Below are 54,782 nucleotides of genomic sequence, written 5' to 3'. Positions count from 1 at the left end.
GGGCAGGACGGAGAGGTAGAACCAGCCCAGCAGGCTGAAGGCCAGGACCTGGAAGACGGAGTTCAGGGCGACCAGGACGGCGGCGGCTTCGCGGTCGCCGCAGGCCAGGTCGTTCCAGATGATGACCATGGCGATGCAGCGGGCCAGCCCGACGATGATCAGCCCGGTCCGGTATTCCGGCAGGTCGGGCAGGAAGATCCACGCGAGCGCGAACATCACGGCGGGGCCGAGGATCCAGTTGATCACCAGTGAGGGGACCAGCAGGCGGCGGTCGCGGGTAACGGTGTCCAGGCGGTCGTAGCGGACCTTGGCCAGCACCGGATACATCATCACCAGCAGTCCGAGTGCGATCGGCAGTGAGACGCCGGTGACGGTCACTTTTGCCAGCGCGTCCCCCAGGCCGGGCGCCAGTCGCCCCAGGCCGAGTCCGGCGCCCATGGCCAGCAGGATCCACACGGCCAGGAAGCGGTCCAGGAACGACAGGCGGGCCGCGACGGGCCCCGCAGGCGCGGTCCGCGCCGTCGCCTTCGCGGTCATGAGGCCGCCCCTGCAGGCGTCTGGGCGGGCTGGGCGAGGGGCTGGCCGGCGGGCCGGGTCAGGATGCCGGCGAGACGGTCGGTCATCTCCGGCAGCAGCCAGTAGTACACCCATGTCCCGCGGCGTTCGCAGTCGATGAGTCCGGCCTGCCGCAGGTGCTTGAGGTGGTGGGAGATCGTCGGCTGGGCCAGGTCGAAGGCAGGCGTCAGGTCACACACGCACACTTCGCCGCCGGCCCGGGAGGCGATCATCGACAGCAGTCGCAGCCGCACCGGATCGGCGAGGGCTTTGAAGACCTTCGACAGCTCGGTGGCCTGCTCTTCGTCCAGCGGCGCGGTCAGCAGGCCCGGGCAGCACTCCTGGGCCTGGCCGAGCACCTCAAGCTCTTGATTCGACATGCGTCTATGTTGACAAACTTCGATTCAAGACGCAAGGTTGCATCGATGGACATCAATGCAACGTGCCGGGAGGCCGTCATGTCCCGTGTGCAGCTCGCCCTCAACGTCCCCGACCTTGACGCGTCGGTGGAGTTCTACTCCAAGCTGTTCGGCGTCACACCGGCCAAGCGCCGCCCCGGTTACGCCAACTTCGCCGTCGTCGAGCCGCCGCTGAAGCTCGTCCTCGTCGAAGGCGAGGCGGGCCAGGAGACCCGCCTGGACCACCTCGGTGTCGAGGTCGACTCCACCGAGCAGCTCACCGCCGCCACCGACCGCCTGAAGGAAGCGGGGCTTGCGACGTTCGAGGAGAGCGACACCTCCTGCTGCTATGCCCTCCAGGACAAGGTGTGGGTGCACGGCCCCGGCAAGGAGCCCTGGGAGGTCTACGTCGTCAAGGCCGACGCCGGCCAGATGGGCAAGAGCGACATCCCGGGCAGCGACGCCTGCTGCGGCGGCCAGTCCGCCGCCGACCCCGCCGAGCCCGCCTCCGGCTGCGCCTGCGGCAGCAGCTGACCGGCCCGCCAGGGGCGTGCCGCGCGTCGCACGACAGCTGAGCCGCCGGCGTCTGACGGACAGCGCTACTGCAGGGTGATCCAGCCGTCCACGTACCCCTCCAGGAACAGCCCCAGGTCGCTTACCGCCAAGCGCCCGACGTGGTCGGCGACTTGGTTGTACGGGAGCCAGACGAGCGGCACACCGACGTCGCGCAGGGCACCCGGCGAGGCGACATGCCCGAAAGGAAGGTGCGCGAGACGTCCGCGCGACGAGCGACGGCGGCGACACTGACCTGCGCCTTCTCACGCCGGAGGCGGGCGATTGCCGAGTGGACCCGCTGGAGGGCGGTCTCGGCCTTGCGGCGGCGGGCCGCCAGGTGCCGCTGCGGTGCGTGGTTCGGGGAAGAGAGCGGTCTTCATGCGACGTCCTGTTCGGGGTCGGTGTCCTCGGCTGCGCACGTATCGCTGTACTCGTTCTCCTCGCCGCTGCCCACGTGGGCGAGATCGGCGGCGCGGAAGGCGGTGGACCACACGCGGTGGAGGTAGTCCTGGGGATTACGCAGGTCCAGGCCGAGGGCGTCGTCGAGGAGGCGAGACCGGCCAGAGCCTTCTCCAGGCCGTCGATGGCGCGGGCGGTGGGCTCGAAGTAGCGGTGGAGGCCCCCATGGCCACAGCTCCGACCACCGGATCCCTCGCCCCTCCCGAACGGCTCGTCCAGCACTCCGCAACCTTGATCGCCTGAGCCGCTATCGCGATGATGGCCTGCCGCATCGCCCGCGGCACAGAGCGGGCAGCCCAAGGGCTAGATCGCAACCCTTTCTTCGGTGACCATTACTGCCACTGAATTCATATCGATGAACTTACTCTCGTCCGGGTTCACCAACTCCTTGTAATTCTTAGACGCGAAGAAGGCGTCGTGATCTGCCCAGCTTTCGAACCAGATTTCAGTGAGGCCGTCGTAGGCCGGACTGGGGTACCCTTCAGCGGATATCGGGTGAGAGACGGTGTACCTCTTCACGTACTGCCGCGCTTCTGGAATGGAGGTAAACAACGGGGCGTGGCGGTTTCGGTGATGCTCAACGAATTCCTCGAAGGTCATTCCATCGATACGGTTGATCATGAAAGCGAACTTGATCAAGGAGTTCTCCCTTTCGTGCTCTCGCGGACGCGAGAGGTCGGCGACCTGATACCCCGGCAGCGGGTCGCGAGTCATGGGGTTAACCTAAACGCTCACATCGATGTCAAGGGCAAGTCGCTGTGACCCAATACACACGAGGGGTTGAGATGCGGATCGGTGAACTGTCCGCCCGGACAGGAGCAAGCCGTCGATCGCTGCGCTACTACGAGCAGCAGGGTTTGCTGGTCAGTACAAGGTCCCCCAGCGGCCAGCGGTTCTACAACGACGAGCACGTCCAGCGGGTGGCGCTGATTCAGATATTCCTGGCCGCCGGAATGTCCAGCAGAACCATCGCTCAGTTGGTCCCCTGTATGACGCAGCCCAACATAGACAGAGCTCGGCAAGCCTTGACGGCAATGGATCAGGAGCGAACCCGCCTTTCATCCACAATTGACAGCCTAGCCGCCGCCAGGAAAGCACTTGATCACCTAATTGACGTCAACCGGAAATTCCTGGCGAACGTGGCGGATGACTCGGCCTCGGACAGACCGAATCAACGTTCCGGTTTTCCTCCGGTGAGATGCTCCAATACAGCTCGCGCTCAGAAGATTTCCCTGGCTGACATCTTCCGCGATCCGCCGGGTTTGGGTCTGTGAAAGTACGCAGTGTAGGCGTGCGGTCATGGCCGACGGTTCGTGCGTACGTCCCAGCGGTGAGTCGTCCATGCCTGTCGGATGCGGCGGCTTCCGATGATCAACTGGTGGGGTGTGTTGGCCGGGTCATTGGTGTAGGCGGTAATGCGGTCGGCGACCGTGTGAGCGCGGTAGAGCAGGGCACGCTGCACGATCTTTTCGCCCCAGTGTTTGGGCAAACCGACCGGTGTGGAGAGCAGCGTCATCAGGTCGCGTGAGGTGGTGCTTTGGGCGAGGAGGCCCCGGTGCTGAGCCTCCCACAGCATCGTGACCCGCTCGACGGGTTCACCGCGGTATGTGAGCGCGGTAAGGCACTTGCACACCGGCATCCAATGGGAGTACCTGCCTCAGGAGTTGGGCTTCGGCATGACCTGCTGGTCGCGGCTGGCCGCGTGGAACGAGGCGGGTGTCTGGGACCGCCTGCACGTCGTGCTGCTGAAGGAACTGCGGTCGAAGAACCAGCTCGACTGGTCGCGGGCGGTGATCGACTCATCCCACGTCCGGGCGGCTCGGCGGGGTCCAAAAGCGGGGCCCAGCCCGGTCGATCGCGCACGGCCGGGCAGTAAGCGCCACGTCAACACCGACGGCCAGGGCATCCCTCTCGCGGTACCGCTGACCGGCGGAAACCATGACGTCACTCAACTTCTGCCGCTCCTCGACAAGATCCCGGCCATCGCGGGCCGCGTCGGAAGACCACGCCGACGGCCAGATGTCCTCCTGGCCGACCGCGGTTACGACCGCGGTTACGACCACGACAAGTACCGTCGACTCCTCTGGCAGCGCGGAATCCGACCCGTGATCGCAGAGCGAGGCCAGCCGCACGGTACGGGCCTGGCATCTTCTGCTACATCGTCGAGCGCACGATCTCCTGGCTGCACGGCTTCCGCTGCCTGCGCATCCGATGGGACCGACGCGACGACCTCCACGAGGCATTCCTCGGCCTCACCGTCTGCCTGATCACACACGGCCCCATCCAACGGCTTTGTTTGGGTCAGTAAGACGTGCGACCGGGGAGCGGGTTGCCCTGTCTGCACGAGCACGCCTGTGCCCAGGCGTCAGGTGAACGCCAACGTCCGGTGCACAACGTCTTTGTCGCCGCTACCACATATGGTCGACGGAAGTCATCTCTCCGTTTCTCCGGTGCGGCTGGTTATGATCGACACCCCCACATCGCGCCAAAGCCGAACCGGGCTTCCCCCAGTCCTGAACCTAGGACTGCGTCTGGTCTCGGCTGTTGGGCCGTCCCCACTGTTTTCCCCGCTCCCCGAGGACTGATGTCTCCCATAGAACCCGAAGGCGCACGAGGGCAGTCGACGACTCGTCGGCGGCATACCTTGCGCCTGCGTACGCTGCTCATTTGGCTGGCAATCGTCCCTATTCTGGCGATGAGCACCCAAGTGGTCATGACCGCACAGCGGCTGGTGCACCAGTCGGAGAACCTGCGCGCTGATGTGGCAGTTGGTGAGCGGATCGACGTACCCCTGACCAGGCTGATGGTCAAAGTGCAGGTTGAGCGGACGATGACCGCCACACGGTGGGCGGGCGGCTCCGTGGCCGAGAACGAGCTACGCGAGCGGCGCGCGGCCACGGACCGGGCCGCGGACGAGTTCCGCCGGTCGGCGGACGGAGCTCTGGCGGCGGCCGGGCGCGAGGACGAACGTTACGTCGCGGACCTGAAGCGCAGCCTCGCGGATCTGGCCGCGTTCCGCGAGCGGGCGGACTCCCGCAGAGGAGGCGCGGAGCGGACGATCGGCTACTACTCCGACCTCCTCGACCGCATCATCCGGGTGTACCAGAACGAGTTCAGCCATGCGGAAGACGCCGAGCTCATCCAGGAGAGCGGCGTGGTCGTCACGATGTTCACGGTGTCCGAGATGGTGGCGCGCGAGACCACCATCCTCGCCGTGGCCGGGCCGTCCAGGCGCCTGAGCTCCTCCGGGTTCGCCGAATTCGTCAACTCCGTCGGATCCCAGCGGTACCAGTACGACGAGTGGGTCGCGCCGTATCTGACGGCCGAGGACAGAGCGGACTACGACCAGATCTTCGCCTCGGACGGCTGGAAGACGAAGGTCCGCATCGAGGACGCGGTCATCTCCGACCACCGGAACACCGCGTCCGGCATCAAGCTACCCACGGAGGCCGGCGCCTGGCGGGCCGCGTATGACAAGTTCGCGGCGCGCCTTGCCGCGCTCGACGCGAAACAGGCGCGAGCAGTACTCGTGCACGCCGACGCCAAGGCCACGCAGCTGGAGACCGAGGTCATCTGGCTGATCGTCGGAAACGGCGCAGCCCTCCTTGCCGTCGCTGCCGTCATCGTGCTCACCACGCGCTCCGTGCTCCGCCGCCTGCGCGGTCTGCACCAACGCACGGTGGCCATTGCTGAGGACACGCTGCCGGATGTCGTGGCCCGGCTCCAGCGGGGGCAGCGCGTCGACGACGATGCGCTGCCGGCGGTGAGCGGAGACCAGGACGAGGTCGGACGTATCAGCGATGCGTTCGCCCGGGTCGTCTTCGTATCCGTCGACGGGCATGCGCAGCTCGCGGCCGAGCGTCAAGGCTTCGGTATGTTCGCCGCGGGCATCGCCTCGCGCACCGGAAACCTGGTCAGCCGGCAGTTGACCCTCACCGACGAACTGCAGGACGCCTTCGGTCACGACGAGGAGCTTCTCGCCGGGTTGATGCGATCCGACCAGTTGACGGTGGGTATGCGGCGGCAGGTCGAGAACCTGCTCATCCTGGCAGGTGGGGAGATCCCCGATCCGCACACCGAGCCCATGCGCGTCGCCGACCTGCTGCGCGAAGCCGCCGCGGAAGTCGAGGACTTCCGGCGGATCGAGCGCCAGGCCCTGGACGAGATCAGCGTGGCAGCGCGGGTGATCAGCGAGATCAGTCACCTCGTGGCAGAACTCCTCGACAATGCCACCCGGTTCTCCCCGCCGCAGTCGAAGGTGGTCGTCCGTGCCGAACTGGTGACAGACGGGCTGTTGGTCGACATCGAGGACCGCGGGCCGCGGGTGACCGCCGCAACCTACGAGGAGATGAACGGGCGTCTGCACTCGGCCCCGCCGTATTCCGTCTTGGCGGAGAACGCGCACCGGCTCGGACTCTTCGTGGTCGGCCACATCGCCGAACAGCTCGGGGCCACAGTGACGCTGCGCCGCTCGGTATACGGGGGGACGTCGGCCGTGGTGATCCTTCCCGAGGAACTCCTTGTGCCGACCGAACCGGTCCGGGCAGGAAAAGAAGCGCCGCGTGCGGCGGTGACGCCCGCACCGGCACCGGGCACGCTCAACGAACGCAAGCCCGAGCTGGTCTTGCACGCGAAGACCGCGCCGGCCGGCCGTAGGACGCCGGAGCGCTCGCCCGAGCGGCCGGTGGAGAGTAAGCCGCCGCTTCCCTCCGTGACACGGGACGGTGACGCGAAGCCGGTCCTCCCCGAGCGGGTCCCGCAGGCTCACATCGCCGAGCGGCTCCGCGCGCCACACGCACCGGAGACTGCCGTCGATCAGGACGCGGCGACACCCGAAGAAGTGGCCGACGCCTGGGCAGACTACGAACACGGAACTCAGACAGTGGAAGAAGAACTCCGACAGGATCAGCCATGACGACGCAAACGAACGACATGATCTACAGCGTCCTGGACAACAACCTGAGCAGGATCGCCGGCATCAAGGGAGCCGTACTCCTGTCCAACGACGGGATCAAACTCAGCTCGTACGAGCTGGAACGGGACCAGGCGGAGCGCATAGCTGCCGCGTCCTCTGGTATCGCTTCCACGATGAAGGCGATATCCAGGGAGGTCGACGGCGGCCGGGTGATCCGCCAGCTGGTCGAGATGGACGACAGCTATCTCTGCATCGTCGGGTGCGGGGAGGGCAGCACGCTTATCGTGGTGACCTCCCGCAAGGCGCGGCTAGGGGAGCTGGGCGGTGAAGCCGTGCGCACCGCCCAGGCGCTCGGTGAGTGGCTGAGCACGCCTGAGCGCGGCCAGGCGCAGCGCTCGTAATGGCGGACGAGCCTGGGCCGCGAGAGGGAGGCCGCCGCCGGACGCGACTGTACGCGCTGACTGATGGACGTACGGCGGCTATACACGCCGCCCTCACCATGGACACCACGATCACGGCCGTGGCCGTCGCGGACGGCCACGGCGGTCTGCCCAGCGAGTGGCAGGCCATCCTCGCGATGTGCTCGCCTCCGGGCGGCCTGGCGGTCGCCGAGATCGCGGCGCGCATGCACATCCGCCTCACTCCCATGACGCTTCTTCTCGGCGAACTCGCGGATCGGGGCCTGATCGAGCACCGGTCGCCCCTTGAAGGGACCGAGACCACCAATGTCCACCTGCTCATGAGAATCAGGGACAACCTTGCCCGGATATGACACCCCTGCCCAGGAAGCGGCCCCCGTCAAGATCCTCATCGCTGGGGGGTTCGGCGTCGGCAAGACGACCCTGGTCGAGACGGTCTCCGAGATCGAGCCGTTGCGCACCGAGGAGCGGCTGACGAGCGCGGGCGTCGGCGTCGATGACCTCGACGGCATCGAGTCCAAGGCGGTTACCACCGTCGCGATGGACTTCGGCCGCATCACCCTCACCGACGCACAGGTCGTGCTCTACCTGTTCGGCACACCTGGCCAGGAGCGCTTCTGGTTCATGTGGGACGACCTGCTGAACGGGGCACTCGGGGCGATCGTCCTTGTTGACACACGACGCCTTGACCGTGGTTTCCCGGCCATCGATTTCTTCGAGAACCGAGGGCTTCCGTTCGTGGTTGCCGCGAACTGCTTCCACGGCGAACAGCCCTACACCGCCGAGGAGATCAGAGCGGCGCTGCATCTGCGTGACCCGAACACACCCATCCGTATGCTCGATGCCCGCTCCCCTGACGAAGCTCGCGGTGCCCTGCTCGCGCTTCTCGACATGCTCATCATCAAAGCCGGGGTCGCGGCGACCGGCTGACACCCGCGACGCCGCCCAGTCGCCCTGGGCTGTAAACGGGCCGCCGTCGCCGGATACTTGATCGGCGAGGCGCTCGGCGAGGCGGCGATGTCCGGCCGTCCGTGGGATACGGGTGTGTGACCCAGTGCGTGGCACCACACGGCGGCCCGCCGCCGCGCCAGCCCGCACTCCGGCCGTCCCCGCACCTGGAATGCCGGGTCGACCGACACGCCGCAGGCTGGAAGCATGAGCGCACCCATAGCCGTCCACCCGCCGCAGGGCAGCGGCGGGCGTCGCGTCACCGAGCGCGGACGCTCGCGCACGACGACACCGACCTCTTGGAGTTCCTGCGCCGAGCCGGGCTGCCGGATGCGGAGGGCCTGCTCGACGATCCGGTGTGGGGTGACAGGGCGGGGCGGGTGCGCCCACCACTACGGGGCGGCTTGACTCACAAGGGGTAGGTGAGCATCGACGCCACCCCGCATTGCGCCTGCCGAAAGCCTCATCCGTGCAGCTCAGGCTGTAGCGGGCCGGCGTTTTGCGGCCCGTCTCATCCGGTCGCTGCTCATGGGCAGTTCTGGCCCGACGACAGATCTCGTACTTTTGGGGGTCATGCGAAAGGCCGGGTGCCCGGCAACTCAGCTGGAAAGCTTCCGGCCCCTCTGCCGGTGCCGAGCTGGATGCTGGGCCGGGGCGGACAGCCGGAGGCGTACTGCCACCGGGCGATGCTCGATGCGATCCGCTACCTGGTGGAGAACGGCAGCAAGCGGCGGGCGATGCCTGGGAACTTCCCGCCGTGGGGCCGGGTTTACGCGTTCCTCCGCCGGCGGTGCGACCACGCCATGGTTACTTGCTCGCCTTCACCGGCATCGCCTGCACCCTCATCTGCTACCGCAGACTCGCCACATGAAATGACGTCCAAAGCCGGGCCTGTACGACGCCGCGGCCGGCATGGTTCATGACTGCCCTTCCGGGGCGGGGACCCGGCCGGTGGGCTCGGGCTCGGCTGTGGGCAGGAAGTTGCCGATGAGGAACTTGTAGAAGCCGGCGCCGAGGACGCCGCCGATCAGCGGTCCGACGATGGGCACCCAGAAATACAGGTTGCCCCACTGATCTCGCCAGGCGCCTCCATAGCCCGTGATGAAGCTGGCAAGTCTGGGGCCGAGGTCGCGTGCCGGGTTGATCGCGTAGCCGGCGTCGGTGCCGAAGGCCATGCCGATTGCGACCACGACCAAGCCGATAATCAATGGGGCCAGATTGGCGCCGGGCGGCGTGTTCATCAGGTCAGTGATCGCGAAGATGAGGAGTACCAGCAGGGCGGTGCCGATAACCTGATCACGGAATGCGCCCCATTCGTGAATTCCGGCCGTGGTCGAACCGTTCCCCGGCAGTGTGGAAAAGACGAACTGCGTCTTGATGCTGTGCGTCGGATCAGCCCTGGCCAATACTTCGGCGTAGTCCCAGCGCACCAGCAGTGCGGCCACGAAGGCGCCAGCTGTCTGGGCGATAGCGTAGGGCGCGACCTTGGCCCACGGGAAGCCTTTGAAGGTGGCCAGGGAGAGCGTCACAGCCGGGTTAAGGTGCGCACCGCTGAGGCGGGCCGCGACGTACACGCCGAGAGTGACGCCCAGCCCCCAGGCCCAGGCGATGCTGTCGTGGTTGCCCAGTCCACCCTTCGGATCGGTGAGGGCGCCTCCAGCTACCACCTGAGCCACGACGCCGCACCCGAAGAGAATAAGGACCATCGTGCCCACGAATTCTGCAGAGAGTTCACGGAACAGCTGTGGCTTGCGCACCGGTTCGCTCATGGTTATCGGCGTCTCCTCGGCGAGTCAGAGCTCAGTGTGCTGGCGTCGGGGTTATTAGGCCTGATCATCATGGGACTGCGGACACTCGCGCCACCCGGACTCCGGCTGACAAGGCGTAATCACTCTGACGGGGCGATGCGGTTGCTCCGTTGGAGTTGCCGTGTGGCATTCGGTGATTCTGCCCGCGCGCGGTGGGATTCCCGCCGGGATCCAAGGGTTATTGTGCAGAGTCAGGGCGTAACGGTTCGCCGAAACCGCGACGTGCCGACTGGGCAGTGGCACTGTTATCCACCTGACGTACCCTTCAGGGCGGTCACCTAAGGGCGGAAGAGGCAGGCTCCGTTTTTCTGCCGGTGATTCACCGCCCATTCGCGATATACCGCGTCATACCAAGTGGCAGCGCGATCATGACTCCGTTGTCGCGCGTTTCGCGAAAGGGAGCTTTCCCGTGTCTCTACTACTGATGCTGCTGGGTGGATTGAGCGGCGCAGCGCTGCGCTACGGGACGGAGCGGCACCTTCGGTCGCGTTTCCGGAATCCTACGCACTGGGTCCCGTTCGTCCTCAATTTCGTCGGGTGCTTCCTGTTCGGCGCGCTGGCGGGATGGGCCTATCTGCACCGCATGGCCAGCGGCACGATTCTGCTGGGCGGGGTTGTCACCGCATTCAGCGTCTGCGGCCATGAGGCCGGTCGGTTGCTCGTACGCGGTCGACACGGGGTCGCGCTGCTCAACTCCTTGACCGGCTGGTTCATCGGGCTGACCGCCGCAGCCATGGGTGTCTTCCTCAGCCTCAGCTGACGCCGCATCCGGCGGCACCCCCGGACTTGTTGAGGCCGGGGTCCGGCCATGGGCTCCGGCTACCCGACTAGAGCGTGTCTCTTTGACCGTGGGGGCGTGTCCGGGCGCCCAGCACGGAGGTCCCGCAGCACGTCCCAGCCCGCGCTCCGGTGCCAAGTGCGAAGGGGAGCCCACGACCTCCCCGGCGGTCACTCTGCAGGCTTCCTCGGTGAAGCGCGCGATGCCGAAGTCGGTGATCTTCACAGTGCCGTCGGCAGCCAGCATCAGATTGCTCGGCTTGATGTCGCGGTGTACGACGCCATCGCGGTGGGCCGCGGCCAGGCCGACCGCGACCTGGACAGCGATGCCAGCCATGCGTTGCGGGTCCAGCGGGCCGTGGGTGGCCAACTCCTGGGCCAGGCTGTGCCCGTCAAGGAGTTCCATCACCAGATACAAGCGGCCATCGTGAGCACCGAAGTCATAGACGGCCACCGCGTGGGGATGATTCAGGCGAGCCGCCGTCCGAGCCTCCAAACGGAAGCCCTCGGCCGCCTTCGCATCGGCGCCGTCGGTCAGCATGAGTTTCACCGCCACCTGCCGGCCGAGAACCTGGTCCCTGGCGCGCCAGACCTCACCCATCCCCCTCGGCCCAGCGGCTCGTCCAGTCGATACCGATCCGCTACCAGCACGCTCGCACCCATTCCGACCTATTCCGTTTCACCGGCCGAGAGACCCGAGCCCCTCACCGGAGGGCAAAGGCGCAGGCGCGGGCAGGGAGCAAGCCCCACCCGCGCCTGGCGTGGATGCCCCGGCACGGGGGGAACCGGACATCCACGGACCGAGAACCAGTCGGTCCAGTCCGTTCAGCGTGACGGGCGCCGAATCTGTCACACCCCAACTGCACGATGTCTGGACGTCAACTACCCAACGCCGCCGGCCGACAGCACTCCCGGCTCTATGTCCACAAAGCACCATTTATTGCACCGGAGAATCCGAAATGTACGAACAGACTAACGAGGTTCAGGGCGCCCGGTATAGCCCTACGAGCATCCGCGCCACCTGGGACGGAACGGGGAGCGTGGAGGAGGCTTCCAGGGCGTTGGGGTTCTCGCGGCCGAAGGGGTACGACCTGGTTCGTCGCGGGGAGTTCCCGTGCCGTGTGCTGCGCATCGGGCGTAGCACACGTGTCGTCACCGCATCCTTGCTCCGCGTGCTCGAAAGCGGAGAGCCGGAGTGCAGCGGCGCCCCCACACCGGACACTGCACGCCGTCGTGACCCGCCACGCACGAACTTCCGCCGGAACAAGCCGACGTGGCTTTGTTCACGAGGACGGGTTCTCGCTCAAAGCTCAATAGACGAGTCCCGGGGCGGACGTCAGCACATGGCGAGCTCTCGTGCTCGGGAAGGTCGAAGTGGCTGATCCGGCCCTCGTGCCCGGCCTCTTGCAGTTCCTGGGCTTCCTGGGCGCTGCGGACCAGGGCGTGTTCGAGCTCCAGTTGGGGTGAGACCGGGACCAGGCCGGGGCACGGCCGCACGATCCCGTACAGGGAGCGGCGCTTGCCTTGGGTGTACGCGTCCCGCCGCACACGGCCCCCTGTCGGCGGTATATGTGGTGACGTGGGGGGCCCGTACGCGTTGTAGAGGCGTGCCGACGCCTCCCAGCTCCTCCCACGCCCCGACCACGTCCGCTGCGAAAGGCGCCCCACAGCCTTTCCTGCTGACGACCCAGCAGGGGGCAGCCGCACGCCTACTCCTGGGCTACGTCGCCTCGGTGCAGCTCACAGATGCCGATGCGCAGCTCCTGGCCGGAGTGGTCGCCATCCGCGCGGCGCGGGGCGGAACCGGACATGTCCCGGGGCAGGACCTGCGCCTGACTGACCCGGAGGGTGCTGTCGCTGCTCTCACCGCTCTGGGCTGGCAGTTCGCGGGTGACCTGCTGAGCGGTGATGGCGAGACTCCCGTGGCCGTCACGGTGCCGAACCTGGCCGAGGAACTGCCGCTCAGCGAGACGGCGCGGTCGCGGGTTTCGGCCTGGATGACCCGCACGCTCGCCGCGAAACCGCTCGCGGGCTCCTCCCCGGCGGCGCGGCTGGCGGCGCTGTTCCTGGCCGCTCACAGCTCGAACGACCGCGCCGGTGTGCTGCCCGACGAGATGCCCGGGCACTGCCGCCAGGCGCTGCCCGAGCTGCTGTCGAAGGGGTTCGTCGTCGACCTGGCCGACGGCCGGTATCTGCTGGACGAGTCCGTACGGCACCTGTCCGGCATGCACCCGCGCTCGCACGACAGCATGGTGCTCGTCCGGGTGCGCTGGGAGGTGTGGAAGGACGGGGTGAGTCCGGCGTTGCGCCGTCACGCCGAGGCCGTGGAGCACTGCCCGCTATGCGCGCTGCCTCTGGAGCGGGTGGCGCGGGCGTTCCTGCAGCAGGGCCTGTCCATGCAGGTCATGCCGAAGGTGCGAACCGCGTACGCCGCGTGGAAGTACACGCAGCCCGACCGCGGCCCGCGCGCTGCAGAGTTCGCCGCGACCTGGCGGGCCGAGCACGGCCACGGCCCCTCGATCACACAGCTCTGCGGGGGGATGGGCTGGCCGCTGGAGTCACGGGAACTGCGTGCCTTCATCGTCCAGCGGCTGGTCGCCACCGAGTGGCTGACCCACACCTTCCCCGTGCCGTGGACGCTGCGCCCAGGAAAGGCCGGGCAGGGAAGCGGGCCCTCGGCAGCGGTGTTCAGCGCTGGCAAGCAATGACCGCCGCGCCCCAAGCCGGAGGCAACGGCGCCTGCCTAGTCAGCCCGGAGGCTTGGCTGTGGAGATGAGGAAGGCATGAGTCGGGCAGCGCCGACCGCGGTCCGGGAGAAGGCCCACGCCCGCACTTGTCCGGACTGCCGGGCCGCACCGGGACAGAAGTGCGCGCCCGACCGGGCCGGTCGCTCCCAATTGCACCGCGGCCGCATCCAGGATGCCGAGCGCGCCATGGCACCCCTGCCGCATACCGGATCCTGCCGTCGGATACGGAGCAGGGCCGCAATCACTTCGAACTGGACCCCGACTCCGACAACACCCTGGTGGTGTGGTTGCACAGAGACGCTGGCGTGGGAACAGGCGGGGAGGCGACGGCCCGAGGTGCCGCCGACGATGAGGAACTGGCAGTTGGAGTTCTTGCTCGCGCCCATCGATTTCCTGACCCGCGGCGAGGTCCTCGAAGCGGTTCACCGGCTCGCCTCACGCGGGTTCGTCAAGCGGATCGGTCCGCGGGGCGTGTGGATCAACCCCGTCGCCGTCCGCGTCGCCCCGCGCCCTGAGCTGCCCGCGCGGCTCCTGATGGAATGGAACGCGGCCAGGGCCAGACGGGGTGGCAATCCGGCCCCACTGGTGCCGGCCCCATTGGCCTGACGGTGCGGGACCTCGTCGGAATCTCCACCCCGACTGGGTGGGTACGGGGGAAGGACCGGCTTGCGGCGATCGCGGCCGCCGAGGGCCTGTCGCTGCGCGCCTACCTGGCGCGCTTGGCCGAGACCCTGCTCACCCCGGCCGAGCGCGCCGAGCGCGCGGAGAAGGCCCTCGCCGCGCTGAACGAGTGGAACGGCTACGCCCCCACCGCGGCCCAGCAGCAGGACCTGGACAGTGAGCTCGACCGGCGTCTGGCTCAGGTGACCGGCCAGTGAGCGACGCCATGCACATCGTCCTGGACGACACCGCGATGACCGCGGCCGGCCAGGGCAACGTCCTCGCCTCCCGTCTGATCCACCGGGCCCACGCCGAACCCGGCTGGTACCTCTACGCACCGACGTGTGCGCTCGTTGAAGCCGGCCGCGCCCGGCCCGGTACTCCCGAGCACCTCGCTGCCCTGCCCGGCATCACCGTTCTGAATCTGGACCTGCCCGCAGCCCTGGCCGTGGCGCAGCGGGAGACATGGGCCGCGGCCCACAGCCAGTACGCGGCCCAGCCCACCCCGGACCGCCCTGACGGGGCGATCGTCGCCACCACCGCGCCGAAGCGCTGGGATGGTGAGCCGGTCTGCGTTCTGGACCTCAACGCCTGACCACGGCCCACGGTGCGGCCCGCCCGATGGCGGCGGGCTGTGCGGAGCGTGCTGGGCCTGGGAGGAGACCGAAGCCCTGCTCGCTCAGGCCCAGGCACTCTTCGCCGGGGGCTGCGGCAAGCCCGAGGACCCTGAGCTGACCACTGCGCTGGCCGACACGGCCGAGCAATGACCGGCCCCAGGTCGAGCACTGGCCACGCGGCGCCATCCGCGCCTTCAAAGCCGGTCGGACGACGGGCACAGCACGCACCGCACCCGCCGTGACCGTCCCGCCTTCTCCACCGGGAGCGGGGTGCCACGCCCACCCCTTTGACCGGCAACGAGGACGCCTACCCGCCCGGCGCGGTCACCGTCGACATCGACTCACCCGGAATGCCGGGCTTCCACTGACGGAGCGCCGGCCGGACCGGCCTAGCGGCGGGAGCGGCGCGCGGCCTGGACGCTCTGCTCCAGGGCGGCCATAAGGTCGACGGCAGGCTGCGGCGTCAGCAGCGCCGGCACTTCGCTTCCCACGATCTTGGCAGCCACCAGTTGCTCCAGCGCGTGCCCGTACTCGTCCTCCAGCTGCTGCACCTCGACCCCGGTGAGTTCGGACAGGAGCATCTCGGCGAGCTGCAGCTCCCGGTCGGTGACGGGCGCCGACGGGCTCAGGTCTCCGGGCTCGCGCACCTCGTCGCGCCACAGCAGGGTCTGCAGCACGATCACCCCGTGCCGGGGGCGCAGCACCGCCAGTCTTTCGCGCTGGCGGAGGGCGATTTTGCAGAGGCCCACATAGCCGGTGCGCGCGAGGGCCTCGGTCAGCAAGACGTACGGGCGGTCCGCGGCCGCCCCGTCGGGCGCCGCGTAGTAGGCGCGGCCATAGCTGATCGGGTCGATATCGGAGCCCGGGACGAAGCCGAGGACTTCCGCCACGTGCCGCGTTGGCAAAGGGAGGCGTTCCAGCTCTTCGTCGGTGACCGGCACCAGCCCTCCGTCCGGCAGCTCCACCGCCCGCCCGACGTCCCCGTACGGGATTTCCTCCTGCGGGCCGTCGACCTCGCAGACGCGCTTGTGACGGATTCGGCCCCCGTCAACGGAGTGAATCTCCCTGAACCGGCCGCGATGCTCCTCGGTCGCAGCGACCAGCCGTACAGGCAAGACCACCATGCCGAAGGTGACGACACCTCGCCAGACGGTCCGCATCGGCGGTGTGGCTTCCATGACCTCAGCCTCCGGCGGCCGACGGCAGGGCGCACTACGGACTACTCCACAAAGCAGGCGGGCCCGGCCGGGCTCAGTCGACACTGATCAGCATCCTGTGGGCGGTGCGGTCGAGTACGTCGCCGCCACGCTCAGCGCCACCATCGGCCGGGGCACCGTCTCGGTCCAGAGCCAACGCACCGGTGAGGGGGAGGTGCTCGGCGAGTGCTGCCGCGACCGCGCGCCGGAGGCGGTGGTGAATCGGGCCGGCAGACCCCGCCCTGGCTCGCTGGGCGTAGCGCCTGGGGGCCCGGCGATGACATCTGGGAGCACGGCGGCTTTGCCGTCTCTGTGTCAGTTCTTTCTCAGGGGAGTCGTTTGTCGGTGGGTTCGGGAGTCGTTCTGGCCGGCCTGGATCGATGGCACTGAGTTTTGATGTCGCTTGCGTGTTCGATGCTGGGGCGATGACCTCGTGACGGACCGGTCCATGGCCAGCGAAACTCCTCATCCCCGACTGGCCCCTGTCCTGCCTGGAGGACACAGTGCCTCACGCACGTCGAGAGGCGCCGGACTCCTCCCAGCCTCGGGAGTCATGCCGGTTACCCGGCGCGGGCCGACCGACGACTACGACCCGGCGGGTATCGGCATCGATCACAACTTGATGGGCCGTGGAGTATCGATAGTTCTTCGACTGCTCGGCCACTGAGAGGTCGCGGGTGGGCACCAGGGTGCCGTCGACGATGAGGACGGTGTCCCTGTGGAACCGGCTCTGCTGCCGGAGTGCCAGCAGCGGGCCGATGTGGTCAATGATGCGGTCTGCGGCCGACTTGGAGATCCCGAACAGCGGCGCCAGCTGGCGCATGGTCAAGTTTGTGCGCCAGTACGCCGTGACCAGCAGGACGCGATCCTCCAGCGACAGACTCCAGGGCCAGCCGCGCGGTCGATCTGCGGCTTGCTCACGTCGTACTGCGGCTACCAATTTGCCGAAGCAGCGCGGGCTCAGCCCAGTAAGGGCCCTATCCAGGACGGCGCCGATGCCGTGATCACTCCACCCACAGCGTGATCGTCTCAGCCGGAGCGAGCGGGTCGGTGAGGGGCTGGATTGACCTCGGCTGAGCATGGTGCCGTTGGGGCAACGGAATCAGCATCATGTTGATTACACTCGACGCAGCGTAGACTTTCCGAGTGAGGGGGCAGTCCAGCTTCTCGTGAGACCTTTCTGGAGGAACAGTGCAGCAGCAGAAGTGGCTCGTCACTGGCGTCAGCACGGGCCTCGGCCGTGCCTTCGCCCAGGCCGCCCTGGCCGCCGGGCACACCGTCGTTGGAACGGTCCGCTCCGAGGAGGACCTGCGGGCCTTCGACGGGCTGAAACCCGGGTACGCTCACGGCCGCATCCTGGATGTGACTGACGGCGACGCCGTCTCGAGTGTGGTCGCGGAGGTGGAGCAGAGCGTCGGTCCCTTGGATGTCGTCGTCGCCAACGCGGGCTACGGCCTGGAGGGCACCTTCGAGGAAACCCCGCTGGCCGAGGTGCGGCGGCAGTTCGAGGTCAACGTATTCGGGGCCGTGGCCACGCTGCAGGCAGCCCTGCCCCACATGCGCCAGCGCCGTCGCGGACACCTGATGGCCGTCACCTCCATGGGCGGGCTCATGGCCGTGCCCGGTATGTCTGCCTACTGCGGTAGCAAGTTCGCCCTGGAAGGCATCCTTGAGGCGCTGGGCAAGGAGGTCGCACAGTTCGGGATCCATGTGACCGCGATCGAGCCCGGCTCCTTCCGCACCGACTGGGCCGGACGGTCCATGACACGCGCCGCGCAGTGCATCGACGACTACGACGAGCTGTTCACCCCCATCCGGGAAGCGCGGCAGAAGGCCAGCGGGAACCAGTTGGGCAATCCGGCCAAGGCCGGGGACGCCGTGGTCCACATCGCATCAGTCGACCAGCCGCCGGCTCACCTTGTCCTGGGCTCGGACGCGCTGCGACTGGTCACCGCCGCGCGCACGGCCGTGGACGAGGACATCCGCGCATGGGAGCCCCTCTCCCGTACGACCGACTTCGCCGAGGGCGATCAGCTCTGATGCCCAGCCACCACCCCGCGCGGAGCCGGCGCGCCACCGAACGCAAAGGCGATGTCCGAGAGCGGGCCATTCTGGACACCTGCGAAGCTCTGCTGGCGCAGAAGGGCTACGACGCCATGACAGTCGGCGACATCGCGCAGGGTGCCGGCATCACACGCGGCGCTCTGTACTTCTACTTCGGGTCCAAACAAGAAGTGGTCACGGCGCTCGTGGCCCGGACCGTCGAGCACCTGTGGGAGCGGTCCCGGGCCACTGCGCAGACCGACGAGCCGCGCCAGGCCATCGCAGCAGCCATGCGGCGCACTGTTGAGCTGTGGGATGAGCACGGCCTGGTCATGCGCACGGCTATCGACCTGTCGTTGACCGTGCCGGAGATCGGCGAGTTGTGGAGCCACACGGCTGACTTGTTCATCACGGCCATCACCGTCGTCCTGGAACGAGCCGGCATCCAAGCCGGCAGCGAACCGAAACAAGCGTCAGCGATGGCACGCGCCCTGTGCTGGATGATCGAGCGGACCTTCTACCACGCCTCGCAGGAATCCCGCGGGGAGTTGCAAAAGGCATCTTCGACCTGCGAACACATCTGGCTGATCAGCGCCGGCCTGATCACCTGATGCATCTGGCGCGGACGGTGAGGCACGAAACCGGACCCCGTGACTCCGAGGCCCACCGTCCAGGCACTCCGCCAGCGGAAATCCCGCGAGGCACAGCGTCCTCTCCCAGCCCGATCAACGGGAGCTGGTGTCCACAACTCCCGTGTGTGGGCCTTCCGGATCAGGTTGCGATACCTGGAAGGTCACTTACCCCTGGATCTCGTGGTGTAGCGCAGGGATGAGCGGCTCGTGCGGCGACCGGCCGGTGACCGCCTATGTGAGGCGTTGCTCGAAGTCTTGGTCCTGCTCGAACACCAGGGCCTCTTTGGGGGCGAAGTGGGAGAAGAGCGTGGTGACGGCCACGTCGGCCTCAGTGGCCACGTCGCGGATACCCACCGTGTCGTGGACGCCCCTCCAGTCCTGGGCGAAAAGCTGCTGATGGCCATCGAGGAAGTCACCCCGAAGCCGATAACTCGCCTCATCTACAGCCACGCGCACGCCGACCACACCGGGGCCGCTCATTTGCTGGACCGGCGCGGCCTGAAGATCATCGCCCATGAGCTCACCGCCCGATTCATCAAGGAGGCGCACGACGACAGGCGGCCCTGCCCAACGAGACCTTCAACGGGACCAGGAAAGAACTCCAGATCGACGGAGTGAGGTTCGTCCTCGATTACACCGGGGACTGGCACCAGGCGGGCAATGTGTTCATCCACCTCCCGGAACAGAAGACCATGGCGGCGATGGACAGCTTCACCATCAAGAACGCGCCGTCCTTCCGCCTTGTCTTCCCCGCGCACGTGCCCGCGTACTTCGAGGCCATGGATCACCTGCTGGAGTACGACTTCGAGACCCTCGTGACCGGTCACATGTCCCTGTACGGCACTCCCGAGGACGTGCAGACGAATCGCGAGTACATACGTGACCTGCGACCCTCCGCTGCCGAGGCGCTGCGGACAGTTGACCTGAAGGAGGCCGCCGCCGCCGACGTGCCGAAGAGCAATCGGCAGGCGGAGCGCAAGGTCTGGATGGACGCGGTCGTCGCTCGGGCAGCAGAGCTGATGCCGTCCTGGGAGAAGCCCCTCGGCGGAACCGACATCTTCCTTGCCGACGGCCTCAACGCCGTCGCATGGAGCGTGTTCATCGACTGACGCAGAAGGCGGAAGGCGGAAGGCAGAAGGCAGAAGATGGAAGACGGAAGGTAGTTACCCCATGAGCACCGTCGAAGACAAGAACAAGGCTCTCGTCCGTGAAGCTTTCGACGCCCTTTTCAACAAGCGGGACTACACCGCTGCCGAGCGATTCTGGTCCCCCGGCTACATCCAACACAGCGCCCATATCGCGCCCGGCCGGGAGGGGCTCTTCGACCTGGTCAAGAGCTCCCCGGCTCAGCTGAAGCACGAATGCGAGCTGATCATGGCGGAAGGGGACATGGTCATGGTGCGCGGGCGTTTCTCGGGGCACGGGCAGCCCGCTCCGTGGATCGCCGTCGACTTCCTCCGCCTCGAGGACGGCATCATGGTGGAGCACTGGGACGTGATCGAGGAGGAAGCGTCCCGGAAGCAGTCCCTGAGCGGCCTGCCGATGTACGGCGACGACTTCCCCGAGGAGCGCCGCTGAGACCTGTTCCGCGAACTGGTGAGACCTGTTCCGCGAGGTGGGGATCAGTTGGATCGGTTGCAGAGGTCATCGACGTACGTGCGCGCATCCACTTCGGGCAGCGTCCAGGGCAGGAAGATGACCCGGTAGATGATGGGGGCCACCACCCGGTCGATGACCTCGTCGCCGCTGAAGGTGCTGCCGGGCCGGGAAGCGAAGCCGGCTGCTTCTGCCCGGCGGTCGCGCAGGCAGTCCGACTCGCTCTCACCGGCTGCGGCCGCTCCGCCCCGCAGCAGGGCGGCGTTCACCGTGACGCCGTAATGGCTGAGCAACTCCTGTGCCCACGCGGTCAGATCGGCACGCAGGTCTCCGGTGTCGGGAAGGCCGCGATCCGGGTCGAGCCGGTAGGTCGCCAGGTCGTTGATCATGGCGCGCGCGTCGCCCCACCGTCGGTAGATGCTCGAGTGATTGACCCCGGCACGCTCCGCGACCATGGGGATGGTGACGGCGTCGCTGCCACGTTCGGCGACCAGTTCCTCGACGGCCTTCCTGATGGACGTCAGCACCAGGGCGCTGCGGCCTCCGGTGCGCCGCCGCGGGGACGATTCTGCAACCATGCCTCCACCGTAACGCACATCGTTTGGCATTAAGCCTCCTCCGGGTTTACGGTGAACGTAATGCACAGAGTTTGGCCTTAGGGGGCTCCGAGATGTTCCACATCGCATCAAGGCGTGACCGCGGCCATGGCTCCGCGGCCCCTGAGCCCGACCGGTCCGGCAGGCTGCTTCCTTCTTCCGCGGCGTTCGCCGGGTCGGCTGCCGTCTTCGCGGCGCTCTATGTGGCCGCAGGCGCGCCCACGCCGCTGCTGGTCGTCTTCGAGCAGCAATGGCACTTCCCCGCCTGGGTGCTGACGGTTGCCTTTGCTTCCTACGCGCTCGGCCTGCTGGCGGCTCTGCTGGTCGCCGGATCGCTGTCCGACTACATCGGACGCCGGCCTGTCCTGATCGGGTCGCTCTTGGTGGAGCTCGGGGCGATGCTCATGTTCGTCTTCGCTCCGGACATCGGCTGGGTCATCGCGGCCCGCACCATCCAGGGCGTCGCCACCGGTGCCGCCACGAGCGCTTTCTCGGCCTCGGTCGTGGAACACGCCCCGGAACGCCACAAGAAACTCGGCACCATCATCACCAGCATTGCTCCGGCGGGCGGGCTGGGCCTGGGGGCCCTGCTGACCGGCGCAGCCGTCCAGTTCAGCAGCCACGCGACGGCGATCGTGTTCTCGGCCCTCGCGGTCGTCATGGTCGTCGGCACGGGCCACGCCGGCCGATGCGGACCCGCGTGCCGCAAGGCGGCCCCCTCATCCGCAGAAGTCCACGGACCAGGCGCGGTGTTGGTGCGCGGCCGAGATCTGGCCGACCGGGACGGCAAACGGCATGTCCAGAGCGGCATAGACCGCATCGGCCGCGGGGTCCGAGCTGGACCAAGTGGGGCGAGGAGTAGCCCTGGTCGTTTCAAGAAGCTCCATCACCGCCTCGCGATGGTGGCGGCCTGGCCGGACACGCGTACTTGGAACGGGCCGCAGTGTCCCAAGTGTCAGAATCGAAGTGAGGGTTTCTCGATCAGGGCAAGCTCTCCCCGATGCACCTGCGGGGGCCGCCGTCGAAGGCCCGCTCCAAGCTGTCGCGGTCGAGGCCCGGTGCGGTGAAGACCAACTGCTGGCAGCAGTCGCCGTGCCAACCGACCACGGTGTTGCAGCAAGCTCTGGAATCCGCCCTCCTCTTGGCGAGGCTTCGTCGCGTGCGACACGGGAGCGGCAGCCCTGAGGTCCTGTTCGCCACCCACTCTGCTCTGCTGTACTGCCCTGCGGCTAACTTGTGTGCAGGAGAGATACGCAGGCCCGTGGTGGCAGAGGTGCACGAGGGACAGGAGGTCGGGAAGAGTGTCGCTGCGCGCAGGTGATCCAGCCGAAATCGGCGGTTATCCGCTTGAGGCGCGACTCGGCTCGGGTGGCATGGGCACGGTCTTTCTGGCCCGTACGAGTTCGGGTCGTCCTGTCGCGATCAAACTGATCCACCCGCAGTTCGCGGCGGACGACGAGTTCCGCATTCGCTTCCGGCAGGAGGTGGCGGCGGCAAGGCGAGTGAGCGGCGCGTTCACCGCCGCCGTGGTCGACGCTGCCCCTGAGGCCGAGCAGCCGTGGATGGCGACGACCTACATCCAGGGGGACACGCTCGCCCGGCGCATCGCCACGAAGGGCCCGCTGAGCGGAGCGGAGCTGCGAAGGCTCGCCATCGGGCTGGCGGAGGCGCTGCGGGACATCCACCGGGTGGGGGTCATCCACCGTGACCTGAAGCCCTCGAACGTCGTGCTCTCGCCCGAGGGCCCACGCGTCATCGACTTCGGCATTTCGCGCGCCGTGGACCAGCAGACGCTGACGATTACAGGGCGGGTCATCGGTACGCCGCCCTTCATGTCGCCGGAGCAGTTGCAGGCGCCGCGCGATGTGGGGCCGCGGTCCGATGTCTTCTCGCTGGGGACGCTGCTGGCGTACGCAGCGACGGGCCACGGGCCCTTCGACGCGGACAGCCCATACATAGCTGCGTATCAGGTGGTGCACGAGGAGCCGTCGCTGGAAGATGTGCCGATGGCCTTGCGCACGGTCGCCGAGTCATGCCTGGCCAAGGAGTCCAACGGGCGCCCCTCGGCGGACGAACTCCTCGTACTGCTTCGGGACCTGCCGACCGACCTCGGCCAGATCGACGCGAGGGAAGTTGGCGCGGCCCGCACCCGCGACATGGTCACCGAGCATCACTTCGCGACGCCGGCCACCCCGACGCCGGCCACCCCGACGCCGGCAGCCCCGACCACCACCCCGGCCGGTCCCGATACAGGGAGCGCCGACGCCTCCATCGGCCGCCGATTGCGTCCCCGATGGCGTCCCGTGTTCACGGCCGCGGTCGCGGTCACGGTGGCAACGATCGGTGGAGGAGTCGCCGCACTGACGGCGGGCGGCTTCGGGGGGAACAGCGGCGGCGACAAGGGCAACAGCCTTGCAGTGCCGGGTGCCGCACTTCCGGACGGCTTCGAGCCGTGGCACAAGGCCGTGCCCGGCGGTCGCCCGGACATCCCCGACGAACTGCGTTGCGTCGTGCGCGGCGACGCGCTGTTCTGCGGGGGCGGCAGTGTTGTCGCGACCCGTATCAGGGCCAGGGACGGCTCGCGGGTGTGGACGGCGAAGAGCCCCGGCGTCCCCGTCAACGGCATGCACCTGGTGGGCGCCACCGACGACACGGTGCTCGGTTACCGCTTCGCCGCCCAGGACGCCCCGCAGGACCCTCCGAGCGAGGTGGTGGCCATCGACGCGAACAACGGACGGGAGCTGTGGTCCGTGCCGTCCGGCGCCCAGTCGACGGCCGTCACGGGTCGGACTCAGGACGCCATTGTCATCGGTTCCGACGTCGTGACGGTCGACGCTTCCAACTCCCGCTTCGAGGCCCGCAACGCGCACAGCGGTCAGGTCACATGGACGTCGCCATTCCCAGCGGGTACGCAGTGCGCTCCCGTCCCGGTAGGGCCACAGCTCGTCGCGATGTGCGCGAAGGATGCGGAGGTGGATGCCTTGGCAGTGCGCCACCCCACCCTGTACCCGGTCGACCGCGCCTCGGGGACACTGGGCAAGCCCATCGCGGTCAACGGCCCCGCCGTGCCGATGGGCGTCGCCAACGGCAGGCTCGTACTCCTGCAAGTACACAGGAAGGGAACGGAGCTGGCCGGCTACAACGGGGTGGCGCAGGTCGACCCGGCCTCGCGGAAGGTCACGTACTCCCGACTGGCCAAGACATACGCGGGGACGCCCGGCATGGCGGACAGCACCGTATACGTGAGCGGGCAGACCGGCCTCGTCACAGCACTCGACCCCGCGACCGGCCGGAAGAAGTGGTCGCGGCAAACCGGCGTGGAGGGCGCGTCGGGTCCTGGTGCGGGAGCGGACGCACTGTATTTCAGCTCGGCCACCGGCCGGGTGGTCGCGCTGTCGCCGGACGATGGCAAAATCCTGTGGACAACAGATCCGCAGGTCGATGGTTTGACGGGCCAGCAGGGCGCAAGCCCACGTGTGACTCTTGCAGGGCGTGCGGTGATCGTGGCCGCGGCCAAGAACACTCTCTTCGCTTTCGACGCGCAGAAGCCGCCGAAGTCGGGCTGACCCGGTAGCTGGACGGCGGCTGCAACATTGCCAGGGAGTGCCGCGAGAAGCTCCGCCGCTGGCGCCACATACCAAGATCCGGGCCAGGTGCGGGCCAACCGGGCTTCGCATCGGGCATTTCCATCCGTCGCTGCAGGTCAGACTGATCGACGACAGCCGCTTCGTCGCGCTGGCCGTGGGCACTATCGCCAAGGGCAGCCCGACGGTGCATGTCGGCCCCGGTGTCCTAGCTCGGACCCCAGCCGCAAACTAGCCAGGGGATCACGCGCCCGCCGCCGTGGCGGCCTGTTCGTCGTGTTCCTGCAACATCCGCATGACGGTGGCGGCCGAGGGGTGCTGGCCCTTCTTCGCGCCCGTGGTGATGACGAGCCGCTTGGCGATGTCGCGCAGGCTCATCCTCTTGTCGCGTAGGTGAAGGGCCATGGACAGCATGGACTCGTCGGTGACGCCCGCGCCGCCGATAGTCTTGCCACGCTTGCGGGCGGACTCGTGGCCTTCGAGGGTGCGGTCGCGGATGTACTCGCGCTCCATGCCGGACATCGCGGCGAGCACCGTGAACACGATCCCGGAGGGGTCGTGCGAGCCCTTGAGCTCCCCGGTGAGGAACTCCAGGCCGACGTCGCTCGCCTTCAGCTCCTCGGCGAGCATGGCGAGTTCGATGCCGCGGCCGAGTCGTTTGTGTTCGTGGACGACGAGGGTGACGGCGACGCCGGAGGAACGGATCTCCCCGGCGAGCTTCACGGCGGCCTCCAGCCCGGGGCGCAAGGTGGCGCGAGTGGAGATCTTCTCCGAGAAGACCCGCGTCACCCCGGCCTCGGCGAGGGAGTCGAGCTGTGCGTCGAGGGACTGCCGGGCGGTCGAGGCGCGGGCGTATCCGAGTCGGACGTGCCCGACCGGCTCGGCGCCGGCGCTCACCGGCCGGGGCAGCTCGGTCCAAACCGACCCCGGCTTGCGTACGGCGGGGGTCGGCACAGTGAGCACTTTGGCGAGTTGGGGCACGAGGCGGAAGCGGGCGGTGTGGTACTGGATGGCCACTTTGCCCTTGCCGGTCCGGCATGGGGAGCCCGCCGGGGCGGCGCAGGTGGACATCGGACAGTCGTGCGATTCCACGCGCTTGAAGTCGTTGCTCACGACCACGGATCATTTCATGAGGGTGTTTCAGGCATCCAGCTGTTTGCAACAACTCATGAAACATGATCGTCGCAGGTGGACCGCCGGGTGATCGCCCGTTTCACGAGCCACCCCTTTGAAACACGCGGGGGCGAAATCGACCGGGCACTATTGCCGCCCTATCTCCATGCTCCGTCAGCTGATCAGCGGTGAGACCGAGGGGCGGGCCGGCGGCGGGTGGCATGGATGGAACCGAGCAGATTGAGGGACTGGGCACTGGGGCTGCCTGGTTCGGCGTGGTAGATGACGAGCTGCTGGCCGGGGGCGTCGCGTACGTCAAAAGCCTGGTAGGTGAGGGGGCCGACATCCGGGTGGAGGAAGTGTTTGGCGTCCTGGGTCTTGCCACGCACGGTGTGGGCGTTCCAGAGACGGTTGAAGTCCGCGTTGTCCTCGGTGAGGGTGCGGACGAGTTCGCGCAGCCGTGGGTTGTCCGGGTCGAATCCGGTTGCCTCGCGGAGGTTGGCGACGGTGGCCTGTGCTGCCCGGTCCCAGTCCATGTAGAAGTTGCGGCCTGCGGGGTCAAGGAAGGTCATGCAGGCCAAGCTGTCCGCCGGATCGAACGGGGCGTAGAGGGCATCGGCCTGGGCGTTGGCGGCGAGGAGGTCCAGGGTCCGGTTCATGACGAACGCTGGAGTGTTCGGGTAGCCGTCCATCAGCTGTCGCAGCGCTGGGCTCACCTGCTCGGTGGCATGGGCGGAGGGCCGGTCGTTCGGCGTGGCCCCGGCCAGCCGGTACAAGTGCACGCGGGCGTCCGTGTCGAGGTGCAGTGCGCGGCTGAGTGCGTCGATCACCTGGGGTGAGGGGTTGCGCTCGCGGCCTTGTTCCAGGCGGGTGTAGTAGTCGGCGTTGACTCCGGCCAGGACGGCGACCTCCTCGCGGCGCAGTCCGGTGACTCTGCGGGGCCCGTAACTCGCCATGCCGACGGCCTCCGGCCGCAGGTCGGCGCGGCATGCGCGCAGGAAGTCTCCCAGGTGGTTGTCGTCCATGTGTTCATGGCTAGGCGAGGGCTCGGTGCGCTGCCTGGGTGTGCCATGCCCAGGCAGCACGCGTCCTAGTTGATGGCCGGTGACCTGCCCAGACTCGGTGGAGCGGTGACGACACCGGCTTTACCTCCACGGGCGACATCCGGGACGGAGTGCTCTATCACGAGCACCTCGTGCTCTACCGGGAGCAGAAGCAGCCGTAGAGAGGTCCGGGCCCGTGACCGCCCTGGTGTCGGGGGGCGACTCCGCCGTCGGCGGACCAGGGAGTCCCGACACAACAGTCAGTCAACACCAACGAGAATCAAGGACCACATCCATGACAGGACAACGACTTGACGGCAAGGTCGCGCTGATCACGGGCGCGACTGGCGGCCTCGGCGCAGCGACCGCCGAGCTCTTCGCCAGCGAAGGCGCCCGACTGGTGATCACCGATATCGCCGAAGGCTCCCTGCGGGAGCTGTCCCACCGGATCGAGGCACGCGGTGCGGAGGTCGTCGCTGCCCGCCTCGATGTCTCCTCCGCGCGGGAGTGGGACGAAGTGATCACCGTCGTACGCGACCGGTTCGGAACGCTGGACGTGCTCGTGAACCTCGCCGGCATCCTGGACTGGCCAGGTATCGAGGACACGCGGGAAGAGGCGTGGGACCGAGTCATTGACGTGAACCAGAAAGGCACATGGCTCGGCATGAAGGCGGCGATGCCGCTCCTGCGTGCGAGCGGCAACGCGTCGGTGATCAATACGTCGTCAGTACTCGGCCTGGTGGGAAGCGGTGCGGCTGCGGCCTACCAGGCGTCCAAGGGGGCCGTGCGCCTGTTGAGCAAGACCGCCGCGGTCGAGTACGCCCGGCAGGGAGTACGGATCAACTCGGTGCATCCTGGGGTGATCGCCACGCCGATGATCCAGGACCTCCTGGACGACCAAGGCGACCAGCAGCCGGACATCCAACGCACCCCCATGCTCCGAGCTGGCCGCGCCGACGAGGTCGCCCCCGCGATCCTCTTCCTGGCCTGCGACGACTCCTCGTTCGTCACCGGCGCGGAGCTGGTGGTCGACGGCGGGCTCACCGCGCACTGAACACCCCAGCCGTACGACGTCCGCGTGGGCCTGCCGTGAACGCGTCAACGGCGCGCCCACCCGGTCCGCGCACCGCACCACTGCACAGCACTTCAGGTGCCCTGCACCGGCGCCTGCACTCACACTCACCTTCTCCAGGGACCGCACCATGACACCTGCAACCGCATCCGCCGCAACATCCGAATCCACCGAGTTCGCTGGGAAGATCGCCCTCGTCACTGGAGCCGCGCGAGGGGTGGGCCGGGAGACCGTGGCGCTCCTCCACGCCCGCGGCGCCCGGGTCGTCGCCCTCGACCTCCGCCCCGACGTCACGAACCTGGCGGAGGAGTTTCCCGGCGTCGTCACGACAAACGGTGACACCACCCAGGAGGAGACCGCCCACCGCGCGGTGGCAACGGCCCTGGACGCCTTCGGCGGACTGGACATCCTCGTGAACAATGCCGGGCGCACCCAGAACAAGCCCGTCACCGAAACCACGGCCGAGGACTGGGACACCGTGATGGCGGTCAACGCCCGCGGCTCCTTCTTCTGCGCCCGCGAGGCATTCCGGGCCATTAAGAGGCGCGGCGGCGGCGCCATCGTCAGCACCGGCTCGTACGCCTCCACCGTCGCCCTGCCCGAAGGCGCCGCCTACAGTGCGTCGAAGGGCGCTCTGGCCCAACTGACCAAGGTGCTCGCCGTCGAGGGCGGCCCGCTGGGCATCCGCGCCAACCTCGTGGCCGCGGGCGTCATCGAGACGGACTTCCTCGACACGATCCGCCCCGACAGCCGCGCCTACCTGGCGTCCTTCGCCGCCGCGCAGCCACTGGGACGTGTGGCGCAGCCCGAGGAGATCGCCGAGGTCCTGTGCTTCCTCGTCTCGCCCCGCTCCAGTTTCGTCACGGGAGCCGTGGTCGCCGCTGACGGCGGTTTCACCGCGATCTAGCGACGCATCAGACAGCACATACCTGGCGACCACGGCCCGCAGGCCCTGGTCGTCGGCACTTCCACCGGATGATGTAACCGGGAGCAAGCACCATGCGCAGGTCTACGTCGGCGACCACATCGGTGACGTCGTCGGGGCGCACACCGCGGGCGCGCTGTCCGTCGCGGTCGCCACCGGCCGGTGCGATGGTCGACACCCAGGCGATCGGCCGCGGCACCACGGTGGCGGTCAGCAGCTTGTAGAACTCGTTGCGGGACATAGCAGCGGGATCAAAGTCAGTGCGCATGGTGATCAGTATCCAGGAGGTGGCCGCGGACCCTGCAGCGGATCCACGGCACCACCAAACCCCTGAGTTCGTCGGAAAGTGCCCGGTATCGGAGCCACCGAGCGCCAGGAGCCGACACCGTGCCATCAGCAGCCCCCACCGTCTGGGAGGACTTCGAGGTCCCCGCCTATGCCCGCAGCGGACAGGTCACCCTCAACCTCCACGATCACCTTGCGGCATACGCCCCCAAACGCCCTGGCGCCTATCTGCGCATCTCCTCCGACCGCCTCGGCCTGGAAGCCGGTGTCGACCGCCAGCTCGAAGATTTCTGTCCTCAGCCACACCTCTTACAACCCCTGGCGGTCACCTGCACTCCTTCGGCGGAGAAGTCGCCGGCGAGGACGCCATTCGCGACATGGTGCGCCGCAATGCCGGCCATGTCACCGCGCTGCTCGGATCCCTCCCACAACACGGCCGAGCCCGTTCAACTGGCAAGCGCTTCACCAAATCTGCTGTGGGCACTGCCCACGAGCGACTGGTGCAGGGCGTCGGCGCGGGATCGGATCAGCCCGTCTCGGTACGCCGGGGGGAGCCGTTGCCAGACGCCAGCGGCCGCATCTGCCGCTGCGGGATGATCCCCGTCGACCTTCAGGCAGGTTGCGGCGTCCATGGCCAGCAGTGCGCGGGTCATGACGGATGGCGATCGGGTGAGGAAGAGCGCCGCTTCCTGTTCGGCGTGCGCTTCGCGGGTCCGTCCCATCAAGGTGAATGCTTGGGAGAGATGGACGTGGTGCTTCTGGAGGGGGTAGCCGAACCAGGTGTCGGCGCCTTGGGCTGCGTCCAAGCGCTCGGCGATGGAGCGGGCGTCGGCGACCGCGCGCAGGGCGCCCTTGTGGTCTCCTGTGGAAGCGAGGGCTCGCGCGGTAACCGCAGCTGCCAGCGCGGCTGCGGCTGTTGGGGTCCGTCCGGCCTCGGCGCGGGCGCGGATGGCGAGTTCAGCGGCAGCGTTCGGGGCGCCGTAGTTGAGCGGAACCATCGCGTGCCGGGCCAGGCTCCAGGCCAGCATGTGCCGATCGCCTGACTCGCGTGCGGCCTTCTCGGCGGTGGCGAACCAGCCGAGCGAGTCTCGCTGGTCACCGCGGTCGTGCTGGATGATCGCCACCAGGCCGGTGATCCCCGCCGCCGTGCGGGCGAGATCTGCACGGTCAGACGCCCGGTGTGGACGGCTGAGCACGTCCCGCAGGAGGTCGAGGTCGTTCTTCATCTGGGCGAGGACGGTGCCCGGAGGGCGGCCACGGTAGCCGCCTCGGTGCCGCTCGAACGCCCCTTGCAGATAGTCGAGATCGCCATTGCCGGCATCGGAGAGGCCAGCGTTGATGCCCTGTCGCGCCTCCGCGATACCGGGCAGGGCGACTGCTCCTGTCGCTCCCGCCGCCACGCCGAGAAACTGCCGTCGTTTCACCGCCGTACCCTCCTCTCCCTCGACACCGGCTCGGCGCTGCGCCCTGCGGCAGCGCCTGCTCACCGCCACCGCACGAACAATCTCTTCCACAGAGCGCCCGTAGACCTCTGCCAGCAGTTCGTGCCAGATCGGTGTCGGCAGACGGCGCTCGGTCTCCCAGCGCTTCAGGTTCTCCGGGTCGAACCACTTTCCACCCTGGGCTTCTTGTAATGCCAGAGCCTGCTCATCGCGTGTGAGCCCGGCGGATTCCCGGATCCCTCTCAGCACGGCGCCGATGCCGTCTGGTGCCATCATGCCCATCCCCCAAGCGTCTGAAAGTCCCGAGCCCATTCCTGGCCCCCCAACCTGGCCCCCCGCCCGAAATCGCACCCCTCGCTGGCACCGGACCGGTCTGCCACAAGCGAGTTGACTGAGCTTCAGCCAAGCAGGCGGACAGAAGAGGTTCAATCCCCCGTCTCCCGGCTTCCTGCTCCTCAAGCCCCGGTCCGAAGTGCGTCGAAGGGTCCTTGCCATGCGCGTGTACAGCCAAAGCTTCTTTCTGGTCCGCGACCCGACCTCGGTGCCACTCAGCCGTCGCCGTCTCTACGACTTGGCCGAGAAATGGGGGCTGCGCCTCAACGAAGCCTCCGACACAGCACTGACCACCGTCATCTCCGAACTGGTCACCAACGCGGTGCGGCACGGCACCGGCGCGATGCTCACCATCGGGGTGCGCGCCAATCTCAGCCGGCGACGGGTCCTGGTCGAGGTCTACGACGGCTCGCGCATTCTTCCCGTGCCGCGCTACGCGGCGCCCGAGGACGAGGCCGGGCGCGGTATGGCACTCATCGGCCGTCTGTCTGTCTGCCATGGGGCCGAACGGACCGCGTGCGGCAAGTGCGTCTGGGCAGAGATCGCTCTGCCCACACAGCGGCTCACGCGCCGCCAGCTCCTTCTTCGCCCCGGGCGGGCCGCCCGAGCCGTCGCCCGTCGCCTGACATCAGTCCCGTCAGGACCTCGCGCTCATCGCGGGCGCCACTCCAGTCCCCGGCCCCCTTCGACACCCGATCCCGTCGACAAGGCCGGACAGCAACACACACCGCGCATTTCACGCAGAGAAGGAGAGTCTCCATGCCCGACCAGCTGAACATGCCTCCAGCCGAAGAGAACGATCTGGTGCCCATCGAGATCGGTGACGCGGCCGAGCTCACCGAGGGACAGGGCGGCGGCACTAGCGAGGACAAGCGTCGCGCCTACAACTGACCGACAAGTGCGGTGCGGCTCCAACTGGGGCCGCACCGCACCTGTGCCCCAACTCCCTGGAGGAATTGGTGATCTTCGGAGGCTTCAGCGATCCGCACAAACCCCAGCCCTGGCCGGCGGGAGCGATGCCCGTCACAGCACGGTCAGCAACGTGGCGGCTGGGTGGCGGCGCTGCTCGATCGGTATCGAACGACAGCGGTCGACGGCGAGTCCTCATCCTGGGGCTTTGCGGTGCCACTAGCTTCGAAATGCAGTGCCTGGCAGGCAGCAAGCTGCCGGACGATATCGGGTGGCGTTGGCCCGGCTCCTACACGGTCGTGGAAGAAGCCGAGGATGCTGTGACCGTGTACTCCGACCCTGCCTCTGCCAGCCCCGTCTACCTAGCCGCCTACAAAGGTGAATGGGCGTGGTGCACCTCTGCTCGGACACTGGCATCCCTCATCGGGGCCCCTGTAGACACCCAACGGCTGGCGTGCTCCGTCTTTCTGCCCTCGGCCCCCGTGTTGGCGGGCTCACGGACCTTCTTCACTGGCGTTGAGCAGCTGCCGCCCGGCAGCCGAATCGAGCTGCCCGCCGACGGCAGCAGCCCCAGGTGTACGACCTTGTGGCAGCCTGACGCCGACTCTGCCGAATCGCCCGCTCAGCGTCTGCGCAGTGCCCTGACAGGCACCGTCGCACTACGGGTAGCAGCTGATCCAGCCCTGTCGTGTGACCTGTCTGGAGGGCTGGACTCGACATCCGTCGCAGTTCTGGCAGCGCACGCGATACCCCCCTCCAGGCAGCTCAACGCCGTCACCGTCCATCCCGAGGGCGACACGTCCGGTGCGGATCTGCACTACGCGTGTCTGACCGCCGATGCACATGAAGGCCACATCACCCACCACCTGCTGCCAATGGCAGCGGAACACCTGCCGTACACCCGCATCACCGCTGTGACAGCCACCGATGAACCAGCACCCTCCACCCTGACGCAGGCCCGTCTGACCGGCCAGCTCCGATGGATGCGATCGGAGCTGGCCAGTCATACGCATCTGACCGGCGACGGCGGCGACAGCGTCCTGTTCCAGCCGCCCCTTCACCTCGCCGACCTGATACGCCACCGCCACTGGAAGCGGGCAGCCAGCGAGGCGTTCGGCTGGGCCCGCCTGCGACATAGCAAGGTCCTTCCGCTCCTCTCCGATGCCACGAAGGCCGCCAGGACCAGCCGCCGCCAAGCTCTCACCAACCTCGCCCGCACCGTCGGCACGCCTGGCCGAAACGATCAAGGGTCCGTCCGCTGGTTCCCCCTTCTGCCGTTCCCCGCCTGGGCCGAACCGACAGCCCGCCGTCTCCTGGTCCAGGCAGCACGCGAACCCATCGCGGCACCGGACAAGCTGCCGGGCCTGGACGGCTCCGTACGAGTCCTGGTGGACGAGATCCGCGAGGTCGCCCGCACGGCAGCGGCCGACGCCGATCTGGCCGCCTCCTGCGGTATCGACTTGCACAACCCGTTCCTCGACGCCGCGGTGATGGACACCGTGCTGAGAACACCCATCGGCCAGCGCCCACCGCTCCACGCCTACAAGCCACAGCTGAGCCAGGCCATGGCAGGACTGCTCCCGCCCGCCGTAGCAGCCCGCACCACCAAGGGCAGCTTCGACGCGGACCACTACGCGGGCCTGCGCGCCAACTTGCCCGACCTCCTCGCCCTCACCGACGGCCACCTGACCGGCCTCGGACTGATCAACCCAACCTCGCTGGGCCGCGCCCTGTGCGGAGCTGCCGCAGGCATCCCGTCGCCGCTGGCGACCCTCGAACAAGCCCTGGCCGCCGAAGCTTGGCTGGTCGCCCATCACCGCGACCCCGCACCTGCCTGGACGAGCGAGTACGCCAGGAGCACACATGACTGAGCCGCCCCGCTTCGCCACCGCCCCAGCCCATGTCCGAGCCCTCGATTTCGGGCACGTCGCGGTCCTCGTCAACTACCGCAATGGCCATGTCCAATGCCTGCTGCCCGCCGCAGCGACACTCTGGCGCGATGCAGCAGCGACCGGCCACCTGGACCTCATCCCGTCCGTACTCGCCACACGGCTTCTCGCCACCGGCCTCCTGACCAGGACGGCCACACCAATCCCATGGCCGGCGCCGCTGACCGCGAAGACCGCCACCGCGAGCTGGGGCAGCGCAGAACTCCCTGCCGGTGCCCTCCGGCCCGCTCCCACCCGCACCACCACTGCCGCTGCAGCCGCTCTGGCCACGGTCCTCGTCATCAAACGACTCGGCAGCCCGAGCGCCACGATGCACCGCCTCACCACTGCGCTGAGGAGCGCGGTGTCAACATGCCGTCAACCCGCCACCCACGACCAGGCACAGGCCGCCGTACTCGCCGTCCGCCGCGCCGGCTGGTACTCACCAGCCAGAACCGCCTGCCTGGAGGAATCCGCCGCCGCCGTGCTCCTGCTCGCAACCCGGCGCCTGTCCGCCACCTGGTGCCACGGCCTCGCGCCAGACCCCGTCCGGCTCCATGCCTGGGTACAGACTGACAACGGAGCCCCGGCCGCCGAGCCCTCCTCGACGCTCGCCTACACCGCCGCCCTCACCATTGGAGCCCGCCATCAGCACCAGCTCTGACCCGATCCTGTGGATCGGCACCGACACCTGCGCTCTCGGCCCCTACCGCGCCGACCTGGTCGAGACATATTGGCGCTGGGAACAGGACCCCACCCTCCTCGTCGGCTACGGCCGTCAGGCACCCGAGTCCCTCGAAGCACGCACCGAAGGCATGGCCCACCAACTCCGGGGCGAGAACATCCGCTTCACCATCTACCGTCTCGACTCCGGTGAGCCCGTACCCGCCGGAGTCGCCACCCTCCTGCCCGACCACGCAGTCCGCACCGCCGAATACATCATCATGCTCGCCCCCGAAGCCCGCGGACGCGGACTCGGCACCCAGGCCACCCGCCTGACCCTCGACTACGCCTTCCACATCACCAACCTGCGCATGGTCTGGCTCAAGGTCCTCGCCCCGAACACAGCAGGCATCCGTGCGTACGAGAAGGCGGGCTTCCGTACGGTCGGCGCCCTCCGTGAAGCCGGGTACTGGCTCGGGCAGACGTGCGACGAAGTCATCATGGACGCCGTCGCTGGAGAGTTCGAAGGCCCTTCGGTTGTTAAATCCCGACTAACTAGCTAGTGAGGCGCTAGTTGCACTGTCCCGGCGCATTGGCGGCTCGGCGCCCGACAGCCGGTCAGCACGATCCGATGGGAGCTGATCGAGCAGCAGTACGACCAAATGGTCAAGTACGCCACCGCGCTGCGGCTCGGCACGGCGGAGGCCGAGCAGGTCCTGCGGCGCTTCACCCGCGGCGGCCCCCACCCCACCTACCAGGCCCTCGAAGAACTCGGGCGTGCGGTGCGCACGGTCTTCGCGTGCGACTACCTGGCCAGCCCCGGCCTGCGCCGTGAGATCCACGGCGGGCTCCAGGTCGTGGAGAACTGGAACAGCGCCAACACCGTGCTGCACTACGGCAAGGACGGCGCCCTGACCGGGCCGGACAAGGAGCACGCCGAGACGTCGATGCTCGCGCTTCATCTGCTCCAGTCCGCGCTCGTGCATGTACACACGCTGCTGGTGCAGCAGGTCCTGGCCAAGCCGGCCTGGGCGAAGAATCTGAGCGACGAGAACCGCGGCCTGACCGCGCTGTTCTGGTCCAACGTCAACCCGTACGGCACCTTCCGCCTGGACATGGGCAAGCGCCTCGACCTGGGGCTGACCGCTGCCGTGCCCCGTCCCCGCACTCCAGTGGACACCGCCGACCGACGAGTACGGGGACACAATGAAGGGCTTCGCTGATCTGACCGACCCCCGGATGAACGAGACCGTGTGGCGGACGCGCGACCCGGCGGCCCTCGGTTTCAAGGTGCTGTCTTGGCCGAATGACGGCCGGTGCGGTCAGGCGCCGCTGGTGTCGGTCGGTGTCGCCTCGCCGAGCATGGCGAGGGTCAGCACGTTGCCGGAGATGCCCCAGCCGCCGTCGGCGACCTCTTCGACCAGAACCATGGTGGTGTTGCGGGCGCGCTCGCCGTAGATCTCGACATACAGCTCGGTGGTGCGGGTGACGATCTCCTCCTTCTGCTTCGGGGTGAGGGTCTTCTCGGGGACCTTGAAGTTCGCGAAAGGCATGGCTGGTTGTACCTTCTCTCAGTGGGGCGTTACAGGGAGGTGCCTGCGGTGAGCAGGCTGTCCAGGGGGGTCGGGCCGCGGCCTTGCCCGTTGCCCTGCTGCGTCCTCCACGATCGGCTGGTCCCCCATCCCTAGCCAGGGCTGCGTTTACCCAGGGGATGCCACCCCCTGGCTGCGCTCTGGCGTACGAGCGACCATGGAGGGGTGAACCTTCCAGAACTCGGTGCCTTCCTCAGGACACGCCGCGACCGCATCCGCCCCGCCGAGGTCGGTCTCCCCCACGGCCCGCGCCGGCGCGTCCCCGGGCTGCGCCGCGAGGAAGTCGCGCAGCTGGCAGGGCTGTCAGCCGACTACTACACCGAGCTGGAACGCGGCAGCGCAAAGAACGGCGTGCAGCCCTCGACCCAGACCCTGGCCGCCCTCGCCCGAGCCCTGCGCCTGAACGGCGACGAGCGCGACCACCTGTTTCACCTGGCCGAACGGCCGGTCCCCCCGTCAGCACACGGACCATCGGCACACGTGCAGCCCGCGCTCCTCGGACTCCTGGACCGGCTGTCCAACACCCCCGCGCGCGTCATCACCGACCTGCACGAAACCCTGGTGGAAAACGACCTGGCCCTGACCCTGCTCGGCAAGTCCCCGGCACACCGCGGCCCGGCGGCGAGCTTCGTGTACCGCTGGTTCACCGACCCGCAGGCGCGCGACATCTACCCGCCCGAGGACCACCCGCACCACTCCCGGGTGTTCGTGGCCGACCTCCAAGCAGCGGCCGCCCGGCGCGGCCGGGACGCGGAGGTCACGAAGATGGTCGCCGTGCTACGCGGCCGCAGCCAGGAGTTCGCAGCCCTCTGGGACACCCACGACGTCGCGGTGCGCCGCATGGACCACAAGAGGATCGTCCACCCCATGCTCGGCGTCATCGAACTCGACTGCTACAACCTCCTCAGTGAGGACGGACGGCAACGCCTGCTGTGGTTCACCGCCCCGCCCGGAAGCCCGGGAGCCGAGCAGCTGGAACTGCTGTCTGTCGTAGGGACCCAGGAGCTGAGCGTCACGGAGGGCATGGCACCGGAGAGGTCGTCCGCGGCGGAATCCGGATCGCAGCGCTGACCCGCGCCGCAGAGGGAGGCCGCCTTGCAGTCGGCTTAGGGCGTGCAGATCATCAACTTGTCTTCTTGATCTTGATTTAGGTGGGGTCCGAAGCGAGGAACGTCGTGATGTCGGCTGGTGTGCGGAAGCGGGCGGTGGAGGCACTGACGCGGTGGGCGTGTGCTTCGAGGAGTGGGCGGACTTCCTGGCTCGCCCGGCAGATGGTCACAGCGGTGACGCCGAAGAGTTGACCTAGGAGGTTCATGGTGGCGAGTTTGCGCAGGTGGAGCACGGTGGCCAGGATCCGGTCGGCTGGGGTCAGCTTGGCTTTGGCGCCTGCGCCGGGTGCGACCAGACGCTCGTGACCACGACGGGCGCGGAGTACTTCCTCGCGTTGTATCTCCAGCGCGGGCGTCAGAGTGTCGATGAGTTGGCTGAGTTGTTGGCGGGTCATACCGGTCAGTTCAGGGGCTTGCAGCGAACGCCGCGTGAGGTGATCCAGCCTGTTCGCCGGGGCCTGGTCCGAGGTGCTGTTGATCGCCGTCGCGTCCCGCGGGTGCTGGGGGTGGAGGGTGTAATTCCAGTCGCCGTGGAAACGGTGCCGGGTGATCGGGAGGGCGGCAATTTCGTCATCACTGACCTGGACGCCGGTGGGGTACGGGTTGGTGTCGAGTTCAGCATGCACGGTCAGGCCGGTCTTGGTGGTGGTCGCGGCGATACTCTGGACGATGACTTCATGGCAGGTCAGGGGCCTGCCTCGCCAGTTCATGGTGATGTGGGAGAACAGTCGGTGCTCGATCTGGTTCCACTTCGATGTGCCGGGAGGCAGGTGGCAGACGGTGACCGTCAGTCCCGTCTCGGCTGCGAACCGGGCGAGTTCGGTCTTCCAGGTGCGGGTGCGATAGCCGTTGGAGCCGCCCGCATCGGCGGTGATCAGCAGTCGGCCGGCCGTTGGATAGGCGGCTCCTCCGGCACCGTTCCACCAGCGGCGGATCGATTCGACAGCGAACGCGGCGGTGTCGTGGTCGGTGCCCACGTTGACCCAGCCGGTGTTCGCGACAACGTCGTAGATGCCGTAGGGCACTGCTCTGCCCAGCTCGCGGTCGGGAAAGTCGTGGGTGTCGACCCGCACCGACTCGCCTCTCGGCTCCCATTCACGGCCGTCGTTCTTGAACGGGCCGACCAGTTCCTTCTTCTTCGTGTCCACGCTGATCACCGGAGCCCCGCCGTTCTGGTGGTCACGGGCCTGTTCGTTGAGGTAGTGGAACTGTGCGTCCCGGTCGGGGTGCTGCCTGCCTTCCAGGGTCTTGGCGTTGCTCTGCAGGCTGAAGCCCTCCTCGCGCAGAAGGTCGCCAACCGTGTCTGCAGAGATCTTGTGACCCTGCCGGGTCAGCTGTTCGGCGAGCTTGCGGGTGGATTTGGTGGTCCAGCGCAGCGGCGACATGGGATCTCCGCGGACATCGGGCTCGACCAATGCGAGAAGCGCCTTCCGGACGGCTGGGTTGAGGTCGGCGACGCGTTTGCGCCCACCGCCGGGCCGACGGACCCGTCCCAACGGAGCTTCTCCGAAGCGGAGTTCACGCCTTCCCGCAGAGACTGTGGCCTCACGGACACCGGCGGCACGGGCGACCGCTCTGATCCCGCCGTGGCCGAGGGACTGGGCCTCCGCCCCTATCAACAGACGACGCTACCTCTCGTCGAGATGCGGCAGAATCGCCCCGAACTTGGCTGCCAGCACGGCCCGTTGTCCTTCCAACCCGCTCATGCCAGACCAACGAACCACCGAGCGGAAAGCTACGAGTTAAAGATCTGCACGCCCTTAGAACCCCTAACGGAATGATATTTGAGGTGGTTGGATCACTCCGGGGTTGATGATCCAGGGGTGCGGGATGGCTCGGCCGAAGCCGTGGGATGTCGATGACGAGTTGTGGGCGGTGATCGAACCGCTGCTGCCGAAGGTCCAGCGTCGAGTTCGGCATCCGGGGCACAGCCGCCCAGGGGCGGTTGGCGCACACCCTGCCCAGGACCAAGCGGCCGTGGCCGCCCAGGCCCCGCACCGCGGGGCGCTCGCGGCTGGAATCTCCCCGGGTGCCGGACTGCCGACGACGGGGGAAGCTAGCGGCTCTTCGTCCTGCGCAGTCTGTTGCCTGACGACGCCGACCACCGCCTGCCGCCCCCGGCGCCACAGACGCCGGGAGCCGAGGGCGGGCAGTGAGATCAGTACGACCCTGTGCTCAGGGTGGACCTCGGTGCTGACCGGATTGCGCTCCGCCCGGCTCGGCAGGTCGGTGAGGAAGACGCCGGTGTCCCAGTCGCCGTCCTCCAGACGGGTGCCGACGATTTCGGCCACGTCGGACACGTTGACCGGCCCGTCCGCCACCAGGGGCGCCGTCACGGTGTCCGCCCGCCAGCGGATGCCCCTGGCGATGCGGCGGCGCAGATGCTCCGGGAGGGTCCGCCCGTTCACCCGTTCACCCGTTCGGCAGCACGTCGCGCCTGCGGGCCGGGGCACCCTTAGCATGCTGACTGTGCGATCCATTCTTCCGAAGATCGAGGGCGGCCGGGTACAGGGCCTCCTGCAACTCATCGAGGACGGCATCCACCTCGTCGTCGCGACGCTCCTCGTACTACTCGCGGGGCTCCTGACCGTCGGGGTCGTCCACGACATCATCAGGTCGATCCAGGGGCCGTATCGCGAGGATACGGTCGTCCTCTCCGCCCTGGACAACGGCCTTGTGCTGTTCATCGTGGCCGAGCTGCTCCACACCGTCCGCCTCACCATCAGGAACCAGACCCTCGACGCGGAGCCGTTCCTCGTCGTCGGCCTGATTGCCGGCATCCGCAAGGTGCTCATCGTGACGGCCGAGGCGGAGAAGTCCTTCCGGTGGAACACCGAGGGGATCGAACTGCTCATCCTGGCGGGGCTGATCCTCGTGATGGCGACAGCGGCGTACGTGTGGCGGCGCTCGACGCGGCCGGGAGACTACTCCCCGCTCCAGGAGGCGGGGCGCTCCCCGTCGCCGGCGCCGTCACCCACCCCGGTGCGCGGGTCCTGATCCGTCACCTTCCGCCTCCACGGCCGCCCGCACTCGCTGCTCCTCGCGAGCAGAGCCGATGTCCCCGCGTGCGGCGGCCGTCCGCCGGGTCGTCGATGCGTAGCAGGAAGCAGGCGCCGGTGTAGGGCGAGGGCCGTTGCCGCAGCACCGTGCCCTGGAAGTCCGCCAGGCCCAGAACCTGTGCCTGGTGCGTCCTCCACGTCGCACCCGTCCAGCGCGGTGGGCGTGCAGGTCCCCGGAGACTCTCCGAAGCTGGATCAGGCGGTTACCTCTCACCGAAAGGGAGACATCATGAGCATTGCCGTTGTGCCACGGTCCGGCATGGGTGGGTGCACCCGCCAAATGAACGAGTGAGTTTCACGTGACGCTCGGGCTTGCGTCCAAGAAACCTCACCCCAAGGTCCCACGGCGTCACGGCGAGGGCGGAAAGTCCCACCTGACTGTGATCCAGGGGCTGGCCGCCCTGTCACTGGACGCCCTCAGCTCGGTCGCGTACGGCCCGGAGGCCATCGTCGTCGTGCTGGTGGCCGCCGGTTCGGGCGCGCTCACGGCGATGCTGCCGATCACCCTGGTCATCGCCGGGTTGCTGGCCGTCCTGGTGGTCTCCTACCGCCAGGTGATCGCCGTGCACCCGGACGGCGGTGGAGCCTACGCGGTGGCGAAGAAGGATTTGGGCAGACCGGTCAGTCTGATGGCCGCGGCCAGCCTCATCATCGACTACGTCCTCACCGTCGCCGTCAGTCTCGCCGCCGGCGCCGCGAGCCTCGCATCGGCGCTTCCCGTCCTTTCCGATCACCTTCTGGCCGTATGCCTGATCGCGCTGTTCGTCCTCACCGTCGTCAATCTGCGCGGCATCGCGGACAGCGCGCGGGTGCTGATGCTGCCCACAGTGCTGTTCATCGTCAGCGTGATCGGTGTCATCGTCGTGGGGCTGTTTCGGGCCCATCCCGCAGCCACGGTCGGAACGTCCCAGTCCTTCCCCGCCGTCGAGGCGCTGAGTGTGCTCCTGGTGCTCAAGGCGTTCTCCGCGGGATGCTCGGCGCTGACCGGGGTGGAGGCCATCGCCAACGCCGTTCCGATGTTCCGCCAACCACGCGTCAAGCGGGCGCAACACACCGAGCTGATGCTGGGGCTGCTGCTGGGCGCCATGCTCATCGGGCTGTCGTTGCTGATCCGCCGCCATCACGTGGTGCCACGCGGCGGTGTGACGCTGCTGGCCCAGCTGACCGCCGGCTCCTTCGGGACCGGCTGGGCCTACTACGCCATCAGCCTCATCGTCACTCTCGTGCTGGGCATCGCCGCGAACACCAGCTTCGGCGGCCTTCCGGTCCTGATGAGCGTCCTCGCCAAGGATGACCGTCTCCCTCATCTGTTCGCCCTCCGCTCGGAGCGGCCCGTCCACCGCTGGGGCGTCGTGGCCCTGGCGGTGCTGGCCGGCGTCATGCTGGTCGTCGTCAGTGCCGACACCCAGCGCCTGATCCCGCTCTTTGCCATCGGCGTCTTCGTCGGCTTCACCATCAGCCAGATCGGCCTCGTCCGGCACTGGAGCATGCAACGCGCCGACGGCTGGTTGCCCCGGGCGCTGATCAACGGCGTCGGGGCTGTGCTGACCGCCGTCGCGGGAATCGTCCTGCTCGCCACCAAGTTCCTCGCCGGTGCCTGGATCGTCGTCCTCACCGTGCCGCTGCTGATGCTGCTGTTCTCCCGGATCGAGCGCTATTACACGCGCGTTCGCGACCAACTCAGATTGGACGGCACCCCGCCACGCCCCACACGAACCCACAGTCTGGTCATCGTCCCCCTGGGCAGGGTCGACATGGTCGCCGTCGATGCCCTCAACGCCGCGTCCTCACTGGGCGATGAGGTCGTCGTGGTCGCCGTCTTCGACGACCCGACGAAAGCAGACGCCATGCGCGCCGACTGGGCGCGATGGAACCCCGGCCCACGGCTCGACATCATCGACAGCCCCCAGCACTCCCTGGTGCATCCAGTCATCGGCTACGTCGAGCAGGTCGCCCGCAACAGCAGGCAGGTCGCCGTACTCATCCCCCAGGTGGAACCCCTGCACGGCCGCTACCGGATTCTCCAGAACCAACGGGGCATTCTCATGGCCGGGCTGCTGAGTTCCCGCACCGACGTAGTCGTATGCCTGCTCAAACTCCAGTTGGACCTGTGACCCCGTCACTCACGTGACGGCGCCCCCAGTGGGACACCATCAAGTTCTGTCATCACGGAGGACATTGATTCCCCGAACCTGCCACGCATGGCGCCTCTTCGCCTCGCCGAACTTGAAGGTCAGGGCTGTAGCGGGGCCCCACGCTCCGTTGTAGTAAGCGGTGTGCCACAGCCGCCGGTCGGTGCCCGCAAGCAGAAGGTGGAGCTTTCCTTCGTGGAAGGCGAGCGCCGCAGCGGCGAGGTCTTGAAGGCCCTGATATGGATCAGGCCGGCGGCGGTCCAGCTACTGCCGGTGTACCAGTTGTAGTGCATCGCGTTGTCGCCGCCGACGTGACGAGTACCCCTCGGTCAGCGGACATTCGGTGACCGACGCGGTGAACAGGACGGAGGCGCCACGGGCCGTGGTCTGCGCCCTGACAGACCCGTCCGAACTCAGTGGTCCGCAGTGAGGAACCGGTGACCGGCAGCAGCCCGACGAGCTGCTGCCGGCAGGTCGGTGAGCTTCTCGTTCTGCTCGCTGCGGGCAGCGGCCCGCAGATGGGCTTGGGGTACATCTCCCCGCGCCGCGGACCGCACCCTGCGTCCTGGCAATACGGCGGGCACCTGGGAGGAGACCCGGCCGTAGCTACACCGCGCCGGTGGCCGAGGCCACGGACCGATAAGCCCGACCGGGACCGGTGCACGGCGCTCACACATCCCTGCGCCGCGCTCCTGCTCCGCCACCCGAGCGACCTGGCCGCCCGCCGCTCGCATCCGAGCGCCGCGTTGGTGTCCTGATGCTGGCCGTCACAGCGCCGGCCGGCCCGATCGCAGACAGCGTCCTTGCGTGTCGCTGCCTTCACCCTCGCAAGCGCACCGGCCTCGCACCTCCGCCTGCGGGGTGAAAGCCCTCCCCGCCGTTCGACCTCCGAGCGCAGGTGGGCGGGCAACCGGGGGCCTTGGGTACGTCTACTGTCCGCCGCCCTCCCGGCGCGGCTCTCCTTTGTCGGCCCAACTGGAATACACTGGACACCGGCCGTCACCTCCGTACGACGCGGTCCCCAGGCCGGTCCCACGCGGACCCCAGACCGCAAGTAAGCGCCGGTCAGAGCGCGAGGTGAGGGCATGGCTGCCAACCCGCTTGCCGCGCTTGCGTACCACCGTGGGGCCCGCAAGCGTCGTGCCGCCCGCCCGTACGGGAGCGCCGGGCCCGGCCGGTCAGCGTGGCGGAGGCGTGACACCGGGCCCCGTACCGGCTCTTTTCGCACGGTGCTCGCGCAGCGCACGCAGCAGCCGCAGCGGGAACAGCCCGACGAGTGGCGCCCGGCGGCCCAGGTCCTCCTGGTCCTCGTGGTCGAAGGCCCGTGCATAGCGCCGGGCATCCTCGGCCGCCGGATACCGTTTGGCGCCCCCCGCCCCACACCCGCGCGCACAGTGCCAGCGCATCGTGTCGCCCTCGCTGAGAAAGCGGAAGCGATGTCCGAGAAGGCGGCAGCGCAACATAGAGATCCAGCCTATGCGGAGCCAGGCGATCCGGCCCGTCCGCCCGCTCCTCCACTGAACTGCTGATGGCGAGCACGGGGAGGAACACCATGACCGCCAGCACCGAACTGGCTACTGTCACCACCCGCGTCCCGGCCCGGCTCGACCGACTGCCGTGGTCCCGCTTTCACTGGCGGATCGTGATCGGCCTCGGGACCGTCTGGATTCTCGACGGACTCGAAGTGACGATCGTCGGCGCAGTGGCGGCCCGTATGACCGAGCCGGGCAGCGGCATCTCCCTCACCAGCGCCGACATCGGCACGGCCGCCGCGATCTACGTGGCGGGAGCCTGCTTCGGAGCGCTCCTGTTCGGCCGTCTCACGGACCGCTTCGGCCGTAAGAAGCTGTTCATGGTGACGCTGGGGATCTACATCCTCGCCACCGTCGCCACCGCGTTCTCCCAGGACGCCTGGTACCTCTTCCTCGCCCGGTTCATCACCGGCATGGGCATCGGCGGCGAGTACGCCGCGATCAACTCGGCCATCGACGAGCTGATTCCGGCGCGCAACCGGGGTCAGGTGGACCTGGCCATCAACGGCAGCTATTGGGTCGGAGCGGCGCTCGGCGGCCTGGTCTCACTGGTCCTGCTGGACACACATCTGCTCGCGCCGAACCTCGGCTGGCGGCTGGCGTTCGGCCTCGGCGGCGTCCTCGGGCTGGGCATCATGCTGGTGCGCCGTCACGTCCCGGAGAGCCCGCGATGGCTGTTCATCCACGGACGGGAGGGGGAGGCCGAGCGCATCGTCGACCGGATCGAGGCCGAAGTGCGGGCGGAGACGGGCCAGGAGCTGCCGGAACCGGGCGAGGCCATCACCATCCGGCAGCGCGATGTCATCCCCTTCACGGAGATCGCCCGGGTGGCCCTGCAGCGGTATCCACGCCGCGCGATCCTCGGACTGGCGCTGTTCGTCGGACAGGCGTTCCTGTACAACGCGATCGTCTTCGACCTGGGCACCGTACTGAGCGGGTTCTTCGGTGTGGGGTCGAGCTCTGTCCCGTACTTCCTGGCCATCTTCGCGGTCGCCAACTTCCTCGGACCGCTCTTCCTGGGCCGGCTGTTCGACACCGTCGGCCGGAAGCCGATGATCGCGGGCACCTACTTCGGCTCGGCGGCCGTCGCCGTCGCCCTCGCCGTTCTGCTGATCACCGGCTCGCTGACGGCATGGTCGTTCTTCGCGCTGGTCTCGGTGACCTTCTTCGTGGCCTCCGCGGGAGCGAGTTCGGCCTACCTGACGGTCAGTGAGGTCTTCCCCATGGAGACCCGCGCACTGTCCATCTCCCTGTTCTTCGCAGTCGGTACGGCCGTCGGCGGTATCACCGGACCGCTGCTGTTCGGCAACTTCATTCACAGCGGTCACACCGGACTGGTGGCCCTGGGCTTCCTCATCGGAGCCGGGGCCATGGCCCTCGGCGGGCTGGCCGAGGTGCTCTTCGGTGTCCGGGCCGAGCAGCAGTCCCTGGAGAACATCGCCAGACCGCTCACCGCCGGGGAGGCCGAGGCGGACTGGCGCAACGAACCCTCTCCGGACGCCGTCCGCGAACGCGCCCGCCCCGAGGGCGTCCGGCAGGCGGCCCGCGAGCAAGAGCGGCGGATCGCCGACCGCACGGCCCGCCGCCGGGAACGCGAGCGCACCGGGGTACGCCGGTACCGTCCGGGAACGGGCAGTTCGCTCTACTCACCGGGCATGGCCGGCACGGCCGGCACGGCGAGCCGCACCTCGGCCATGGCCGAGCGGTCCCTCGACCACGAGATCGAGCAGGTCTCCCGAGCCCTCACAGAGCACGGCCCGACCCGGCGCGACGAACTCGAGCGGACCGTCGACGGACGCTCGTGGGGCCCCGGCCGCTTCCGCAACGCCCTGCGCGAGGCCGTCCGGGAGTCGCGCGCGAAGAACCTGCCCGATGGCCTCTACGGCCCGCCGGGCCGGGCCGCCGGCCACGGCGAAGGACCCGGAAAGACCCCGAAGATACGAGAGGACGGAGGTGATGGGTGATGACCTCACCCGTCCGACGACAGCGTACGAGTGGAACGATGGAGCGGCAGGCCTACCGGACGCGGAACCCGCTGGCGGAGTTCGACGAACTCATCAACCAGATGGGCGGGCTGATCGAGTCCACCGTGGGAGGCGTGCCCAGCACAGCCATGCCGACGTGGATCCCGCTCGCGGATGTGACCGAAACCGACGACAGCTACCAGGTCGACGTGGAGCTCCCCGGAATGAAGAGCAAGGACATCGACGTCGAGGTCAGCGGCCAGGAACTGGTCATCTCCGGAGAGATCAAGGAACGTGAGCGCAGGGGCATCCTGCGGCGCAGCACCCGGCGCACCGGCCGTTTCGAGTACCGGATGCTGCTGCCCGGCGAAGTCAACACCGAAGGCGTCAAGGCACAGGTGTCCGACGGCGTGCTCACGGTCACGGTTCCCAAGACGGAGGTCGCAAAGCCCCGTCACATCGAGATCACCGAAAACAAGAGCGGCCGTTGAGACCTTCGGCCCGGCTTCTGCCACGGTCCGTGAGGCCCACGGCCTCACGGACCCGGCGCCGCCACAGGCGGCGGATGACCAGGAGCCAGGAGATGGCTGAGGGAGGCCTTTCCTCGTTCGACACCGTGGTGGGCCCGTATGCCCACGTCGCTGTCTGCCGCGCTGCGGTAGCCACACCTCCGCAGCCGCCGCTCGCCAAGCCGGCGGGGCGGGTGACTCTGGGCCCTGGAGGGGTGACCTGCGCAATCCGGGCAGGGCGGCTACAGGAGCAGGTCAAAGATGGCGGTCGCGCCCTCCCAGTGCTTGGTCTGGGGGTTTTTGACGTCGGGGTACATGATCTTGAAGGCTTCGGCGAGTGCCACGCTCAGCCCGCCGATGATCTCCGGGTACCGGGCCTCGGTCTCCTCGCTGGGTGCCCGGTCGAGCAGGGGATGCGCGGCCAACTGCTCAAGGATCGGCTTGAGCTCGACCTCCTCGTCCAGCCGCCGGAACCGGTGAATGCTCTCCTGAAGCCCCTTGGTGATCGGTAGATCCCACGGTTCAACGATGTCCCGGTCGTTCGCCTTGGCCGCGGCCTGGGCGACGAGCAGCAGGTCGTAGAGCTTGCCGTCGACGAAGTCGCTGTACCGCTTCAGATCGTTCTTGTCCACGTCGAGACTTGCGGCGGCACGGAAGAACCTTACGAACCTGGACACACCCATAACGGTCATGCCTTTCGCCTCCTCGCCCTTGGTAACTGCCCCCACCGGCGACTGTCGGCGCACCGGCGGGCAATGCCCAGTTCCAGGATTCCAGACACCTCCGGGGCACGCCTGCGCATGTCAGGCCGAAGCCGTGGCGCGCATTTCACCTGACAGGCCAAGCGACCGGAAAATTCCCGGGGTTGCATTCCGGACGGCCGTGAGAACCACCCGTCGTCGGCGTAGAATGAGCGCAAGCAATTGGACGTGAAGCGTTACCTCGCCGTATGGGCCATGGACGCTCCGGACCGGCGGATCGTCCGCCGCGCATACAGGGGAAAATAATGAAGCGACCGAGCACTGCTCCCCTCCCCCGGTGAGCGTCATTCCCGGAGGCTTTCCCGCAGGCCCGTGGCACGGCAACGCGTGGGAGGTGTGAACCTCGTGGTGGTGAAGTTGAACGCACGAGCCTTTGATCACGCGAAGAAGTTGGTTGAGGAACGGCAGGTGGTACTCGACGACCGGGACGAGTGGAGCGAACACCGCCCCTCGGCCGAGGAGGAGAACCGCTACCTGGAGCAGCACGGCTTCGCCGAATACCGGAAGTGGTACCTCGGCGAAGACGACGAACAGAACGAAGAGAACAAAGGCCGGTACAAGTTCCCCTATGGCGACTTCGAGAAAGTGCACCGCTGCGGAGTTCTCTCCGCGGAGTCACGCGCCGGGCAGTACAAGCACACCGACATAGAGCTTGCCGTGGCTCATGTGCACGGGATGCTGGAAGAACTTTCCTGAGCCAAACTCGCGCCCCGCCTGCCGTGCCCACACCGTCCTGTGTCAATGCACCCGCCCCACGGTCTCACGGGCACCGGCGGAAGTTCGGGAGCAGCCAATCAAGCACCCTGCCGGCACCCGCTGCTACGCGGCGATCCTGCAACGCACCCTCACCGCGGCCTACAAGAAGGCCGACTACTTCGCCCGCAGCTTCCGCACCATCCAGGTCCTCATCGACCGCGAGTCCATCCTCACCGGAGCCACCCACCAGGTGGCGAACAGCCCGGGAAGTACTACGCCCGGGGCGAGCGCGCTGCTGCAGTGACGACTTCTTCGCCAAGTGTCAGCACCGGCCGGCCTGCGCACGCTGCCCGTTCTACGTCCCAAGCAGTCCACCCGCGGCCAACTGCTAGCCGTCAAGGACCGCATCGACCAGATGCTCCAGCAATGCGACCTCACCGACGACGAACGCGAAGCCTCGAAGGAGACCGCCAAGCGGTCACCGCCCTCGCCGAACGCCTCGCGGACACCCCACACCCGCCGGACCGACCCCGCGAGAACTCGGAACGACGGACGGCTTCAGCCCCCTGACCCGCCTCATGAAGACGATCGCACGACCGAAGGGAGAAGATCCCAAGCAGCTGCTCTCACTCGCCCAGGCGAACACTCAGCCGGCCGCCCGGCTCCCGGAACCCGAGCACAGCTGCCACACGTCGGGATGCCGCGGGGCCGGCGCCCGTGACAGCGGCACCTGGATCGGCCCCGTCTGGTGGCCGGCGTTCCAGCCGGACTCCTCGGTTCGCTCCCGGCACCGCGTGGTACCTCACGTGGGCGGCTGCACGGTGCGGCTGACGGCGCACGGCCCCGGCCTCGCCCTAAGCTCGGCGCCGTGACGTGGCTACGGGCACTGGGGCTGATCGTGCGCTCCGGGCTGACGATTGAGAGGACCCGGCTCGAGCCGCTGGTCGCACTGCGCGCCGCGGCCGGAGTGGCGACCGTGATCGGGCTCGCGCTGTGGCTCGTCTCCCCGGCCTACGCCACGTCCGCCGCGTTCGGAGCCTTCTCGGCCGGCACCGCCACGTTCCAGCGGAGTTGGCGCCCGCGCAAGGTGCTTGCGCTGGCCGCCGGCGCGGGCCTGGCGCTCAGCACGTTCCTGGGATATCTGGCGGGGGCGCACCCCGTGCCGTTCCTCCTGCTGCTCGCCGTGTGGTCCTTCGGCGCCGGAATGGCCTGGGCCGCGGGCTCGACCGCCGGGATCGTCGCGGCCACCACGATCGGCATCATGCTGGTGACCATCACCCTGCCGACCACCGTGGTGCAGGCGCTGGAGCACGCCGCGGTGATCGCCTTCGGCGGTGTGGTGCAAGCGACGCTGATCCTGCTGTTCCCGATCCGCCGCTGGGGAGCGCACCGGGACGCGCTCGCCTACGCCCTCGCCGCCGTGGCCGACTACGCCCGGCGGCTGCGGCACGACCCGGTGGCCCCCTTCGCCCCGGAACCGATGATGACGGCCCGCGACGCCGCTGCGGTCACGCCGTGGCAGGCGCGCCGGCTGCCCGCCGCCTTGCACGGCCCCCGCGGCCTGGCCGAGCGCATCCGCCCGGTCCTCGCCTCACTCGCCGACCCCCGGGTCGGCGCTCCGGCGGAGGGGCCGGAACGCGACCGGACGCGGGAACTCCTGAAGGCGGCCGGCGAGGTGCTGGACGCCGCTGCCCACTCGATCCGCCGCGGTACCCCGGTCCGGGTGCCCTCCGAAGCCATGGAGGCCCTCCGGGGCGGGGAGGAGGAGGTGCTGCGGGGGCCGGCGCGGCTGGCAGCGGTGCGGCTGTTCGATCTGCTGCGCGAGGTCGTGGAGACCGCGGACAGCAGCGACACTCACGCGGCGAAAGCCCCGGAACTGGTGCGTCCGACCATGTTCCGGATGGTGCCGGTCGTGCTGCGTGCGATGCGCCGCGAGCTCTTTTGGGACTCGGCTGTTCTCCGGCACGCTGTACGCCTCGCCGGGGTGGCTTGCCTCGGCTACCTGCTCGGCAATGCGCTTCCGCTGGGCCACGGCTACTGGGTGCCGATCACCTCCGTCATGGTGCTGCGGCCCGACTTCCACCAGACCTACTCCCGTGCTGTGGCCCGGTTCGCCGGCACTCTCGTCGGCGTCGGACTGGCCACCGTAGTGGTGCAGTTGGTTCACCCGGGTGCATATCTGTCCGGCGGGCTGGCCGTGGTCTCGGCCGGGTTGATGTACCTGCTGATGCGCACCGGGTACGCGGTCTCGCAGTCCTTCGCCGCAGCGTATGTCGTCTTCCTGCTCGGGATGGGGGGCGAGCAGTGGCAGCAGACGGTGCGGGACCGAGTGCTGCTGACCCTGCTCGGCGGTGCGCTCGCGATGCTGGCCTATGTGCTCTTCCCGGCCTGGGAGACCCCGCGGCTGCTGGACCGTCTCGCGGACTGGCTCGCCGCGAACGGACGGTACGCGGCGGCGGTGGTCGGCAGCTACGCGGATCCCGGCGGCGGGCATCGCGCGGAAGTGCGGCAGGCACTGCTTGCCGCCCGTAAGAAGGAGGCCGCGTGGGACGAGGCTTTCGAGCGGTCCAAGCAAGAGCCGGTGAAGCATCGTGGACTGACCCGCAGTGCGGCCCAGGACGCGTATGAGGCGCTCAAGTCGATGGGGCGGGCGGCGATGCTTCTGGAGGCCCATCTGCCGGGACGAGAGGTGCAGCCCGTCCCGGAAGCCGCACTGTTCGCGGCGGCACTGCGGGCCGACACCGCGCGTGCGGCGCGGGACGTACGCGAGCGGCGGGCCCCGCGATGGGAGCGGGTAGCGGCGGCGCTCGAGGCCTGGGAGGGCGCGGACGGCGGTGATGATCCGGTGGTGCGGCGTGGCGCGGAACTTTTGCTGGGGGCCCTGGAGGAGCTGACGGCCGCGCTGAGCACGACGCCGCTGGAACGGGATGTCGAGTCGGTCCGGGAGGCGCGGGAGGACCGGCAGGAGCGACCGGCACCGGAGGAAGAGGCGGCAGATGCGGCAGATGCGGCAGAGGAACAGGAACTGCGGCGGGAGCGCGGTGAGGGCTCGGCTCCGCCACCCAAGGACGGCGGATAGGCAGCGCCGCGTTCCGTGCGACCCGTTCTTCCTCGCCGGTGCCTGCTTCGGGGTCGATCAGGGCCACCGTGCCGAGGATCTCGCCACGGTGCCGGGCCAGGGCGATGACCCGTTCCCCCCCCGCACCGGCCGCAGCCTGCGGGCCACCTCCTGCAGAAGCTCTTCGTGCAGGGTCGCCTCGGGTTTGGGGTACGGGTCGGGGCGGCCCGGCCCCGCCCAGGCCCGCAGATTGGGGGGTGGCGTGCGGCCATGCGGCGGGTGTGCGGGAGTGCGGGTCAGATCCTCGCCGAAGGCGAAGTAGGCGGCCTCGGCCCGGCACGGACCGAGCGCGCCCACAGCGGTGAGCGCCAGTGTCAGGACGTCGCTCTCGTCCTGTCCGTCATTCATGATCATCGAGAGCACGAAAATGGGTACAGGTTCGCCAAGTGTTCGCGGCCCCAGAGGTTCCGGGGGGAACGACCGGCCGTGCCCAAGGTCGTGGTCATGGCGTGATTCCCCGGCCTTTCTTGGAGGAATCACCCCGGTTTCCAGCGTACTCAGTTCTGCGGATCTTGTCCGTGGCCGCCGGGGGCGGCTCGTACTGGCAGACCAAGTTTGTCGGCAGATTTCGGCCTCGCAGGCGCAGGCTGCGGGGCACGTCCGGTGGCGAGACTGAATCGGTCAGCCGTGAACCAGGGGTGTCGTGCTTCGTCTGGAGGGCAGGACATGAGCGCACAGGGCCGGCAGACCATTGCCTCCTATTCCCCTTGCGCGGAGGCGGAGCGCGCGGTCGATTACCTTTCTGACCAGGAATTCCCTGGAGAACGAGTCGCCATCGTCGGCCACGGCCTACACCTCGTCGGACAAGTTGTCGGTCGTGTCGGCTTTGGTAGGGCGGCGCTGAGCGGGGCCGCGCCCGGTGCTCTGATCGACTGGATCTTCGGCATCCGTCAGGCCCGTCTGCAGGCCGCCAACGTCGGCCACCCCATCGTCCAACCCCTCGAACCGGGAGAGAACTGGCGCTGGTGCTACGTCCACGAGGCCGTGGTCTGATGACTGCCGCGGGCCCGGACGGGACACTCACCGAAACCCCCGATCTGCACGGCGCCTACCCCCGGCTGACGCTGGAACAGCTCGATGCGCTGGCCCAGTACGGCGAGTACCGCCCCACGCAGCGGGGCGAGGTGCTGTTCCGCGAGGGCGAACCGTGCGAGGAGTTCCTTGCCATCGTCAGCGGGATGGTCGAGGTCATCCACGACTACGGCGGTCCCGACCAACGTACCGTGGCGGTACACGGCCCCGGCCGCTTTCTGGGGGAACTCGGTCTGCTCGAAGGCCAGACGGCGTTCGACACCGCGGTCGTACGCGAGCCCGGCCAGGTCCTCGCGGTCCCGGTGGAGCGCCAGCGGGCCCTGGTGGCACGCGATCCGGTCCTCGGGGACCTGATTCTGCGCGCCTACCTCGGCCGCCGGTCCCTGCTCATCGGCCTAGGCGCCGGCTTCCGGATCCTGGGCTCGTGCTACTCGCCCAACACCCTGCGGCTGCGTGAATTCGCCGCCCGCAACCGGCTACCACACCGATGGATCGACCTGGAGAAGGACAAGGAAGCCGAGGCGCTGCTGCGCCGGTTCGGCATCCGTCCGGACGAGACCCCGGTCGTCATGTGGAAGGGAGAGCAGGTACTGCGCAATCCCAGCATCGCGGACCTCGCCCGCCTCATCGGACTCCCCACCTCTGCGCACGGCGACGGTGAATACGACCTGGTGGTGATCGGCGCGGGCCCGGCCGGGCTCGCCGCCGCCGTCTACGGCTCATCCGACGGCCTCGTCACCGTGGCCGTCGACGCCATGGCCACCGGAGGCCAGGCCGCCACCTCCTCGCGCATCGAGAACTATCTGGGCTTCCCCTCCGGGATCTCGGGTGGCGAACTCATGGAACGCTCGGTGCTCCAGGCCCGCAAATTCGGCGCACAGCTCACCGTCCCCGCCGAGGTCACCTCACTCGAACCGCGCGACGGCCGGTACGCCCTCACCTTCGCGGACGGCTCCGAGATCCAGGCCGCCACCATCGTCCTGGCCTCGGGAGTGCGCTACCGCAGGCTCGACGTCCCCGGCATCGACCGGCTGGAAGGCTCCAGCGTCTACTACGCCGCCACACTCCACGAAGCCAACCTGTGCCGGATGGACCCCGTGGCCGTGGTCGGCGGGGGCAACTCCGCAGGCCAGGCGGTGCTCTTCCTCGCCGAATACGCACCCAAGGTGTATCTGATCGTCCGCAGCAGCGACCTCGGCAAGGACATGTCGCGCTACCTGGTGGACCAGGTGACACACCATCCGAAGGTCGAGGTGCTGACCCACACCGAAGTGCGCCAGGTCAACGGAGAGGGCACCCTGCAGTCGTTGACCGTGGAGGACAACGCCTCCGGCGACCGTCGCGAACTGCCGGCCCGCGCCCTGTTCGTGTTCATCGGCGCCCGGCCGCACACCGAGTGGCTGAAGGACGTGGTCGCGCTGGACCGACGGGGGTTCGTGCTCACCGGCGCCGACGCCCGGGCCGCGGCCGACGAGAACATCTGGGAATCGCTCGGGCGCGGGCCACTGATGCTGGAGACCACGATGCCGGGTGTCTTCGCCGCGGGTGACGTCAGGAGCGGGTCCGTCAAGCGGGTCGCCTCCGCCACGGGGGAGGGCGCCATAGCCGTCCGACTCGTCCATGAACACCGGGCCCAGGAAGGCAATCTCGTCCGCGGGTCCGGCATGAGCGAGCCTCGGTCCGTGCCGGGCCAGTCGGTGTCCTGACGCCGGCCGTCCTCCTGCTGGTGGCCGGTGCGGCGCTGAGGTCGTGGCTCGTGCTGGCGGGCGGCTGGGGGCTCGCCTACGTATCGCAGCGGATGAGCCGGACCGAGGCCAAGTTCGCGGCGCTCGGCGTGCCCGGGATCGTCGTCGGCGGCGTGGTGGTGTGGCTGTGGGGCCGGTTCGACGGGCGGTGGGGCGAGCCCGTTGGCCAAGGCCGGCTGGGGCAGGAGAGGGCCGACGGGCTGCCGGGAAGCGGGCAGGTCGCGGCGGTCGCCTCGGCGTTGTTCCTGGTGTGGCGGATGCGGCGGGTGCCCCGCTGAGGGGGCCGAGGTCGTGCCTCCCTGACCGAGGATGCCGCCGCAGGCACAATGGCAGGCATGGCTGCACACCCTCTGACGGTCGGCTTCGACCTCGACATGACGCTGATCGACTCGCGCCCGGGCATCAAGGCCGTCTATCAGGAGCTGTCGGCCAGGACCGGCACCTTCATCGACGCCGACCTCGCGGCGAGCCGGCTGGGGCCCCCGCTGGAGCACGAGATCCGCCACTGGTTCCCCGAGGAGAAGGTGGCGGAGACCGCCACTCTCTTCCGCGAGCTGTATCCGCAGTACGCGATCGCGGCGACGCCCGCCCTGCCCGGCGCCCGCGAGGCCCTCGCCGCGATCCATGCGGCGGGCGGCCGGGCGATCGTGGTGACGGCGAAGTACGAGCCCAACGCCAAGCTGCACCTGGAACACCTCGGCCTCGACGTGGACGCCCTCTTCGGCTCCCTGTGGGCGGAGGGCAAGGCCGAGGCGCTGCGCAAGCACCACGCCCAGGTCTACGTCGGCGACCACATCGGTGACGTCGTCGGGGCGCACACCGCGGGCGCGCTGTCCGTGGCGGTCGCCACCGGCCCGTGCGATGCCACGGAGTTGCGCAACGCCGGTGCCGAGGTGGTGCTCGCGGACCTGACGGAGTTTCCGTCCTGGCTGGAGCGCTATATGACGGAAGGGGCGGACGGGGGCCACGGCGCCGACACCTGACGGCGCTTGAGCGGTGGCGGAAACGGATCACTCCGGCCGTGGCGACCAGAAAACCGAGGCCCAACAGCATGCACGGCCAGTAGAAGACGGACGGCAGCGGTTCGGTCCCGAGGAACAGCGGCGTCACCGTGGCGAGAGTGGCCGCCGCGCCAACTAGGAAGATGATCGCGCCGATTCGGACCGGCAGATCCCCAGCGAGGGGAGTTTCGTCGCGAGAGCCTCATCGAAGCGCCCTCGCCGTTCGGGGGCATGAGGTGTGCGGCGCCGCCGGCCAGGGTCGACCCTGGCACCCGGTCCCACCGGTGCCCGACCGGCAGCGGCACAGCGGGTGG

General features: G+C 68.4%; 54 protein-coding genes and 9 pseudogenes (1 of these 63 cut by a window edge). 44 read left to right on the top strand and 19 right to left on the bottom strand.

Annotated elements, in window-relative coordinates; translation table 11 throughout:
• Window positions 1-537 carry the 5' portion of an ACR3 family arsenite efflux transporter gene (gene arsB / locus ACGFWI_RS07950; RefSeq protein ID WP_393905046.1) on the bottom strand. Its footprint begins 585 nt before the window's first position, so the window shows 537 of its 1,122 coding nt (coding positions 1-537); its start codon is at window positions 535-537; its stop codon lies off the left edge, out of view.
• Window positions 534-935: an ArsR/SmtB family transcription factor gene (locus tag ACGFWI_RS07945; RefSeq protein WP_393905045.1), complete on the bottom strand. Its 402-nt coding sequence runs from the start codon at window positions 933-935 to the stop codon at window positions 534-536. Before ACGFWI_RS07945 ends, arsB begins: the two co-directional genes overlap by 4 nt.
• A 78-nt stretch (window positions 936-1,013) precedes the next feature.
• On the opposite strand from ACGFWI_RS07945, the gene ACGFWI_RS07940 reads away from it, so the two are divergent.
• On the top strand, window positions 1,014-1,487 hold the full coding sequence (locus tag ACGFWI_RS07940; protein WP_393905044.1) for an ArsI/CadI family heavy metal resistance metalloenzyme: 474 nt from the start codon (window positions 1,014-1,016) through the stop codon (window positions 1,485-1,487).
• A gap of 783 nt (window positions 1,488-2,270) precedes the next feature.
• Here ACGFWI_RS07940 and ACGFWI_RS07935 read toward each other — a convergent pair.
• The gene (locus ACGFWI_RS07935; protein WP_393905043.1) at window positions 2,271-2,681 is read right to left on the bottom strand and encodes an EthD domain-containing protein; all 411 of its coding nucleotides are present in this window, start codon (window positions 2,679-2,681) and stop codon (window positions 2,271-2,273) included.
• Between the two features lie 71 nt (window positions 2,682-2,752).
• On the opposite strand from ACGFWI_RS07935, the pseudogene ACGFWI_RS07930 reads away from it, so the two are divergent.
• Window positions 2,753-3,118, top strand: a pseudogene (locus tag ACGFWI_RS07930) (MerR family transcriptional regulator); the annotation flags it as partial.
• A 146-nt stretch (window positions 3,119-3,264) separates the two neighbouring features.
• On the opposite strand, the gene ACGFWI_RS07925 reads toward ACGFWI_RS07930, so the two are convergent.
• Window positions 3,265-3,606: a hypothetical protein gene (locus tag ACGFWI_RS07925; protein ID WP_393905042.1), complete on the bottom strand. Its 342-nt coding sequence runs from the start codon at window positions 3,604-3,606 to the stop codon at window positions 3,265-3,267.
• Between ACGFWI_RS07925 and ACGFWI_RS07920 the strand changes: the two are divergent.
• The 6 genes and pseudogenes from ACGFWI_RS07920 to ACGFWI_RS07895 all read left to right on the top strand — a co-directional run.
• A pseudogene (locus ACGFWI_RS07920) lies at window positions 3,593-4,275 on the top strand (IS5 family transposase); the annotation flags it as partial. The gene ACGFWI_RS07925 and the pseudogene ACGFWI_RS07920 sit on opposite strands and share 14 nt — an antisense overlap.
• 387 nt (window positions 4,276-4,662) lie before the next feature.
• Complete coding sequence (locus ACGFWI_RS07915; protein ID WP_393905041.1) at window positions 4,663-6,882, top strand: nitrate- and nitrite sensing domain-containing protein; 2,220 nt, start codon at window positions 4,663-4,665, stop codon at window positions 6,880-6,882.
• Window positions 6,879-7,283 carry a roadblock/LC7 domain-containing protein gene (locus tag ACGFWI_RS07910; RefSeq protein ID WP_393905040.1) on the top strand — a complete coding sequence of 135 codons (405 nt, stop codon included), beginning with the start codon at window positions 6,879-6,881 and terminating at the stop codon, window positions 7,281-7,283. Before ACGFWI_RS07915 ends, ACGFWI_RS07910 begins: the two co-directional genes overlap by 4 nt.
• Entirely contained in the window at window positions 7,283-7,654 is a 372-nt protein-coding gene (locus ACGFWI_RS07905; protein ID WP_393905039.1) for a DUF742 domain-containing protein, read from the top strand. The genes ACGFWI_RS07910 and ACGFWI_RS07905 overlap by 1 nt, the downstream gene beginning before the upstream one ends.
• The gene (locus ACGFWI_RS07900) at window positions 7,641-8,231 is read left to right on the top strand and encodes an ATP/GTP-binding protein (protein WP_393905038.1); all 591 of its coding nucleotides are present in this window, start codon (window positions 7,641-7,643) and stop codon (window positions 8,229-8,231) included. Before ACGFWI_RS07905 ends, ACGFWI_RS07900 begins: the two co-directional genes overlap by 14 nt.
• Window positions 8,232-8,890: 659 nt before the next feature.
• Window positions 8,891-9,172, top strand: a complete 282-nt coding sequence (locus ACGFWI_RS07895; RefSeq protein WP_393905238.1) for a transposase — start codon at window positions 8,891-8,893, stop codon at window positions 9,170-9,172.
• On the opposite strand, the gene ACGFWI_RS07890 is transcribed toward ACGFWI_RS07895, so the two are convergent.
• Window positions 9,167-10,018, bottom strand: coding sequence for an MIP/aquaporin family protein (locus tag ACGFWI_RS07890; protein ID WP_393905037.1), 852 nt, complete (start codon window positions 10,016-10,018; stop codon window positions 9,167-9,169). The genes ACGFWI_RS07895 and ACGFWI_RS07890 overlap by 6 nt on opposite strands.
• A gap of 463 nt (window positions 10,019-10,481) precedes the next feature.
• On the opposite strand from ACGFWI_RS07890, the gene ACGFWI_RS07885 reads away from it, so the two are divergent.
• Window positions 10,482-10,817: a fluoride efflux transporter FluC gene (locus ACGFWI_RS07885; RefSeq protein ID WP_393905237.1), complete on the top strand. Its 336-nt coding sequence runs from the start codon at window positions 10,482-10,484 to the stop codon at window positions 10,815-10,817.
• 201 nt (window positions 10,818-11,018) lie between these two features.
• On the opposite strand, the pseudogene ACGFWI_RS07880 reads toward ACGFWI_RS07885, so the two are convergent.
• A pseudogene (locus ACGFWI_RS07880) lies at window positions 11,019-11,435 on the bottom strand (serine/threonine-protein kinase); the annotation flags it as partial.
• On the opposite strand from ACGFWI_RS07880, the gene ACGFWI_RS07875 reads away from it, so the two are divergent.
• The 5 genes from ACGFWI_RS07875 to ACGFWI_RS07855 all read left to right on the top strand — a co-directional run bounded on the left by ACGFWI_RS07875 (window position 11,374) and on the right by ACGFWI_RS07855 (window position 14,836).
• Entirely contained in the window at window positions 11,374-12,216 is an 843-nt protein-coding gene (locus ACGFWI_RS07875) for a helix-turn-helix domain-containing protein (RefSeq protein ID WP_393905036.1), read from the top strand. The pseudogene ACGFWI_RS07880 and the gene ACGFWI_RS07875 overlap by 62 nt on opposite strands.
• A 351-nt stretch (window positions 12,217-12,567) precedes the next feature.
• Window positions 12,568-13,542: a hypothetical protein gene (locus ACGFWI_RS07870; RefSeq protein ID WP_393905035.1), complete on the top strand. Its 975-nt coding sequence runs from the start codon at window positions 12,568-12,570 to the stop codon at window positions 13,540-13,542.
• Window positions 13,543-13,929: 387 nt separating this feature from the next.
• Window positions 13,930-14,187: a hypothetical protein gene (locus tag ACGFWI_RS07865; protein WP_393905034.1), complete on the top strand. Its 258-nt coding sequence runs from the start codon at window positions 13,930-13,932 to the stop codon at window positions 14,185-14,187.
• Between the two features lie 2 nt (window positions 14,188-14,189).
• Window positions 14,190-14,459 (top strand): hypothetical protein, encoded by a 270-nt coding sequence (locus ACGFWI_RS07860; RefSeq protein WP_393905033.1) that lies wholly within the window; start codon window positions 14,190-14,192, stop codon window positions 14,457-14,459.
• 8 nt (window positions 14,460-14,467) lie between these two features.
• Window positions 14,468-14,836 carry a hypothetical protein gene (locus ACGFWI_RS07855; protein ID WP_393905236.1) on the top strand — a complete coding sequence of 123 codons (369 nt, stop codon included), beginning with the start codon at window positions 14,468-14,470 and terminating at the stop codon, window positions 14,834-14,836.
• 411 nt (window positions 14,837-15,247) lie between these two features.
• Here the strand turns inward: ACGFWI_RS07855 and ACGFWI_RS07850 are convergent, their stop codons facing one another.
• On the bottom strand, window positions 15,248-16,036 hold the full coding sequence (locus ACGFWI_RS07850) for a Ku protein (RefSeq protein WP_393905032.1): 789 nt from the start codon (window positions 16,034-16,036) through the stop codon (window positions 15,248-15,250).
• Between the two features lie 541 nt (window positions 16,037-16,577).
• A pseudogene (locus tag ACGFWI_RS07845) lies at window positions 16,578-17,071 on the bottom strand (transposase family protein); the annotation flags it as partial.
• Window positions 17,072-17,245: 174 nt separating this feature from the next.
• Here ACGFWI_RS07845 and ACGFWI_RS07840 point away from each other — a divergent pair.
• Window positions 17,246-18,094 carry an oxidoreductase gene (locus tag ACGFWI_RS07840; RefSeq protein WP_393905031.1) on the top strand — a complete coding sequence of 283 codons (849 nt, stop codon included), beginning with the start codon at window positions 17,246-17,248 and terminating at the stop codon, window positions 18,092-18,094.
• Window positions 18,094-18,708, top strand: a complete 615-nt coding sequence (locus tag ACGFWI_RS07835; RefSeq protein ID WP_393905030.1) for a TetR/AcrR family transcriptional regulator — start codon at window positions 18,094-18,096, stop codon at window positions 18,706-18,708. Before ACGFWI_RS07840 ends, ACGFWI_RS07835 begins: the two co-directional genes overlap by 1 nt.
• A 255-nt stretch (window positions 18,709-18,963) precedes the next feature.
• Here ACGFWI_RS07835 and ACGFWI_RS07830 read toward each other — a convergent pair.
• Window positions 18,964-19,185 (bottom strand): annotated as a pseudogene (locus ACGFWI_RS07830) (helix-turn-helix domain-containing protein); the annotation flags it as partial.
• Here ACGFWI_RS07830 and ACGFWI_RS07825 point away from each other — a divergent pair.
• The 3 genes from ACGFWI_RS07825 to ACGFWI_RS07815 all read left to right on the top strand — a co-directional run bounded on the left by ACGFWI_RS07825 (window position 19,126) and on the right by ACGFWI_RS07815 (window position 20,307).
• Complete coding sequence (locus ACGFWI_RS07825; RefSeq protein ID WP_393905029.1) at window positions 19,126-19,347, top strand: MBL fold metallo-hydrolase; 222 nt, start codon at window positions 19,126-19,128, stop codon at window positions 19,345-19,347. The pseudogene ACGFWI_RS07830 and the gene ACGFWI_RS07825 sit on opposite strands and share 60 nt — an antisense overlap.
• Window positions 19,344-19,838: a hypothetical protein gene (locus tag ACGFWI_RS07820; protein WP_393905028.1), complete on the top strand. Its 495-nt coding sequence runs from the start codon at window positions 19,344-19,346 to the stop codon at window positions 19,836-19,838. Before ACGFWI_RS07825 ends, ACGFWI_RS07820 begins: the two co-directional genes overlap by 4 nt.
• A gap of 61 nt (window positions 19,839-19,899) precedes the next feature.
• On the top strand, window positions 19,900-20,307 hold the full coding sequence (locus tag ACGFWI_RS07815) for an ester cyclase (protein WP_393905027.1): 408 nt from the start codon (window positions 19,900-19,902) through the stop codon (window positions 20,305-20,307).
• A 44-nt stretch (window positions 20,308-20,351) separates the two neighbouring features.
• On the opposite strand, the gene ACGFWI_RS07810 is transcribed toward ACGFWI_RS07815, so the two are convergent.
• Window positions 20,352-20,903 (bottom strand): TetR/AcrR family transcriptional regulator, encoded by a 552-nt coding sequence (locus ACGFWI_RS07810; RefSeq protein ID WP_393905026.1) that lies wholly within the window; start codon window positions 20,901-20,903, stop codon window positions 20,352-20,354.
• Window positions 20,904-20,926: 23 nt separating this feature from the next.
• Between ACGFWI_RS07810 and ACGFWI_RS07805 the strand changes: the two genes are divergently transcribed.
• A complete protein-coding gene (locus ACGFWI_RS07805) occupies window positions 20,927-21,988 on the top strand; it encodes an MFS transporter (RefSeq protein ID WP_393905025.1) in 1,062 nt (353 codons plus the stop codon).
• A gap of 234 nt (window positions 21,989-22,222) precedes the next feature.
• A complete protein-coding gene (locus tag ACGFWI_RS07800; RefSeq protein WP_393905024.1) occupies window positions 22,223-24,487 on the top strand; it encodes a PQQ-binding-like beta-propeller repeat protein in 2,265 nt (754 codons plus the stop codon).
• Between the two features lie 261 nt (window positions 24,488-24,748).
• Here ACGFWI_RS07800 and ACGFWI_RS07795 read toward each other — a convergent pair whose 3' ends face one another.
• Together ACGFWI_RS07795 and ACGFWI_RS07790 are read right to left on the bottom strand one after the other, a co-directional pair.
• Window positions 24,749-25,618 (bottom strand): recombinase family protein, encoded by an 870-nt coding sequence (locus ACGFWI_RS07795; RefSeq protein ID WP_393905023.1) that lies wholly within the window; start codon window positions 25,616-25,618, stop codon window positions 24,749-24,751.
• A gap of 182 nt (window positions 25,619-25,800) precedes the next feature.
• Window positions 25,801-26,643, bottom strand: a complete 843-nt coding sequence (locus ACGFWI_RS07790) for a helix-turn-helix transcriptional regulator (RefSeq protein WP_393905022.1) — start codon at window positions 26,641-26,643, stop codon at window positions 25,801-25,803.
• A 107-nt stretch (window positions 26,644-26,750) separates the two neighbouring features.
• Here ACGFWI_RS07790 and ACGFWI_RS07785 point away from each other — a divergent pair.
• From ACGFWI_RS07785 to ACGFWI_RS07770, 4 genes and pseudogenes are all read left to right on the top strand, one after another.
• Window positions 26,751-26,843 (top strand): annotated as a pseudogene (locus tag ACGFWI_RS07785) (Atu4866 domain-containing protein); the annotation flags it as partial.
• A gap of 113 nt (window positions 26,844-26,956) precedes the next feature.
• Window positions 26,957-27,715: an SDR family NAD(P)-dependent oxidoreductase gene (locus tag ACGFWI_RS07780; RefSeq protein ID WP_393905021.1), complete on the top strand. Its 759-nt coding sequence runs from the start codon at window positions 26,957-26,959 to the stop codon at window positions 27,713-27,715.
• 148 nt (window positions 27,716-27,863) lie between these two features.
• Window positions 27,864-28,640 carry an SDR family NAD(P)-dependent oxidoreductase gene (locus ACGFWI_RS07775; RefSeq protein WP_393905020.1) on the top strand — a complete coding sequence of 259 codons (777 nt, stop codon included), beginning with the start codon at window positions 27,864-27,866 and terminating at the stop codon, window positions 28,638-28,640.
• A gap of 88 nt (window positions 28,641-28,728) precedes the next feature.
• Window positions 28,729-28,827: pseudogene (locus ACGFWI_RS07770) on the top strand (HAD hydrolase-like protein); the annotation flags it as partial.
• On the opposite strand, the pseudogene ACGFWI_RS07765 reads toward ACGFWI_RS07770, so the two are convergent.
• Both ACGFWI_RS07765 and ACGFWI_RS07760 read right to left on the bottom strand, forming a co-directional pair.
• A pseudogene (locus tag ACGFWI_RS07765) lies at window positions 28,813-28,926 on the bottom strand (flavin reductase family protein); the annotation flags it as partial. The pseudogenes ACGFWI_RS07770 and ACGFWI_RS07765 sit on opposite strands and share 15 nt — an antisense overlap.
• 463 nt (window positions 28,927-29,389) lie before the next feature.
• Window positions 29,390-30,667: a transcriptional regulator gene (locus ACGFWI_RS07760; protein WP_393905019.1), complete on the bottom strand. Its 1,278-nt coding sequence runs from the start codon at window positions 30,665-30,667 to the stop codon at window positions 29,390-29,392.
• Window positions 30,668-30,878: 211 nt separating this feature from the next.
• Between ACGFWI_RS07760 and ACGFWI_RS07755 the strand changes: the two genes are divergently transcribed.
• The 6 genes from ACGFWI_RS07755 to ACGFWI_RS07730 all read left to right on the top strand — a co-directional run bounded on the left by ACGFWI_RS07755 (window position 30,879) and on the right by ACGFWI_RS07730 (window position 35,441).
• Window positions 30,879-31,493, top strand: coding sequence for an ATP-binding protein (locus ACGFWI_RS07755; protein ID WP_393905018.1), 615 nt, complete (start codon window positions 30,879-30,881; stop codon window positions 31,491-31,493).
• A 2-nt stretch (window positions 31,494-31,495) separates the two neighbouring features.
• Entirely contained in the window at window positions 31,496-31,609 is a 114-nt protein-coding gene (locus ACGFWI_RS07750; RefSeq protein WP_393905235.1) for an albusnodin family lasso peptide, read from the top strand.
• A gap of 68 nt (window positions 31,610-31,677) precedes the next feature.
• Window positions 31,678-33,498 carry an albusnodin/ikarugamycin family macrolactam cyclase gene (locus ACGFWI_RS07745; protein WP_393905234.1) on the top strand — a complete coding sequence of 607 codons (1,821 nt, stop codon included), beginning with the start codon at window positions 31,678-31,680 and terminating at the stop codon, window positions 33,496-33,498.
• Complete coding sequence (locus tag ACGFWI_RS07740) at window positions 33,491-34,219, top strand: lasso peptide biosynthesis B2 protein (protein ID WP_393905017.1); 729 nt, start codon at window positions 33,491-33,493, stop codon at window positions 34,217-34,219. Before ACGFWI_RS07745 ends, ACGFWI_RS07740 begins: the two co-directional genes overlap by 8 nt.
• A gap of 13 nt (window positions 34,220-34,232) precedes the next feature.
• Window positions 34,233-34,781 carry a GNAT family N-acetyltransferase gene (locus ACGFWI_RS07735; protein WP_393905233.1) on the top strand — a complete coding sequence of 183 codons (549 nt, stop codon included), beginning with the start codon at window positions 34,233-34,235 and terminating at the stop codon, window positions 34,779-34,781.
• A gap of 63 nt (window positions 34,782-34,844) precedes the next feature.
• A complete protein-coding gene (locus tag ACGFWI_RS07730) occupies window positions 34,845-35,441 on the top strand; it encodes a Tn3 family transposase (protein WP_393905232.1) in 597 nt (198 codons plus the stop codon).
• Window positions 35,442-35,540: 99 nt separating this feature from the next.
• On the opposite strand, the gene ACGFWI_RS07725 is transcribed toward ACGFWI_RS07730, so the two are convergent.
• Entirely contained in the window at window positions 35,541-35,771 is a 231-nt protein-coding gene (locus ACGFWI_RS07725; protein WP_393905016.1) for a tautomerase family protein, read from the bottom strand.
• A 204-nt stretch (window positions 35,772-35,975) separates the two neighbouring features.
• On the opposite strand from ACGFWI_RS07725, the gene ACGFWI_RS07720 reads away from it, so the two are divergent.
• Window positions 35,976-36,881, top strand: a complete 906-nt coding sequence (locus ACGFWI_RS07720; RefSeq protein ID WP_393905015.1) for a helix-turn-helix transcriptional regulator — start codon at window positions 35,976-35,978, stop codon at window positions 36,879-36,881.
• 76 nt (window positions 36,882-36,957) lie between these two features.
• Here ACGFWI_RS07720 and ACGFWI_RS07715 read toward each other — a convergent pair whose 3' ends face one another.
• Window positions 36,958-38,541, bottom strand: coding sequence for an ISAzo13 family transposase (locus ACGFWI_RS07715; RefSeq protein ID WP_393905231.1), 1,584 nt, complete (start codon window positions 38,539-38,541; stop codon window positions 36,958-36,960).
• A gap of 208 nt (window positions 38,542-38,749) precedes the next feature.
• On the opposite strand from ACGFWI_RS07715, the pseudogene ACGFWI_RS07710 reads away from it, so the two are divergent.
• The 3 genes and pseudogenes from ACGFWI_RS07710 to ACGFWI_RS07700 form a co-directional block, all read left to right on the top strand.
• Window positions 38,750-38,854, top strand: a pseudogene (locus ACGFWI_RS07710) (IS5/IS1182 family transposase); the annotation flags it as partial.
• Between the two features lie 525 nt (window positions 38,855-39,379).
• Window positions 39,380-39,916: a phosphate-starvation-inducible PsiE family protein gene (locus ACGFWI_RS07705; RefSeq protein WP_393905230.1), complete on the top strand. Its 537-nt coding sequence runs from the start codon at window positions 39,380-39,382 to the stop codon at window positions 39,914-39,916.
• Window positions 39,917-40,277: 361 nt separating this feature from the next.
• The gene (locus ACGFWI_RS07700; protein WP_393905014.1) at window positions 40,278-42,092 is read left to right on the top strand and encodes an APC family permease; all 1,815 of its coding nucleotides are present in this window, start codon (window positions 40,278-40,280) and stop codon (window positions 42,090-42,092) included.
• A 1,196-nt stretch (window positions 42,093-43,288) separates the two neighbouring features.
• Here the strand turns inward: ACGFWI_RS07700 and ACGFWI_RS07695 are convergent.
• The gene (locus ACGFWI_RS07695) at window positions 43,289-43,573 is read right to left on the bottom strand and encodes a hypothetical protein (protein WP_329169874.1); all 285 of its coding nucleotides are present in this window, start codon (window positions 43,571-43,573) and stop codon (window positions 43,289-43,291) included.
• Window positions 43,574-43,662: 89 nt separating this feature from the next.
• Here ACGFWI_RS07695 and ACGFWI_RS07690 point away from each other — a divergent pair, with 89 nt between their 5' ends.
• Together ACGFWI_RS07690 and ACGFWI_RS07685 are read left to right on the top strand one after the other, a co-directional pair.
• The gene (locus tag ACGFWI_RS07690) at window positions 43,663-45,606 is read left to right on the top strand and encodes an MFS transporter (protein WP_393905013.1); all 1,944 of its coding nucleotides are present in this window, start codon (window positions 43,663-43,665) and stop codon (window positions 45,604-45,606) included.
• Entirely contained in the window at window positions 45,606-46,097 is a 492-nt protein-coding gene (locus ACGFWI_RS07685) for an Hsp20/alpha crystallin family protein (protein WP_393905012.1), read from the top strand. Before ACGFWI_RS07690 ends, ACGFWI_RS07685 begins: the two co-directional genes overlap by 1 nt.
• 260 nt (window positions 46,098-46,357) lie before the next feature.
• Here ACGFWI_RS07685 and ACGFWI_RS07680 read toward each other — a convergent pair whose 3' ends face one another.
• A complete protein-coding gene (locus ACGFWI_RS07680) occupies window positions 46,358-46,807 on the bottom strand; it encodes a DUF1931 family protein (protein WP_393905011.1) in 450 nt (149 codons plus the stop codon).
• Window positions 46,808-47,212: 405 nt separating this feature from the next.
• On the opposite strand from ACGFWI_RS07680, the gene ACGFWI_RS07675 reads away from it, so the two are divergent.
• The 3 genes from ACGFWI_RS07675 to ACGFWI_RS07665 all read left to right on the top strand — a co-directional run bounded on the left by ACGFWI_RS07675 (window position 47,213) and on the right by ACGFWI_RS07665 (window position 50,651).
• Window positions 47,213-47,572: a hypothetical protein gene (locus ACGFWI_RS07675; RefSeq protein WP_393905010.1), complete on the top strand. Its 360-nt coding sequence runs from the start codon at window positions 47,213-47,215 to the stop codon at window positions 47,570-47,572.
• Window positions 47,541-47,876, top strand: coding sequence for a hypothetical protein (locus ACGFWI_RS07670; protein ID WP_393905247.1), 336 nt, complete (start codon window positions 47,541-47,543; stop codon window positions 47,874-47,876). The genes ACGFWI_RS07675 and ACGFWI_RS07670 overlap by 32 nt, the downstream gene beginning before the upstream one ends.
• Before the next feature lie 564 nt (window positions 47,877-48,440).
• Window positions 48,441-50,651, top strand: a complete 2,211-nt coding sequence (locus ACGFWI_RS07665; RefSeq protein ID WP_393905009.1) for an FUSC family protein — start codon at window positions 48,441-48,443, stop codon at window positions 50,649-50,651.
• 57 nt (window positions 50,652-50,708) lie between these two features.
• On the opposite strand, the gene ACGFWI_RS07660 is transcribed toward ACGFWI_RS07665, so the two are convergent.
• Window positions 50,709-51,044: a hypothetical protein gene (locus tag ACGFWI_RS07660; protein WP_393905008.1), complete on the bottom strand. Its 336-nt coding sequence runs from the start codon at window positions 51,042-51,044 to the stop codon at window positions 50,709-50,711.
• 312 nt (window positions 51,045-51,356) lie between these two features.
• On the opposite strand from ACGFWI_RS07660, the gene ACGFWI_RS07655 reads away from it, so the two are divergent.
• From ACGFWI_RS07655 to ACGFWI_RS07640, 4 genes are read left to right on the top strand one after another with little or no spacing between them, the layout of a single operon-like run.
• Entirely contained in the window at window positions 51,357-51,683 is a 327-nt protein-coding gene (locus ACGFWI_RS07655) for a general stress protein (protein ID WP_393905007.1), read from the top strand.
• Window positions 51,683-53,428 carry an FAD-dependent oxidoreductase gene (locus ACGFWI_RS07650; protein ID WP_393905006.1) on the top strand — a complete coding sequence of 582 codons (1,746 nt, stop codon included), beginning with the start codon at window positions 51,683-51,685 and terminating at the stop codon, window positions 53,426-53,428. The genes ACGFWI_RS07655 and ACGFWI_RS07650 overlap by 1 nt, the downstream gene beginning before the upstream one ends.
• Before the next feature lie 20 nt (window positions 53,429-53,448).
• Window positions 53,449-53,745, top strand: coding sequence for a hypothetical protein (locus ACGFWI_RS07645; RefSeq protein WP_393905005.1), 297 nt, complete (start codon window positions 53,449-53,451; stop codon window positions 53,743-53,745).
• A gap of 57 nt (window positions 53,746-53,802) precedes the next feature.
• Complete coding sequence (locus ACGFWI_RS07640) at window positions 53,803-54,450, top strand: HAD family hydrolase (RefSeq protein ID WP_393905004.1); 648 nt, start codon at window positions 53,803-53,805, stop codon at window positions 54,448-54,450.
• Window positions 54,451-54,782 lie beyond the last annotated feature (332 nt).

The organism is Streptomyces sp. NPDC048434 (assembly GCF_043200375.1).
GTDB lineage: Bacteria > Actinomycetota > Actinomycetes > Streptomycetales > Streptomycetaceae > Streptomyces.
This window is presented reverse-complemented; position numbering and strand designations above follow the sequence as displayed.

Coding starts and splice junctions, on each gene's coding strand:
- ACGFWI_RS07945 (WP_393905045.1), bottom strand. CDS start 935: ATGTCGAATCAAGAGCTTGAGGTGCTCGGCCAGGCCCAGGAGTGCTGC.
- ACGFWI_RS07940 (WP_393905044.1), top strand. CDS start 1,014: ATGTCCCGTGTGCAGCTCGCCCTCAACGTCCCCGACCTTGACGCGTCG.
- ACGFWI_RS07935 (WP_393905043.1), bottom strand. CDS start 2,681: ATGACTCGCGACCCGCTGCCGGGGTATCAGGTCGCCGACCTCTCGCGT.
- ACGFWI_RS07925 (WP_393905042.1), bottom strand. CDS start 3,606: ATGCCGGTGTGCAAGTGCCTTACCGCGCTCACATACCGCGGTGAACCC.
- ACGFWI_RS07915 (WP_393905041.1), top strand. CDS start 4,663: ATGAGCACCCAAGTGGTCATGACCGCACAGCGGCTGGTGCACCAGTCG.
- ACGFWI_RS07910 (WP_393905040.1), top strand. CDS start 6,879: ATGACGACGCAAACGAACGACATGATCTACAGCGTCCTGGACAACAAC.
- ACGFWI_RS07905 (WP_393905039.1), top strand. CDS start 7,283: ATGGCGGACGAGCCTGGGCCGCGAGAGGGAGGCCGCCGCCGGACGCGA.
- ACGFWI_RS07895 (WP_393905238.1), top strand. CDS start 8,891: ATGCTGGGCCGGGGCGGACAGCCGGAGGCGTACTGCCACCGGGCGATG.
- ACGFWI_RS07890 (WP_393905037.1), bottom strand. CDS start 10,018: ATGAGCGAACCGGTGCGCAAGCCACAGCTGTTCCGTGAACTCTCTGCA.
- ACGFWI_RS07885 (WP_393905237.1), top strand. CDS start 10,482: ATGCTGCTGGGTGGATTGAGCGGCGCAGCGCTGCGCTACGGGACGGAG.
- ACGFWI_RS07875 (WP_393905036.1), top strand. CDS start 11,374: ATGAGTTTCACCGCCACCTGCCGGCCGAGAACCTGGTCCCTGGCGCGC.
- ACGFWI_RS07865 (WP_393905034.1), top strand. CDS start 13,930: ATGAGGAACTGGCAGTTGGAGTTCTTGCTCGCGCCCATCGATTTCCTG.
- ACGFWI_RS07855 (WP_393905236.1), top strand. CDS start 14,468: ATGCACATCGTCCTGGACGACACCGCGATGACCGCGGCCGGCCAGGGC.
- ACGFWI_RS07850 (WP_393905032.1), bottom strand. CDS start 16,036: ATGGAAGCCACACCGCCGATGCGGACCGTCTGGCGAGGTGTCGTCACC.
- ACGFWI_RS07835 (WP_393905030.1), top strand. CDS start 18,094: ATGCCCAGCCACCACCCCGCGCGGAGCCGGCGCGCCACCGAACGCAAA.
- ACGFWI_RS07825 (WP_393905029.1), top strand. CDS start 19,126: ATGGCCATCGAGGAAGTCACCCCGAAGCCGATAACTCGCCTCATCTAC.
- ACGFWI_RS07815 (WP_393905027.1), top strand. CDS start 19,900: ATGAGCACCGTCGAAGACAAGAACAAGGCTCTCGTCCGTGAAGCTTTC.
- ACGFWI_RS07810 (WP_393905026.1), bottom strand. CDS start 20,903: ATGGTTGCAGAATCGTCCCCGCGGCGGCGCACCGGAGGCCGCAGCGCC.
- ACGFWI_RS07790 (WP_393905022.1), bottom strand. CDS start 26,643: ATGGACGACAACCACCTGGGAGACTTCCTGCGCGCATGCCGCGCCGAC.
- ACGFWI_RS07780 (WP_393905021.1), top strand. CDS start 26,957: ATGACAGGACAACGACTTGACGGCAAGGTCGCGCTGATCACGGGCGCG.
- ACGFWI_RS07775 (WP_393905020.1), top strand. CDS start 27,864: ATGACACCTGCAACCGCATCCGCCGCAACATCCGAATCCACCGAGTTC.
- ACGFWI_RS07760 (WP_393905019.1), bottom strand. CDS start 30,667: ATGGGCATGATGGCACCAGACGGCATCGGCGCCGTGCTGAGAGGGATC.
- ACGFWI_RS07755 (WP_393905018.1), top strand. CDS start 30,879: ATGCGCGTGTACAGCCAAAGCTTCTTTCTGGTCCGCGACCCGACCTCG.
- ACGFWI_RS07750 (WP_393905235.1), top strand. CDS start 31,496: ATGCCTCCAGCCGAAGAGAACGATCTGGTGCCCATCGAGATCGGTGAC.
- ACGFWI_RS07740 (WP_393905017.1), top strand. CDS start 33,491: ATGACTGAGCCGCCCCGCTTCGCCACCGCCCCAGCCCATGTCCGAGCC.
- ACGFWI_RS07725 (WP_393905016.1), bottom strand. CDS start 35,771: ATGCCTTTCGCGAACTTCAAGGTCCCCGAGAAGACCCTCACCCCGAAG.
- ACGFWI_RS07705 (WP_393905230.1), top strand. CDS start 39,380: ATGCTGACTGTGCGATCCATTCTTCCGAAGATCGAGGGCGGCCGGGTA.
- ACGFWI_RS07695 (WP_329169874.1), bottom strand. CDS start 43,573: ATGTTGCGCTGCCGCCTTCTCGGACATCGCTTCCGCTTTCTCAGCGAG.
- ACGFWI_RS07690 (WP_393905013.1), top strand. CDS start 43,663: ATGACCGCCAGCACCGAACTGGCTACTGTCACCACCCGCGTCCCGGCC.
- ACGFWI_RS07685 (WP_393905012.1), top strand. CDS start 45,606: ATGACCTCACCCGTCCGACGACAGCGTACGAGTGGAACGATGGAGCGG.
- ACGFWI_RS07680 (WP_393905011.1), bottom strand. CDS start 46,807: ATGACCGTTATGGGTGTGTCCAGGTTCGTAAGGTTCTTCCGTGCCGCC.
- ACGFWI_RS07670 (WP_393905247.1), top strand. CDS start 47,541: ATGTGCACGGGATGCTGGAAGAACTTTCCTGAGCCAAACTCGCGCCCC.
- ACGFWI_RS07660 (WP_393905008.1), bottom strand. CDS start 51,044: ATGATCATGAATGACGGACAGGACGAGAGCGACGTCCTGACACTGGCG.
- ACGFWI_RS07655 (WP_393905007.1), top strand. CDS start 51,357: ATGAGCGCACAGGGCCGGCAGACCATTGCCTCCTATTCCCCTTGCGCG.
- ACGFWI_RS07650 (WP_393905006.1), top strand. CDS start 51,683: ATGACTGCCGCGGGCCCGGACGGGACACTCACCGAAACCCCCGATCTG.
- ACGFWI_RS07640 (WP_393905004.1), top strand. CDS start 53,803: ATGGCTGCACACCCTCTGACGGTCGGCTTCGACCTCGACATGACGCTG.